45 protein-coding genes (2 of these 45 only partly in view) are annotated in these 57,671 nt (G+C 62.0%); 15 read left to right on the top strand and 30 right to left on the bottom strand.

The features are described from left to right. Positions 1 to 2,001, top strand: the 3' portion of a protein-coding gene (locus tag FBX99_RS05065; RefSeq protein ID WP_145130822.1) for an AsmA family protein. It extends 75 nt beyond the left edge of the window; the window shows 2,001 of its 2,076 coding nt (coding positions 76–2,076); its start codon lies off the left edge, out of view; the stop codon is at positions 1,999 to 2,001. A 129-nt stretch (positions 2,002 to 2,130) separates the two neighbouring features. Here the strand turns inward: FBX99_RS05065 and FBX99_RS05060 are convergent, their stop codons facing one another. Further along, a complete protein-coding gene (locus tag FBX99_RS05060) occupies positions 2,131 to 2,661 on the bottom strand; it encodes a bacterioferritin (RefSeq protein ID WP_144928473.1) in 531 nt (176 codons plus the stop codon). Between the two features lie 187 nt (positions 2,662 to 2,848). Here FBX99_RS05060 and FBX99_RS05055 point away from each other — a divergent pair, with 187 nt between their 5' ends. The 4 genes from FBX99_RS05055 (at position 2,849) to FBX99_RS05040 (ending at position 5,866) form a co-directional block, all read left to right on the top strand. Continuing rightward, positions 2,849 to 3,739, top strand: a complete 891-nt coding sequence (locus FBX99_RS05055; RefSeq protein ID WP_144928475.1) for a triacylglycerol lipase — start codon at positions 2,849 to 2,851, stop codon at positions 3,737 to 3,739. Positions 3,740 to 3,978: 239 nt separating this feature from the next. After that, positions 3,979 to 4,275 carry a PsiF family protein gene (locus tag FBX99_RS05050; RefSeq protein WP_145130820.1) on the top strand — a complete coding sequence of 99 codons (297 nt, stop codon included), beginning with the start codon at positions 3,979 to 3,981 and terminating at the stop codon, positions 4,273 to 4,275. Between the two features lie 133 nt (positions 4,276 to 4,408). Then, a complete protein-coding gene (locus tag FBX99_RS05045; RefSeq protein WP_145130818.1) occupies positions 4,409 to 5,422 on the top strand; it encodes an AI-2E family transporter in 1,014 nt (337 codons plus the stop codon). A 114-nt stretch (positions 5,423 to 5,536) separates the two neighbouring features. Further along, a complete protein-coding gene (locus tag FBX99_RS05040; protein WP_144928481.1) occupies positions 5,537 to 5,866 on the top strand; it encodes a co-chaperone YbbN in 330 nt (109 codons plus the stop codon). A gap of 51 nt (positions 5,867 to 5,917) precedes the next feature. On the opposite strand, the gene FBX99_RS05035 is transcribed toward FBX99_RS05040, so the two are convergent. Further along, positions 5,918 to 7,183 carry an Hsp70 family protein gene (locus FBX99_RS05035; protein WP_145130817.1) on the bottom strand — a complete coding sequence of 422 codons (1,266 nt, stop codon included), beginning with the start codon at positions 7,181 to 7,183 and terminating at the stop codon, positions 5,918 to 5,920. 295 nt (positions 7,184 to 7,478) lie between these two features. On the opposite strand from FBX99_RS05035, the gene FBX99_RS05030 reads away from it, so the two are divergent. From FBX99_RS05030 to FBX99_RS05020, 3 genes are all read left to right on the top strand, one after another. After that, positions 7,479 to 8,417: a DnaJ C-terminal domain-containing protein gene (locus FBX99_RS05030; protein ID WP_144928485.1), complete on the top strand. Its 939-nt coding sequence runs from the start codon at positions 7,479 to 7,481 to the stop codon at positions 8,415 to 8,417. Positions 8,418 to 8,469: 52 nt separating this feature from the next. After that, on the top strand, positions 8,470 to 8,769 hold the full coding sequence (locus FBX99_RS05025) for a chaperone modulator CbpM (protein WP_144928487.1): 300 nt from the start codon (positions 8,470 to 8,472) through the stop codon (positions 8,767 to 8,769). 112 nt (positions 8,770 to 8,881) lie between these two features. Then, positions 8,882 to 13,906 carry an NEL-type E3 ubiquitin ligase domain-containing protein gene (locus tag FBX99_RS05020; RefSeq protein WP_145130815.1) on the top strand — a complete coding sequence of 1,675 codons (5,025 nt, stop codon included), beginning with the start codon at positions 8,882 to 8,884 and terminating at the stop codon, positions 13,904 to 13,906. Between the two features lie 91 nt (positions 13,907 to 13,997). Here FBX99_RS05020 and ureC read toward each other — a convergent pair whose 3' ends face one another. The 14 genes from ureC to FBX99_RS04945 form a co-directional block, all read right to left on the bottom strand. Further along, the gene (gene ureC / locus FBX99_RS05015; protein WP_144928489.1) at positions 13,998 to 15,698 is read right to left on the bottom strand and encodes an urease subunit alpha; all 1,701 of its coding nucleotides are present in this window, start codon (positions 15,696 to 15,698) and stop codon (positions 13,998 to 14,000) included. Between the two features lie 141 nt (positions 15,699 to 15,839). Then, positions 15,840 to 16,145, bottom strand: coding sequence for an urease subunit beta (locus FBX99_RS05010; protein ID WP_144928490.1), 306 nt, complete (start codon positions 16,143 to 16,145; stop codon positions 15,840 to 15,842). Then, positions 16,142 to 16,675, bottom strand: coding sequence for an N-acetyltransferase (locus FBX99_RS05005; protein ID WP_144928492.1), 534 nt, complete (start codon positions 16,673 to 16,675; stop codon positions 16,142 to 16,144). Before FBX99_RS05005 ends, FBX99_RS05010 begins: the two co-directional genes overlap by 4 nt. A gap of 7 nt (positions 16,676 to 16,682) precedes the next feature. Further along, complete coding sequence (locus FBX99_RS05000) at positions 16,683 to 17,216, bottom strand: GNAT family N-acetyltransferase (protein ID WP_144928494.1); 534 nt, start codon at positions 17,214 to 17,216, stop codon at positions 16,683 to 16,685. 9 nt (positions 17,217 to 17,225) lie between these two features. Then, positions 17,226 to 17,528: an urease subunit gamma gene (gene ureA / locus FBX99_RS04995; RefSeq protein ID WP_003197350.1), complete on the bottom strand. Its 303-nt coding sequence runs from the start codon at positions 17,526 to 17,528 to the stop codon at positions 17,226 to 17,228. A 151-nt stretch (positions 17,529 to 17,679) separates the two neighbouring features. Next, positions 17,680 to 18,522 carry an urease accessory protein UreD gene (locus tag FBX99_RS04990; RefSeq protein ID WP_144928496.1) on the bottom strand — a complete coding sequence of 281 codons (843 nt, stop codon included), beginning with the start codon at positions 18,520 to 18,522 and terminating at the stop codon, positions 17,680 to 17,682. Positions 18,523 to 18,552: 30 nt separating this feature from the next. Continuing rightward, positions 18,553 to 19,251, bottom strand: a complete 699-nt coding sequence (urtE, locus tag FBX99_RS04985) for an urea ABC transporter ATP-binding subunit UrtE (RefSeq protein ID WP_144928498.1) — start codon at positions 19,249 to 19,251, stop codon at positions 18,553 to 18,555. Positions 19,252 to 19,365: 114 nt separating this feature from the next. Further along, a complete protein-coding gene (urtD, locus tag FBX99_RS04980; protein ID WP_144928500.1) occupies positions 19,366 to 20,235 on the bottom strand; it encodes an urea ABC transporter ATP-binding protein UrtD in 870 nt (289 codons plus the stop codon). Then, entirely contained in the window at positions 20,232 to 21,311 is a 1,080-nt protein-coding gene (gene urtC / locus FBX99_RS04975) for an urea ABC transporter permease subunit UrtC (RefSeq protein ID WP_144928502.1), read from the bottom strand. Before urtC ends, urtD begins: the two co-directional genes overlap by 4 nt. Further along, positions 21,311 to 22,813, bottom strand: a complete 1,503-nt coding sequence (urtB, locus tag FBX99_RS04970) for an urea ABC transporter permease subunit UrtB (protein ID WP_144928504.1) — start codon at positions 22,811 to 22,813, stop codon at positions 21,311 to 21,313. Before urtB ends, urtC begins: the two co-directional genes overlap by 1 nt. A 164-nt stretch (positions 22,814 to 22,977) precedes the next feature. After that, complete coding sequence (urtA, locus tag FBX99_RS04965; protein WP_144928506.1) at positions 22,978 to 24,243, bottom strand: urea ABC transporter substrate-binding protein; 1,266 nt, start codon at positions 24,241 to 24,243, stop codon at positions 22,978 to 22,980. A 330-nt stretch (positions 24,244 to 24,573) separates the two neighbouring features. After that, positions 24,574 to 25,584, bottom strand: coding sequence for an iron ABC transporter permease (locus tag FBX99_RS04955; RefSeq protein WP_145130813.1), 1,011 nt, complete (start codon positions 25,582 to 25,584; stop codon positions 24,574 to 24,576). Further along, positions 25,581 to 26,528 carry an ABC transporter substrate-binding protein gene (locus FBX99_RS04950; RefSeq protein WP_145130811.1) on the bottom strand — a complete coding sequence of 316 codons (948 nt, stop codon included), beginning with the start codon at positions 26,526 to 26,528 and terminating at the stop codon, positions 25,581 to 25,583. The genes FBX99_RS04955 and FBX99_RS04950 overlap by 4 nt, the downstream gene beginning before the upstream one ends. Then, a complete protein-coding gene (locus FBX99_RS04945; RefSeq protein ID WP_144928514.1) occupies positions 26,525 to 27,313 on the bottom strand; it encodes an ABC transporter ATP-binding protein in 789 nt (262 codons plus the stop codon). Before FBX99_RS04945 ends, FBX99_RS04950 begins: the two co-directional genes overlap by 4 nt. A gap of 253 nt (positions 27,314 to 27,566) precedes the next feature. Between FBX99_RS04945 and FBX99_RS04940 the strand changes: the two genes are divergently transcribed. Next, positions 27,567 to 27,914 (top strand): hypothetical protein, encoded by a 348-nt coding sequence (locus tag FBX99_RS04940; RefSeq protein WP_144928516.1) that lies wholly within the window; start codon positions 27,567 to 27,569, stop codon positions 27,912 to 27,914. Between the two features lie 7 nt (positions 27,915 to 27,921). On the opposite strand, the gene FBX99_RS04935 is transcribed toward FBX99_RS04940, so the two are convergent. The 9 genes from FBX99_RS04935 to FBX99_RS04895 form a co-directional block, all read right to left on the bottom strand. Then, positions 27,922 to 29,301, bottom strand: coding sequence for a PepSY domain-containing protein (locus FBX99_RS04935; protein ID WP_145130809.1), 1,380 nt, complete (start codon positions 29,299 to 29,301; stop codon positions 27,922 to 27,924). Between the two features lie 182 nt (positions 29,302 to 29,483). Continuing rightward, the gene (locus tag FBX99_RS04930; protein WP_144928520.1) at positions 29,484 to 31,610 is read right to left on the bottom strand and encodes a TonB-dependent copper receptor; all 2,127 of its coding nucleotides are present in this window, start codon (positions 31,608 to 31,610) and stop codon (positions 29,484 to 29,486) included. An 82-nt stretch (positions 31,611 to 31,692) separates the two neighbouring features. Continuing rightward, a complete protein-coding gene (locus FBX99_RS04925) occupies positions 31,693 to 32,094 on the bottom strand; it encodes a DUF2946 domain-containing protein (protein ID WP_144928569.1) in 402 nt (133 codons plus the stop codon). Between the two features lie 54 nt (positions 32,095 to 32,148). Then, on the bottom strand, positions 32,149 to 32,628 hold the full coding sequence (locus FBX99_RS04920) for a copper chaperone PCu(A)C (protein ID WP_145130807.1): 480 nt from the start codon (positions 32,626 to 32,628) through the stop codon (positions 32,149 to 32,151). 49 nt (positions 32,629 to 32,677) lie between these two features. Beyond that, positions 32,678 to 33,076: a DUF2946 domain-containing protein gene (locus FBX99_RS04915; RefSeq protein WP_144928524.1), complete on the bottom strand. Its 399-nt coding sequence runs from the start codon at positions 33,074 to 33,076 to the stop codon at positions 32,678 to 32,680. Between the two features lie 311 nt (positions 33,077 to 33,387). Further along, a complete protein-coding gene (locus FBX99_RS04910) occupies positions 33,388 to 34,113 on the bottom strand; it encodes a cobalt-precorrin-6A reductase (protein WP_144928526.1) in 726 nt (241 codons plus the stop codon). Beyond that, a complete protein-coding gene (locus tag FBX99_RS04905) occupies positions 34,110 to 35,207 on the bottom strand; it encodes a cobalt-precorrin-5B (C(1))-methyltransferase (protein ID WP_144928528.1) in 1,098 nt (365 codons plus the stop codon). Before FBX99_RS04905 ends, FBX99_RS04910 begins: the two co-directional genes overlap by 4 nt. Further along, the gene (gene cbiE / locus FBX99_RS04900; RefSeq protein WP_144928530.1) at positions 35,200 to 36,411 is read right to left on the bottom strand and encodes a precorrin-6y C5,15-methyltransferase (decarboxylating) subunit CbiE; all 1,212 of its coding nucleotides are present in this window, start codon (positions 36,409 to 36,411) and stop codon (positions 35,200 to 35,202) included. Before cbiE ends, FBX99_RS04905 begins: the two co-directional genes overlap by 8 nt. Positions 36,412 to 36,911: 500 nt before the next feature. Next, the gene (locus FBX99_RS04895; RefSeq protein WP_145130805.1) at positions 36,912 to 37,817 is read right to left on the bottom strand and encodes a zeta toxin family protein; all 906 of its coding nucleotides are present in this window, start codon (positions 37,815 to 37,817) and stop codon (positions 36,912 to 36,914) included. Between the two features lie 301 nt (positions 37,818 to 38,118). Between FBX99_RS04895 and cobG the strand changes: the two genes are divergently transcribed. From cobG to FBX99_RS04870, 5 genes are all read left to right on the top strand, one after another. Beyond that, the gene (cobG, locus tag FBX99_RS04890; RefSeq protein ID WP_306103458.1) at positions 38,119 to 39,432 is read left to right on the top strand and encodes a precorrin-3B synthase; all 1,314 of its coding nucleotides are present in this window, start codon (positions 38,119 to 38,121) and stop codon (positions 39,430 to 39,432) included. Further along, the gene (locus FBX99_RS04885; RefSeq protein ID WP_024781417.1) at positions 39,432 to 40,058 is read left to right on the top strand and encodes a precorrin-8X methylmutase; all 627 of its coding nucleotides are present in this window, start codon (positions 39,432 to 39,434) and stop codon (positions 40,056 to 40,058) included. Before cobG ends, FBX99_RS04885 begins: the two co-directional genes overlap by 1 nt. Continuing rightward, positions 40,058 to 40,789, top strand: coding sequence for a precorrin-2 C(20)-methyltransferase (locus FBX99_RS04880; protein ID WP_144928571.1), 732 nt, complete (start codon positions 40,058 to 40,060; stop codon positions 40,787 to 40,789). The genes FBX99_RS04885 and FBX99_RS04880 overlap by 1 nt, the downstream gene beginning before the upstream one ends. Continuing rightward, on the top strand, positions 40,786 to 42,483 hold the full coding sequence (gene cobJ, locus FBX99_RS04875) for a precorrin-3B C(17)-methyltransferase (protein ID WP_144928538.1): 1,698 nt from the start codon (positions 40,786 to 40,788) through the stop codon (positions 42,481 to 42,483). The genes FBX99_RS04880 and cobJ overlap by 4 nt, the downstream gene beginning before the upstream one ends. Before the next feature lie 317 nt (positions 42,484 to 42,800). Continuing rightward, positions 42,801 to 49,847 carry a TcdA/TcdB pore-forming domain-containing protein gene (locus tag FBX99_RS04870; RefSeq protein WP_145130801.1) on the top strand — a complete coding sequence of 2,349 codons (7,047 nt, stop codon included), beginning with the start codon at positions 42,801 to 42,803 and terminating at the stop codon, positions 49,845 to 49,847. 37 nt (positions 49,848 to 49,884) lie between these two features. Here the strand turns inward: FBX99_RS04870 and FBX99_RS04865 are convergent, their stop codons facing one another. Next, the gene (locus FBX99_RS04865; RefSeq protein WP_145130799.1) at positions 49,885 to 50,535 is read right to left on the bottom strand and encodes a hypothetical protein; all 651 of its coding nucleotides are present in this window, start codon (positions 50,533 to 50,535) and stop codon (positions 49,885 to 49,887) included. Between the two features lie 214 nt (positions 50,536 to 50,749). Between FBX99_RS04865 and FBX99_RS04860 the strand changes: the two genes are divergently transcribed. Then, the gene (locus FBX99_RS04860) at positions 50,750 to 51,568 is read left to right on the top strand and encodes a hypothetical protein (protein ID WP_144928545.1); all 819 of its coding nucleotides are present in this window, start codon (positions 50,750 to 50,752) and stop codon (positions 51,566 to 51,568) included. A gap of 11 nt (positions 51,569 to 51,579) precedes the next feature. On the opposite strand, the gene FBX99_RS04855 is transcribed toward FBX99_RS04860, so the two are convergent. The 4 genes from FBX99_RS04855 to purH form a co-directional block, all read right to left on the bottom strand. After that, positions 51,580 to 52,176, bottom strand: coding sequence for a MarC family protein (locus FBX99_RS04855; protein ID WP_041023824.1), 597 nt, complete (start codon positions 52,174 to 52,176; stop codon positions 51,580 to 51,582). Between the two features lie 62 nt (positions 52,177 to 52,238). Then, positions 52,239 to 55,010 carry a hybrid sensor histidine kinase/response regulator gene (locus FBX99_RS04850; protein WP_144928547.1) on the bottom strand — a complete coding sequence of 924 codons (2,772 nt, stop codon included), beginning with the start codon at positions 55,008 to 55,010 and terminating at the stop codon, positions 52,239 to 52,241. Between the two features lie 99 nt (positions 55,011 to 55,109). Then, positions 55,110 to 56,405 carry a phosphoribosylamine--glycine ligase gene (purD, locus tag FBX99_RS04845; RefSeq protein WP_145130797.1) on the bottom strand — a complete coding sequence of 432 codons (1,296 nt, stop codon included), beginning with the start codon at positions 56,403 to 56,405 and terminating at the stop codon, positions 55,110 to 55,112. Positions 56,406 to 56,578: 173 nt separating this feature from the next. Beyond that, positions 56,579 to 57,671 carry the 3' portion of a bifunctional phosphoribosylaminoimidazolecarboxamide formyltransferase/IMP cyclohydrolase gene (gene purH / locus FBX99_RS04840; protein ID WP_144928551.1) on the bottom strand. The gene runs 515 nt beyond the window's last position, so 1,093 of the gene's 1,608 nt are visible here — the last part of the coding sequence; the start codon falls outside the window, past its right edge; the stop codon is at positions 56,579 to 56,581.

The following is a 57,671-nucleotide window of genomic DNA, read 5'->3' as shown; positions in this document are numbered from 1 at the left end:
ATCGCGTTCTTCGATTGGAACCGGATCAAGCCGACGCTCAATGCCAAGGTGTCCGAGGAACTGCATCGCCCATTCGCCATTAACGGCAACCTGGCCGTGGTCTGGCAACGTGAACCCGAAGAGGGTGGCTGGCGGGCCTGGTTGCCGTGGCCCCACGTAGTGGCCGAGGATTTGAGCCTGGGTAACCCCGAATGGTCGAAAAAAACGCAGATGGCAACGCTCAGGCGTGTGGAGTTGCGCATCTCCCCCCTGGCCTTGCTGGCCCGGCGCGTGACGATCCCTAGAATCGACCTGACCGAACCCGACGCCAACCTGCAACGCCTGGCTGACGGACGCGCCAACTGGACCTTCAAGTTCGACCCGAAGGACCCGGACGCCGAACCGTCGAGCTGGGTAGTCGACATCGGGGCCATCGGCTTCGATAAGGGCCACGTCACGCTTGACGACCAGACCTTGAGAACCCGACTCGACCTGCTGATCGACCCACTGGGCAAGTCCATTCCGTTCAAGGATATCGTCGGCGAAAAAGCTGCGAAAAAGGTCCAGGATCAGGGGGCGACGCCTCAGGACTATGGGTTCGCCTTCAAGGTCGACGGGCAATATCACGGACAGAACCTCAGTGGTTCCGGCAAGGTCGGCGGCCTGCTGGCCTTGCAGAATGCATCTCAACCCTTTCCCTTGCAGGCTCAGGTAAAGACCGCCGATACCCGTGTCGAACTGGCCGGCACCCTCACCGACCCGATGAATCTCGGCGCCTTGGACCTGCGCCTGAAACTGGCCGGCACCAGCCTCGCTCACCTGTATCCGCTGACCGGCGTGACCTTGCCGGACTCATCGCCCTATGAAACCGACGGCCATCTGATCGCCAAGCTCCATGAGCCGGGTGGGGCGCTGTTTCGCTACGAGGCATTCAATGGAAAGATCGGCGACAGCGACATCCATGGTGACCTGGCCTACGTCGCCAGCCAGCCACGGCCAAAACTCAGTGGCACGCTGGTGTCCAATCAACTGTTGTTCAGCGACCTGGCGCCGCTGATCGGTGCCGATTCCAACACCGAGCAGAAGGCCCGTGGCAGTGCCAGCAAACAGCCGTCGGACAAAGTGCTGCCCGTGGAAGAGTTCCGCACCGAGCGCTGGAATGCGATGGATGCCGACGTGGAGTTCACCGGTAAGCGCATCGTCCACAGTGCGCAGTTGCCGTTCACCGACCTCTACACGCACCTGGTGCTCAACGACGGTCAACTGAGCCTTGAGCCCGTGCGTTTCGGCGTCGCCGGTGGCCGGCTCGATGCGCAGATCCGCCTCAACGGTCAAGCCCATCCGCTGGAGGGCCAGGCGAAGCTGACGGCGCGAGGATTCAAGCTCAAACAGCTATTCCCCGGTTTCGAACCGATGAAAACCAGTTTCGGCGAGCTCAACGGCGACGCCGACATCAGCGGTCGCGGCAACTCGGTCGCGGCGTTGCTCGGTACGTCCAACGGTACGCTGAAAATGCTCATCAACGACGGTGCCATCAGCCGCGAGCTGATGGAGCTGGCAGGGTTGAACGTGGGCAACTACGTGATGGGGAAAATCTTTGGCGACAAGGAAGTGAAGATCAACTGTGCCGCGGCGGATTTCGACATCAAGACCGGCCTGGCAACCACCCGCCTGTTCGTTTTCGATACCGAAAACGCGATCATCTACATCGACGGCACGGCGAACATGGCCACGGAACAGCTGGACCTGACCATTTCTCCGGAATCCAAGGGCTGGCGGCTGATTTCCCTGCGCTCGCCCTTGTATGTACGGGGCAAGTTCGCCAAGCCTTCGGCCGGGGTCAAGGCCGTGCCGCTGATGCTGCGCGGCGCCGGCATGGTGGCACTGGGTGTGATCGCTGCGCCGGCGGCAGGCTTGCTGGCCCTGGTGGCTCCCAGCGGTGGCGAGCCGAACCAGTGCGCGCCGTTGCTGGAGCAGATGAAGTCGGGCAAGGCACCGGTGACGGTCAAGCCAACGCGCTGATTCGGGGATTTGGTGGTGGGGCCTAAGGCCTATTCGCGAGCAAGCCCGCTCCCACAGGTGACCGCGTTCATTCAGAAGGAACGCGGTCACCTGTGGGAGCGGGCTTGCTCGCGAAGGGGTCGTTAAGGACTACAAATCAGCGAGGATATCGGCCATGTCATCGGCATGCTCTTCTTCCTGGGCCAGGATGTCCTCGAAGATACGCCGGGTGGTCGGGTCTTTATCACCTATGTACTGGATGATTTCCCGGTAGCTGTCGATGGCGATCCGCTCGGCCACCAGGTCTTCGTAAACCATTTCCTTGAGGGTGTTGCCTGCCACGTACTGGGCGTGGGAGTTACGAGTCAACAGGTCGGGGTTGAATTCCGGCTCGCCGCCCAATTGCACGATGCGCTCGGCCAGTTTGTCGGCATGTTCGGCCTCCTGGTTGGCATGTTCGAGGAATTCGCTGGCTGCCACGCTGGCTTTGAGGCCGGTGGCCATGAAGTAGTGGCGCTTGTAGCGCAGCACGCACACCAGCTCCGTGGCCAGTGCTTCGTTGAGCAGGCGCACGACTTCCTGTCGATCGGCGTTGTAGCCCTCGGTCACCGCGCCGTTCTGTACGTTCTGCCGCGCCCGTTCGCGCAGGGTCGTCACATCGGATAAGTGCATGTCGCTCATCTCGTTCTCCTGGAGGCTGATCCGGTTGGGGGCGTCACGCTCTCTAGGCGCGATCGCTTACAATGTTGGGAGTGATGAGCGAGGCAAAAGTTTTATGGAATGTGCCCGCTCCTACACGGGTGATCAGGCGTCATGAAGGTCGCCTAGACTGGTTCTCAACCCCATCATCGATCACAAGGACGTCCGTATGTCGCAACGCTGCGCCACTCGTTACCCGCTGGTGCTGGTCCCGGGCATGCTCGGGTTCATCCGCCTGGTGCTGTATCCATACTGGTATGGGATTGTTTCGGCGCTGCGCCGGGGGGGCGCGGTGGTGGTGGCGGTGAAGGTTTCGCCGCTGCATTCGTCCGAGGTGCGCGGCGAGCAACTGCTGGCGCGGATCGAGGAGGTCCTGCGCGAGACCGGCGCGCCGAAGGTCAACCTGATCGGTCATAGCCAGGGTGCCCTCAGCGCCCGCTATGCGGCTGCCATGCGCCCGGATCTGGTGGCTTCCGTCACGTCGGTGGCCGGCCCCAACCACGGTTCCGAACTGGCCGACTACCTGCTGGCCCACTACCCGCCGAACAGTGCCAAGGGGCGCATGCTCAGCGCCGTGCTGCGGTTGATCAACGTGGTGATGAGCCTGCTCGAAACCGGCTATCGCGGGCCGAAGCTGCCGGTGGACCTCCATGCTTCCCATGAATCCCTCACTACTGCCGGGGTGGCGCGCTTCAATGAGCGTTATCCACAGGGGCTGCCTGAAACCTGGGGCGGGCAGGGGGCTGAAGAGGTCGACGGCGTGCGTTATTACTCCTGGTCCGGGATCCTGCAACCCGGCAAGACCGACAAGGGGCGCAACCTCTTCGACGGCACGAATCGCAGCTGCCGCCTGTTCGCCCGGACGTTCCTGCGCGAGGCGGGACAGTGCGATGGCATGGTCGGACGCTTCAGTTCCCACTTGGGTACGGTCATCGGCGATGACTATCCGCTTGACCACTTCGACATCGTCAATCAGTCCCTGGGGCTGGTGGGCAAGGGGGCCGAGCCGATCCGGTTGTTTGTCGAGCATGCGCAGCGCTTGAAGGTGGCTGGGGTTTAGGTCATCCAGGAACACCGCGTAATCGTTCTTCGCGAACAAGCCGGTCCCACAGTCGACCGAGTTCTTCCTGGCACAATCAGGTCGACTGTGGGAGCGGGCTTGCTCGCGAAAGCAATCTGCACGGCGCTAAAAAAACCTGCCTTGGGAACAGTCTTTTTTTCAGCTGAGGAAGGTGTAACAGGGTTTGTCTACACTGCAACACATCGCCATACCTTCGGGCGGTAATCAGGAGAAACCCCATGAAAATGCTGCGTGTCCCGTTGTTGCTGATCGGTTTGCTGGCGTGCTCCCAAGGCTTCGCTGCGACGGCGCAACAGACCAAGATGACCACCTGCAACGCCGACGCCACCGCCAAGTCACTCAAGGGCGATGAGCGCAAGGCCTTCATGAGCACGTGCCTGCGGACCAAGCCGCCAGAAGTGCGGGGGGGGACGCCGCAGGAGCGTATGAAGACCTGCAATGCCGACGCAACCACCAAGGCGCTCAAGGGCGATGAGCGTAAAGCGTTCATAAGTGATTGCCTGAAGAACAAATAAGGGACGTGCCTGTCGCGAGCTTGTGCAAAACCCCCTGAACCCCGACGAAAGTCGGCCGATACTATCCCTAGTGCTGTCAGCGGAAGGCTGGCAGACTGCCGATCCTTTCACGCCGTTTTTGCTCTGAGGCTGTATGCCAACGTTTTCTCAGCGTCATGTGTTGTTGGTGATCAGTTGGGTGATCATTTTTGGTGGGTTGTTGCTGGTATTGCCGCTGCGCCTGTTGCCAAGCCTGCTGGCCGGGCTGCTGGTGTTCGAGCTGGTCAACATGCTCACTCCGCAATTGCAGCGATTGATCGAGGGCCGACGTGCCCGTTGGCTCGCGGTGGCGTTGCTCGGCACCCTGGTGGTGAGTGTCCTGTCGCTGATCTTCGCTGGAGCAATCAGTTTCCTGCTGCATGAGGCGGAGAACCCCGGCGCATCCCTGGACAAGTTCATGGCCGTGGTCGACCGCGCCCGTGGGCAGTTGCCCCCTTTCATCGACGCTTACCTGCCGGCCAGCGCCGCGGAATTCCGGGTGGCCATCGGCGACTGGGTGAGCAAGCACCTGAGCGACCTGCAACTGGTGGGCAAGGACGCGGCCCACATGTTCGTGACATTGCTGATCGGCATGGTGCTGGGGGCAATCATTGCCTTGCAGCGCGTTCCCGACCTGACCAAGCGCAAGCCCCTGGCCGCTGCACTGTTCGATCGCCTGAACCTGTTGGTCAAGGCGTTTCGCAACATCGTCTTTGCGCAGATCAAGATTTCCCTGCTCAACACCTTCTTCACCGGGATTTTCCTGGCGGTGGTGCTGCCGCTGTTCGGCATCAAGCTGCCGCTGACCAAGACCCTGATCGTGATGACCTTCCTGCTGGGGTTGCTGCCGGTCATCGGCAACCTGATGTCCAACACCCTGATTACCATCGTCGGCCTGTCGCTGTCGATCTGGGTGGCCGTGGCGGCGCTGGGGTACCTGATCGTGATCCATAAGCTCGAATACTTCCTCAACGCCCGCATCGTCGGTGGACAGATCAGCGCCAAGTCCTGGGAGCTGCTCATGGCGATGCTGGTATTCGAAGCCGCATTCGGGTTGCCGGGAGTGGTGGCGGGGCCGATTTACTATGCGTATCTCAAGAGTGAGCTGAAACAGATCGGGATGGTTTGAACGTCATGTCCGTTTATCCGCACTGTTATTTCTGACAGTAGATGGCGGACACCGGGATTGCTTAGCTCTTTGAGCGAAGAATCCGCTTCGCAGCGAGCCTCTGGGAGCTGCATCATGACTTTGAAAACTGTCGTCACGACCAATTTCGAAGAACTGGTCCTCAAATCAACGCTACCGGTGATCGTGCTGTTTGGCACGAAAGGCAAGAAAAGCTCCGACAGCATGACCGAAAGCCTGGAGGAGGCCGCCAGGTCAAACGCCGGCCGGATTACCTTTCTCGAGAAAGCTTTCGAAAAGGAGGGCAGCGTCGAAAAAAACCCGGACTACGATGTCCAGTCCGCACCCACGACGTTGTTCTTCAAGGACGGTGAATTGGAACGCACGGTTGTCGGCTTTTATAAATACGAAGGCGTCTTCAAGACCTGGGTCGAAGAACTTGCCTGAACATGAGGGCGGGGAGTCGCCTCGTGGCAGGTCACGAAGCGACTCCGGGCATCAGCCATAGCGCTTCATCGCCTCGATCGCCAACCCGCTGCCGATGCTCCCGAAGATGTTGCCTTCCACATGCCGCGCCTGGGGCAGCATGGCCGAGACGCTGTTGCGCAGGGCCGGGATGCCACTGGAACCGCCGGTGAAGAACACGGTGTCGACCTGATCGACGCCGACGTTGGCGTCACCGAGCAGTTGCGTGACGCTGGCGCGGACCCGCTCCAGCAGGCCGTCGATAGCTGATTCGAACAATGCCCGGCTCAGGTCCACGCTCAAGCCCGGCTCGATCCGGTCCAGGGCCACATGGCGCTGGTCGGCGTGGGTCAGCTGGATCTTGGTTTCTTCCACTTCCATCGCCAGCCAATGACCGGCACGTTGTTCGATCAACTTGAACAGCCGGTCGATGCCGCCGGTGTCTTCGATGTCGTAGCGCATGCTGCTCAGCGCCAGGGTGGATTTCTGCGCGTACACCGCGTTGATGGTGTGCCAGGTCGCCAGGTTCATGTGGTGGCTGGTGGGCATGTAGGCGCCGCTTTTCATACGGCTGCCATAGCCGAACAGCGGCATCAGCCCCTGCAGGCTCAGTTGCTTGTCGAAGTCCGTCCCGCCGATGTGCACGCCGCCCGTGGCGAGGATGTCGGAGTGGCGGTTGTCATGGGTGCGGCGCTCGGGGGAGAGGCGCACCAGGGAGAAGTCCGAAGTACCGCCGCCAATGTCGACGATCAGCACCAGCTCTTCTTTCTCGATGGTCGATTCATAATCGAAGGCCGCCGCGATGGGCTCGTACTGGAACGAAACTTCCTTGAAGCCGATGGCGCGGGCGACGTCCACCAGGGTGTTTTCCGCTTCCTGGTCGGCCATTTCATCGTCGTCGACGAAAAACACCGGGCGCCCCAATACCACTTCTTCGAATTCCCGACCGGCGGTGGCTTCGGCGCGTTTCTTCAACTGGCCGATGAACAACCCCAGCAGATCCTTGAAGGGCATGGCCGTGCCCAATACGCTGGTGTCGTGCTTGATCAGCTTGGAGCCCAGCAGGCTCTTGAGCGAGCGCATCAGCCGGCCTTCGTAGCCTTCCAGGTACTCGTGCAGGGCCAGTCGGCCGTAGACCGGACGGCGTTCCTCCAGATTGAAAAAAACCACCGAGGGCAGGGTGATCTTGTCGTCCTCCAGCGCGATCAGCGTTTCCATGCCGGGGCGCAGCCAGCCGACGGTGGAGTTGGACGTGCCGAAGTCGATGCCGCAGGCACGGGCCGGGGATGCGTTTTTCATGTCGTTCAGGTTCCGGTCGAAAAAACGGCCGCGCAGTGTATGCCAGTGCGGCGCGGATTCGAAGGCCGGTTATCCGCTAATTCGTACTCGTCGGCCTTGAAAGACACCATTGGACCCCCAAACTTGTCGGCATGAGACTGGCAGCCACAGGGCGGACACAAGAACCGCCATCGGTTGCCGATAAACTTCTGAAGCGCCGCCCGGTCCCAATCATGAGATGGATCAACCCGGTGCCCGGTCAACCGGGCATGCTGTGAACGGCGGTGCGACATCGATAACGGATGGTGATGCTTAGATGGACTTCAAAGACTATTACAAGATCCTGGGTGTGGAGCCGACGGCTGACGACAGCACGATCAAGGCCGCCTATCGCAAACTGGCGCGCAAATACCACCCGGATGTCAGCAAGGAAAAGGACGCCGAGACCAAATTCAAGGATGTCTCCGAAGCCTATGAAGCGCTGAAAAGCGCCGACAAACGCGCCGAATACGACGATCTGCGTCGATATGGCCAGCACGGCCAGCCGTTCCAGGGGCCACCGGGCTGGCAGAGCCGCGGCGGTTTCGGCGGTCAGGACACCGGGGACTTTTCGGACTTCTTCAGTTCGATCTTCGGCAATCGCGGGCCGGGTTTCGGCGGCGGACATTCAGGTCGCAGCGCCGGCCGGCGGGGGCAGGACGTGGAACTGGAATTACCGATCTTCCTGGAAGAAACCCTCTCGACCGAGTCGAAAAAAGTCAGCTACCAAGTGCCGCAATACAACGGCGCGGGCCAGCACGTCAGCAACACCAGCAAAAGCCTGAACGTGAAGATCCCCCTTGGCGTGACCGACGGCGAGCGGATCCGCCTCAAGGGCCAGGGCGCGCCGGGTATCGGTGGCGGGGCCAATGGTGACTTGTACCTGACCATTCGCTTTGCCCCCCACCCCAAGTTCGATGTCGAAGGCCAGGACCTGATCATCACCCTGCCGCTGGCACCCTGGGAGTTGGCACTGGGCACCGAGGTGGCCGTCCCGACCCTCACCGGCAAGATCAACCTCAAGGTCCCGGCCGGCAGCCAGAACGGCCAGCGCATGCGCGCCAAGGGCCATGGCCTGCGCAACAAGGCCGGTGAGCGCGGCTATCTGTTCGTTCAACTCAAGGCCGTGATGCCCAAGTCCAGCGACGAGGCGGTCAAGGCATTGTGGGCGGAGCTGGCGAAGAAAGCTGCCTTCGATCCACGGGAGAATTTCTGACGGCGGGGCCTTTGCCAGCCCTGCACTGTCAAGGCATTGGGAGAAGCAGATCATGAACAACCCGATCATTGAACTGAACCTGACGGAGTTCTGCGAGGCCGCCGCGCTGCAGGATGTCCATGTGATCGAAATCGTCGCCCATGGCATCCTCGAGCCCCACGGCGCCGCCCCGACGGACTGGCGTTTCACCGACTACGAACTGCTCCTGGCCCGTCGCGCCGACAAGCTGCGCCGCGAGCTGGAGCTGGAATGGGAAGGCGTCGCCCTGGCGCTGGACCTGCTGGAAGAAGTCCAGCAACTGCGGGCCGAGAATCGTCGGCTGCGCCAGCAATTGGGCCGTTGGGTGGACTGATCGTGGCGCTTCGTATCCGTAATGTCTTGTCGAAAAGGCAATAAATAGTTACCGCACGTCTCGACGGCACACTGGTTAGGCTCGGGTTTTTCATCGTCAAGGATGACCCGATATGCCAGGCTTCACCCCTCGTCTCGCCATTCCCCAAGGCGAGCATCTGGACCTGCTCAAAACCCGTATTCCCGGCTGGTACAGCGGGGCCATCGTGCAACGTCAGCAGGAGCTGAGCGACCACCCGCTGGAACTGCCGGACTGGTATGCCAAAGCCTCCCCCGAGCTTTGGCGCAGCCTCAAGGACAGCCATTCGCGCTACCGCGAGCGTCTGAACCAGGTCGACAACCGGCTGGGCAATATCCAGGACATCCGCGCCTTTGCCGAACCCTTGCTCAAGCAGGCGATTCTGGATGAGTTCAAGCTCGCGTTGAACGTCAACGAGGTGTATTTCGTCCGCAAATACGGGCGCAAGACCCGCGATGACTTTTTTGGGGCGCTGGTCCTGGACAGCGAGGGCGGCTACTTTGATCGCTACGAGTACCGCGGCACGTCATTGCTGGAGGCGGCGCTGGCCAATTTCGCGCCAGAGGAAGCGCGCAAGTCCGCCTGTGCCGATTGCAGCCTCATTACTACGGTGCTGTCGTCCCAGGGCGGCGCAGTGATGCCTTCCATCGATGCCGTTCGCGCAGGGGCGTTGCCGATTGCCCCGCATGCCTTCGTCAAGTTGTGCCGTACCCTGGATCTGGGGCGCCAGTATCAGGAGCACATCAACACAGTCTTGCGTTCCGACGACAGCAAGGCGCCCAACCCGCTGGATCATTCACTGGAGGAGCATCACAGACAGGGCCTGGCGCTGAACATCCAGATCGCCCGAGCCAAGGCCGACATCAGCCCGGCGGTTTACTCGATGTTGCAGCAGGTGATCGAGGGGGCCAGAAACGTCACCCTCGATGGTCAGGCCGTGACCTTCAGCTCTTTGAAAGTGTTCGACATCGACCTGGTCGGCCCGCTGTTGATCGGCCCCGACCTTGAGAACAGTCGTCGGGTGGTACCGGTCGTGGCCTACCTTCCGGGTGATCCCGAGCATCCCCTGAAGGCCTATGCCTCCAGCGCCGACTTCATGGCTGAACTGCGGCGACGCCTGCACGGTAGCGTCTACCGCCGTTTCTTCAGCCGTTTCGTGCCGCTGCGTCAGCAAGGGGTGTTTTTCCGGCAGTTCAAACACCTCTATCAAATCTCCCCGACGGCCGATGACCAGGCCGATTACCCACTCAAATCGTCGCTGCGCAACCTGCCCATGGGTACGGTGCCGATTCCCGGCGATCTGTGGCGCTCGCTAAGCCTGCGGCAGATCGAGAAGATCCAGGCTGACGCGCGTGCGGTGGCGGTGCCTACCGGCGATGAAGACCGTAAAGCCCGCCTGGCACGCCTGGACAGTTACCTGGACGCGGTGGTCGATGTATTCAACCTGGCGGCGTTTGTCGTGCCGGGGCTGGGTCCGCTGATGTTGACGGTCGGCGCCGTGCAGATGTTCAACGAGGCCTTCGAGGGCATTGAAGCGTTCGAGCGCGGCGAGACCCGGGAAATGTGGGCGCATTTTTCCAGCGTGGCCCTCAACACGGCCTTCGTCGCCACCGGCGCGGCGGTGTTGCCGCACATTCGCTGGTCGGGCGCGGTGGATCAGTTGGAGCCGGTTCAATTGGCCAACGGCGAACCGCGTCTATGGCGTCCCGACCTGAGTGTCTACCAGAGCGAACTGACGCCTCCCGAGGCTTCGACCCCGGATACCCAAGGCCTGTATCGGGTCGGTACCCGGCAGGTCCTGCCGCTGGGTGATCAGCATTACGAAGTGCAGCAGGACCCGCAGACCCTTCGCTATCGCATTCGTCATCCTTCCCGTGCGCAGGCCTACCAGCCCGAGTTGACGCATAACGGCAATGGCGCCTGGCACCATGAACTGGAGCAGCCGCGTACCTGGGAAGGCCCGAGGCTGATGAGACGCCTGGGCCATAGCGTCAAGGACTTCAGCGATACCGAACTGGAGCAGATCCGCCTGGCCAGCGCGACCCCACAGGACGTGCTACGACGGGTGCATGTCGAGGGCGAGCCGGTGCCGGCGTTGCTGGCCGACACCCTGGAGCGCTTCGGCCTCTGCCGACAAATCGACACGTTCATCGGGCAACTGCAAAGCGAGGAGCCGCTGCGCCAGGAGCTGGCCGAGCCGACATTGCACCTGCTGACCCAATACGGCCCGTGGCCAAGAGGGCTGAAGCTGAAGGTCGTCGACGGCGCCGGCGGGACACGCTGGGAGTACATCCGGCCCTCGGAAGGCGAGACCCCCTTTCAGGAAGCCAGCCTTACCGAGGAGAAGATCCGCACGTCTTCGCTGTTGAAAAACCTGATCGAAGCGGTGGATGCCGCAGGTGCCGATCTGTTGGCCACGGCGAGCCCGCCGATTGCGAAAACCAATATGGATGCTCGCGTCCGGCACCTGCGTCGGGCACTCGCCGAAGCGGCGGTCAATGAAAAGGTGCAGTTGCTCAACGATTATTACGCCTCGGGCGAGACGAGAGGTGACCCCCATGTCACGCTGATCAAGTCCCGTTTCCCCTCGGTTCCGGTAAAAGCGATCGAGCAGATCATCACCCTGGCCAGTACCGAGGAGTTGCAGCAAATGGCCGCCTGGGATTTCGACGAGGCCAGCCAGACCAAGCCCATCCCGCTGCGCATCGCCGAAGAGCTGCGCCACTATCAGCGCAGGGTGCGTTTGAACCGAGCCTACGAGGGCCTGTATCAGGATGCGTTGGCCACGGCGGACACGCCGCGATTGGTGTTAGCGACCCTGAAAACCTTGCCTGGGTGGAGCGACACGGTGCGCATCGAGTTGCGCGAGGCCGGTGTGTCCGGCGCCTTGATCGATAGTATCGGGCCACAAAATGCGACGCAGACCAAGGTCGTGGTCAAGGACGATGACGTCTACCAGGCCTTTGACGACAGCGGCAACGAGTTGAGCCATTGGGGCAGTGTCTTCGATGCCTTGCAGCACGCCCTGCCGGATGCCGAACGCCGGGCCATGGCTCGCCCCTCGGTCCATCACGGCGACCTGTTGAAAAAAGCCATCGGTGCTTCGCCAGTGGACCGGGATACGCTGGCGAGCCGCTTGAAGATGCCGGCGCTCAAGCCGGCCTTCCAATCACCGATGCGCCTGGCTTCGGGCAAAGTCGGTTACCCCTTGGGTGGATTGCGGGATTGGTTGCGCCTGGGCCGGTCGCCGGAGAGTCGGGTGCTGGAGCTGTACCCGAGCTACACGGCGCAGCAGACCGAGGCGCTGCTGAGATCATTGGGCAATGGCGCGGTGAGGGAACTCAAGCGACGTAAAGTCGAGTTGAGAATGCTACGTCAGGATCTGGACCGCTGGGTTGCTAGCTTTGGATGGCGTTACCAGGGGAATCAACGTGGGCAAGTACCGACGGGGGTCAGAGAGGTAGCGGCCGAACAAATCGAGCGATGCTGGCGGCGTCAGACCCGGGTCGTTGTAGGGGCCGATGGCCGCAGGCTCGGGTATGAGCTGGATTTGAGCGGTTTGAACATCGGCGCATTGCCGCAACTGATGGCGGACTTCAGTCATGTGGGTGTGCTCAAGATGTCTGACATGGGCTTGACGCTGGACTACTGCGACATCTTCCTTAGCGCATTCTCCTCCCTCAAACGCTTGGAAATGTCCAGGAACAGGCTGATGAATATTCCCGGATCCCTGGAGGGGATGGAAAATCTGGAGACGCTTAGGCTGGCGAATAACCAGATCGGCCTGACACGGCGTGGCGTTGAAATCCTGCAAAGCCTTGGCCGGCTGAAGAACCTCGACCTGGATAACAACTTGCTGCTGCGCCTGCCGGACTTCAGCAGGCTGCCTGAGCTGGAACGATTGCACCTGAAGAACACCGGGATCACTGCCTGGCCCTCTGGCCTGCGCGATCAACCGCTGGGGCTGATCGACTTGCGCGACAACGGCTTGACCCAGGTACCGGACCACCTGCTCGACCCGCCTGCCGAGCGTGCCCATGCCACGGCTCGCCTCAATCGCGTGACGTTATTGCAAGGCAACCCGTTGAGCGAGGGAGTCCAGCAGCGCATGCGTGATTATTGGGCGATGGTCTTGCGAACGCGTCCTGAATGGGTTGTCCTGCGTTTGCCCGAGGCGTTTGGGTTTTCAGCGCCGATTGAGTCGTCGAATATGCAGCAATGGCTGCGCAACGTGCCTGAGAGCCAACTGGCGGACAAAAGAGCCTTGTGGCAAAGCCTGGCGGATGAGCCGCTATCGGGAGAGTTTTTTGAGTTGTTGCATCGGTTGGCTAACTCTTACCAGGGGCTGGAAGATTATCCGGACCTCCAGGCCCGCGTCTGGCAGATGCTCGAGGCGATGGGCAACGCCACCGACTTGCGTCATGAACTGTTCGACCTGGCCGGCCAACCGGCCTGTGAAGATCGCGCAGCCTTGTCGTTCAGCTATCTGGAAATCCGCTTGATGATCCACAATGCGAAGGCCTTGGCGGTTGGAAAGGATGAGGCAGCAGCACTGGTCCACCTGGCCAAGGGGCTGTTTCGCCTCGATGAGGTAGAGCGTATTGCCCTGCAGGATATCCAGCGGCGCCGTGACGCGATCAATGCCCGCACCGACCTGACCGAGGATGAAAAGCGCGAAAACCTGGTACTGATAGAAGAGGTCGAGGTCCGTCTGGCTTACCGGGTGGGGCTCAAGGATCGACTGGAACTACCGGGGCAACCCGAGGGTGGGGCTTTTCTCGCGCTGGCGGATGTCACACCTGAAATGCTCGAGGCCGCCGCCAATCAGATCCTGGATCTGGACGATTCATCCCGGCAGTTCCAGTCGCTGGTGGGCCGGGATTTCTGGATCGATTATTTGAAGCAACAGCACGGGCCATCCTTCCAGGCGCTGAACGACACCCTTATCGCCCACCAGATCGAGCTGGATGAAGCGAAGGCGGCCGGGACCCTGAAGGAAGCCGACTACGTCAGCCAGTCAGAGGCGTTGGGCCTGCAACACCGGATCAAGGAAGCGGAGCTGGTCCAGTCGTTGACGCGAACCGAGCTGGAGCAGTTGCCGGGAAGTACCGACCTGTGAGCTGACCCGGCCGGGTCAGCTCAGGCAATGAAAACCCGTGGCGAGGGCGCAAGCTCCTTCGCCACGGGAACAGCACAAGAACTGCACCGGTTCAAAACAGGAAATAACGTTGTGCCATCGGCAGCACGTCGGCCGGTTCGCACCACAGCAACACGCCATCGGCCTTGACCTGGTAAGTCTGCGGATCGACGTCGATGCTCGGCAGGTAGTCGTTGTGGATCAGGTCGGTCTTGCGCACGTCGCGGCAGCCTTTGACCACGGCGACTCGTTTCTTAAGCCCCAGTTGTTCCGGCAACCCCGCCTCGGCGGCCGCCTGGCTGATGAAGGTCAGGCTGGTGGCATGCCGCGAGCCGCCGAAACTTGCGAACATCGGTCGGTAGTGCACCGGTTGCGGTGTCGGAATCGAGGCGTTGGCGTCGCCCATCAGGCTCGCGGCAATCGCTCCGCCCTTGAGGATCAGCGTCGGCTTGACGCCGAAGAACGCCGGGCGCCACAGCACCAGGTCGGCCCACTTGCCTACTTCGATGGAGCCCACTTCATGGCTGATGCCATGGGTGATCGCCGGGTTGATGGTGTATTTGGCGATGTAGCGCTTGATGCGGAAGTTGTCGTTGCCTTCGCCGTCGCCGGGCAGGGCGCCGCGTTGTTTCTTCATCTTGTCTGCGGTTTGCCAAGTGCGGAGGATGACCTCACCGACGCGGCCCATGGCCTGGCTGTCGGAACTGATCATCGAAAACGCGCCGAGGTCATGGAGGATGTCTTCGGCCGCGATGGTTTCGCGGCGGATACGGCTTTCGGCGAACGCCACGTCTTCGGCGATGCTCGGGTCCAGGTGGTGACAGACCATCAGCATGTCCAGGTGTTCGTCGATGGTGTTGCGGGTGAACGGTCGGGTCGGGTTGGTGGAGCTGGGTAACACGTTAGGGAAACCACAGGCCTTGATGATGTCCGGCGCATGACCGCCACCGGCGCCTTCGGTGTGATAGGTATGGATGGTGCGCCCCTTGAAGGCGCCCAGGGTGGTTTCCACGAAGCCGGATTCGTTGAGGGTGTCGGTGTGGATCGCCACCTGCACGTCGTACTGGTCGGCCACGTTCAGGCAGTTGTCGATGGCTGCCGGGGTGGTGCCCCAGTCTTCGTGCAGCTTCAGACCGATGGCGCCGGCCTTGACCTGTTCGATCAAGGGCTCCGGCAGGCTGGCGTTGCCCTTGCCGGTGAGGCCGATGTTCATCGGGAAGGCGTCGGCGGCCTGGAGCATGCGCGCCAGGTGCCACGGGCCGGAGGTGCAGGTGGTGGCGTTGGTCCCGGTAGCCGGCCCCGTGCCGCCACCGATCATGGTGGTGACGCCGCTCATCAAGGCCTCTTCGATCTGCTGTGGGCAGATGAAGTGGATGTGGGTGTCGACACCGCCAGCCGTTAGGATCATGCCTTCGCCGGCAATCACTTCGGTGCTGGCGCCGATGGCGATGGTCACATCGGGTTGGATGTCCGGGTTGCCGGCCTTGCCGATGGCGGCGATGCGCCCGTCCTTGAGGCCGACATCGGCCTTGACGATGCCCCAGTGGTCGATGATCAGCGCGTTGGTGATCAAGGTGTCGACGACCTCGGCGGCCAACAGTTGGCCCTGGCCCATGCCGTCGCGAATCACCTTGCCGCCGCCGAATTTCACTTCTTCACCGTAGGTGGTGAAGTCCTTTTCCACTTCGAGCCACAGCTCGGTATCGGCCAGGCGGACCTTGTCGCCGACGGTGGGGCCGAACATGTCGGCGTAGGCTTGTCTTGAAATCTTCATGTGCTCGCCTTGGAATTCAATTGAGTTTGAGGCTGTTCGCTGTCGCTCACAGTTCGCGAGCAAGCCCGCTCCCACACTGGAATGTGGGCACCTGTGGGAGCGGGCTTGCTCGCGAAAGGGCCAGTGCAGACACCCTATGACTTAAAGATCGCCCATCACCCGCCCGGCAAACCCGAACACCCGCCGCAACCCAGCCAGTTCGACAAGCTCGACTTCCCGGCTCTGCCCCGGTTCGAAGCGCACGGCGGTGCCGGCCGGGATGTTCAGGCGCATGCCGCGGCTGGCGACGCGGTCGAAGGTCAGGGCGTCGTTGGTTTCGAAGAAGTGATAGTGCGAGCCGACCTGGATCGGCCGGTCGCCGCTGTTGGCGACGTTCAGCGTGAGCGTACGGCGACCGACGTTGAGTTCGATATCGCCGGGCTGGACCTGGTATTGCCCTGGAGTCATTGTGGTTGTCCCAAAAGCTTGTAGTAGATGGCGGTCGGGGTGTAGGTCCCGTCCGGGCTCTGGCAGTAGTCGGGCAGTTCACCGACGCGGGTGTAGCCCATGGCGCGGTAGAAGGCCTCGGCCTCGGAACCGGCCTCGGTGTCGAGGTACAACAGGCCACGCTTGTGGTGGCGGGCGCCGAGCTCCAGGGCGCTCATCAATTGCTGGCCCAGGCCCCGTCGGCGGGCGTCGCCCCGCACCAACAGCTTCTGCACTTCGGCGCGGTTGAGGCCGTTGGGTTTCTGGCACAGGGCAAGCTGGACGCTGGCCAGTACCTGTTCATCCTTGACCACCACCCACAGCAGCAGGTGGCCCTGGTTGAGGCTGGCCTGGACTTCGTCGAAATAGGCGCGGGCCTGGACCGCATCCAGATCGGCCATGAAACCGACGCTGGCGCCGTACCCCACGGCGTCGAGCAACAGATCGATCAGGCCCTGGCGGTAATGCGCAAAGCTTTCGGCGTGGACTCGACGCAACTGGGCAGCGTTCATTGGCTTTTCACTCCTGGTTGATGGCAGGCGGCAAGGCCCCGGGGTTGAGGTTCAACTGCATGAAGGTCAGGTCCAGCCAGCGGCCGAACTTGGTCCCCACCTCGGGCATCTGCCCGGTGATCACGAAACCGGCCCGCTCGTGCAGGCGAATCGAGGCCGCGTTGCCACTTTCGATGGCCGCGACCATGACGTGTTTATCGCAGGCCCTGGCACGTTCGATCAGCGCGGCCATCAGCAGCGGACCAAGGCCATTGCCGCGTTGATCGCTGCGCACGTACACCGAATGCTCCACGGTGTGGCGGAAGCCGTCGAACGGCCGCCAGTCGCCGAACGAAGCGTAGCCCAGCACGTTGTCTTCGGCGTCGACGGCCACCAGCACCGGGTAGCCCTGGGTCTGCCGGGCGCTGAACCAGGTTTGGCGATTGCCCAGGTCCACGGCTTGTTCGTTCCAGATCGCCGTGGTGTTGAGGACGGCGTCGTTGTAGATCTCGCGGATCGCCGGCAAGTCTGTGGCGTGGGCATCACGAACGTGGGCAGTCATGGCGTGGCCTCAGGCGATGGGTTGATGGACGGTGACCAGTTTGGTGCCGTCGGGAAATGTCGCTTCGACCTGAATCTCCGGGATCATTTCCGGGATGCCTTCCATCACCTGTTCGCGACTCAGTAGGGTGGTGCCGTAATGCATCAACTCGGCCACGGTCTGACCGTCCCGGGCGCCTTCGAGCAGGGCCGCGGAAATGTAGGCCATGGCCTCCGGGTAATTGAGTTTCAAGCCACGGGCCAACCGTCGTTCGGCGACGAGGCCGGCGGTGAAGATCAGCAGTTTGTCTTTTTCGCGTGGGGTCAGGTCCATGTGTCATCCATAAAGGGCAGATAAATAAATTGGGCTAAAAACATGTACCTCTGTGGGAGCGGGCTTGCTCGCGAAGACGGTGTGTCAGCCAACTCAACTGTTTGATGTGAGCCCGTATTCGCGAGCAAGCCCGCTCCCACAGAAAAGCAATTCAGGTACTCCAGATCCGAGGTGGCACCGCTTCTCGCCCCAGCACCGCCGGGCGCAGCAGTCGCCACAATTCAATCAACCATCCCCGCGCCAGCAACGCCTCGCTCGCCAGACACCGCGCCACCACCAGACCAGGCAACTGCGTCAGGTCCCCACGCACGGCATGGCCCAGGGAACGACACCGTTCCAGCAGCGCGCTGTCGATCTCGCCGGTCACCAGCAGCGTTGCGAATACCGGGTCGCCGCCCAGGCCGATTGGCGAGTCGAGCAGTCCGTCGTCGCCGACAATGCGCTGGCGCTCATGCCACAGCAGTTGGCCGTCGCGGCGAATATCCAGCCGCGATTGAAAGTGTCCCAGGTCAAAGCGCTCGCCGCTGGCGGGCCGGCCCAGGGCAACCACGTCCCAGTAGAAGAGCCGGCCATCGCCGTGCAGGTCGATGCTGGTGCTGAGTTCGGCCTGGGCCGCGCTGAAGACGATGGTTTCCTGTGGCAGCCATTCCAGGGTCGCGCCGGGTGCCACGCTCAGGGTCAGCTGTTGGTACGCCGGGCCGGCAGCGCGGTACCACTTGGCCGCGCCGGGGCTGGTCAGTTGTGCCCAGGCGCCGGAACCGACGTGAGCCGAGATCGCCAACCGGTCACCGCCAGCAATGCCACCGGGCGGGTGGACGATGATGTGTTGGCACACCTCGGGCCCTTCGGCGTACAAATGCTTTTGCACCCGCAGCGGGCCTTTATGGCGGCGCTGTACCGGGCGCGTGCTGTCGCTGAAGCGGGCATAAGCCAATTCCAGCTCGGCGTGCCAGCAGGGCGTGAACAGGGCAGGTACAGAGAGAGGTAGATTCATGATTTCTGATTATTGTCCGGACGCTACAGACTAGATCGTAACCAGCCCGCGCACACCCTCGGCTTCCATGTTTTCTCCGCGCCCCTGCTGCACGATCTCGCCCCGGGACATCACCAGGTACTGATCGGCCAACTCGGCGGCGAAGTCGTAGAACTGCTCCACCAGCAAAATTGCCATGTCGCCCCGGGCCGCCAGCTTCTTGATCACCACGCAGATTTCCTTGATCACCGAGGGCTGGATGCCTTCGGTGGGCTCGTCGAGAATCAGCAGTCGTGGACGACTGGCCAGGGCCCGGCCAATGGCGAGCTGCTGTTGCTGGCCGCCGGACAGGTCCCCGCCACGACGTTGTTTCATCTGCAGCAATACCGGGAACAATTCGTAGATGAATGCCGGCACTTCCTTGGCTTCGGCGCCGGGAAAGCGCGACAGGCCCATCAGCAGGTTTTCTTCCACCGTCAGCCGTCCGAAAATTTCCCGGCCCTGGGGCACGTAGGCGATGCCGGCCTGCACCCGTTGGTGCGGTTTGAACGCGGTGATGGCCTTGCCTTCCCAACTCACCGCGCCTTCCTTGGCCGGCAACAGGCCCATCAGGCATTTGAGCAGGGTGGTCTTGCCCACGCCGTTGCGGCCCAGCAGGCACGTCACTTCGCCGACCTTGGCGTCGAAAGACAGGCCCCGCAGGATGTGGCTGCCGCCGTAGTATTGATGAAGGTGTTGGACCTGTAACATTTGAACTCCGTTCGTAGGGCTTCAAGCGGCAAGCTTCAAGCGACAAGTAAGAGCGGGACTGTGTAGGGCTTGCTTCACTTGCCGCTTGAAGCTTGTAGCTCGAAGCTGGCCGATTCATCTTCCCAAATAAACTTCAACGACCCGTTCATCGGCCTGGACCTGTTCCAGCGATCCTTCGGCCAGCACGCTGCCCTGATGCAGCACGGTAACGTGGTCGGCGATGGTGCCGACGAAGCCCATGTCATGTTCCACCACCATCAGCGAATGTTTGCCCGCCAGGGATTTGAACAGCTCGGCGGTGAAGTCGGTTTCGGCGTCGGTCATGCCCGCCACGGGTTCGTCGAGCAATAGCAATTGTGGGTCCTGGACCAGCAGCATGCCGATCTCCAGGAACTGCTTCTGTCCGTGGGACAGCAGCCCGGCGGCGCGGCTGACCGATGGCGTGAGGCGAATGGTCTCCAGCACTTCATTGATACGGTCGTGCTGCTCGCCGGTCAGCTTCGCCCGCAGGCTGGCCCATACTGACTTATCGGTTTTCAACGCCAACTCCAGGTTCTCGAACACGCTCAGGGCTTCGAACACCGTGGGTTTCTGGAACTTGCGGCCGATACCGGCCTGGGCGATCTGCACTTCGCTCATGCCGGTCAGGTCGAGGGTTTCGCCAAACCAGGCCTTGCCATGACTCGGACGGGTCTTGCCGGTGATGACGTCCATCAGCGTGGTCTTGCCCGCGCCATTGGGACCGATGATGCAACGCAGTTCGCCGACACCGATGTACAGGTTCAGATCGTTCAGGGCCTTGAAACCGTCGAAGCTGACGCTGATGTCTTCCAGGGTCAGGATCGTGCCGTGACGGGTATTCAGGCCTTCGCCCGCGGCCTGGCCGAGGCCGATGGCGTCGCGGCTACTGCCGGCGTCCTTGTTGGGGTCGGTTGGAAAGAAAACCGGTTCGAGCATGAATTCGGCACTCGCTGTGATTCTCATTGTTCGCCTCGTTTCTTCAGCAGGCCCACCACGCCCTTGGGCAGGTATAGAGTCACCACGATGAACAGCGCACCCAGGAAAAACAGCCAGTACTCCGGGAAGGCCACGGTGAACCAGCTCTTCATGCCGTTGACCACGCCGGCGCCCAGCAGCGGCCCGATCAGTGTGCCGCGCCCGCCGAGCGCCACCCACACGGCAGCCTCGATGGAGTTGGTCGGTGACATTTCGCTGGGGTTGATAATGCCCACCTGTGGCACATACAACGCCCCGGCCAGACCGCACAGGACCGCGCTCAAGACCCAGACGAACAGCTTGAAACCCCGGGGATCGTAACCGCAGAACATCAGGCGGTTTTCCGCGTCCCGCAGGGCGGTCAGCACCCGGCCGAACTTGCTGCGGGCCAGCCGCCAGCCGATGAACAGGCTCGTCACCAGCAACAGCACGGTGGCCAGGAACAGCGCCGCCCGGGTGCCTGGCTCGGTGATGCCGAAGCCCAGGATCGAGCGGAAACTGGTGAAGCCGTTGTTGCCACCGAACCCGGTTTCGTTGCGGAAGAACAGCAACATTCCGGCGAAGGTCAGGGCCTGGGTCATGATCGAGAAATACACGCCCTTGATCCGCGAACGAAAGGCGAAGAAACCGAACAGCAACGCCAGTAGCCCCGGCGCCAGGACCACCAGGCACAAGGCCCAGAGAAAGTTGTCGGTACCGGCCCAGTACCAGGGCAACTCGGTCCACGACAAGAAGGTCATGAACGCCGGCAAGCCATCTCCGGCGGCCTGGCGCATCAAGTACATGCCCATGGCGTAGCCGCCCAGGGCGAAGAACAGGCCGTGGCCCAGGGAGAGCAAACCGGCGTAGCCCCAGACCAGGTCCAGTGCCAGGGCGACGATGGCGTAGCAGAGAATCTTACCCACCAGGGTCAGGGTGTAGGCCGAGACGTGCAGCGGATTATCCGCCGCCAGCAGCGACAGCAACGGCAGGCTCAGCAGCACGGCCAGGATCAGCGCGCCGACGACGAGAGTGACTTTGGGACCGGCCTTTTGCGTGGCCGTGAGCATCAGGGGCTGGTTCATCAGTCGATTACCCGTCCTTTGAGCGCGAAGAGGCCTTGCGGACGCTTCTGGATGAACAGAATGATCAGCGCGAGGATCAGGATCTTTCCGAGCACGGCGCCGATCTGCGGTTCGAGAATTTTGTTGGCGATGCCCAGGCCGAACGCGGCGGATACGCTGCCGGCCAACTGTCCGACGCCGCCGAGCACCACCACCAGGAACGAATCGATGATGTAGCTCTGGCCCAGGTCCGGGCCGACGTTGCCGATCTGGCTCAGGGCCACGCCGCCGAGCCCGGCGATGCCCGAGCCGAGACCGAAGGCGAGCATGTCCACGCGGCCGGTGGGCACGCCGCAGCAGGCGGCCATGTTGCGGTTCTGGGTCACTGCGCGCACGTTCAGGCCCAGGCGGGTCTTGTTCAGCAACAACCAGGTCAGCACCACCACGAACAAGGCGAAGGCGATGATCACGATGCGGTTGTACGGCAGCACCAGGTTCGGCAACACCTGGATTCCGCCCGAGAGCCAGGCCGGGTTGGCGACTTCGACGTTCTGCGCACCGAACACCAGGCGCACCAGTTGGATCAGCATCAGGCTGATGCCCCAGGTGGCGAGCAGGGTTTCCAGTGGCCGTCCGTAAAGATGCCGGATCACCGTGCGCTCCAGGGCCATGCCGATGGCGGCGGTGATGAAAAATGCCACCGGCAGGGCAATCAGCGGATAGAACTCGATGGCGCTCGGGGCGAAGCGCTGGAACAGCATCTGCACGACGTATGTGGAGTACGCGCCGAGCATCAGCATCTCGCCGTGGGCCATATTGATCACCCCCAGCAGGCCGAAGGTAATCGCCAGGCCGAGGGCGGCTAGCAGCAGGATCGAGCCCAGGGACATGCCGCTGAACGCCTGGCCCAGCAACTCGCCCACCAGGAGCTTGCGCTTGACCTGGCCCAGGCTGGTTTCGGCGGCGGTGCGCACAGCGGCATCGGTTTCGACGCCGGGTTCGAGCAGCCCTTCCAGGCGGGTGCGGGCCAGTGGATCGCCGGTTTCCCCCAGCAGGCGGACGGCGGCCATGCGCACGTTCGGGTTGGCGTCCACCAGTTGCAGGTTCGCCAGGGCCAGGCTCAGGGCGGCGTGAACATCTTCGTCTTGCTCACCGGCCAACTGCCGGTCGAGAAAGGCCAGTTGCGTGGGGCGGGCACTTTTTTGCAGTTGCTGCGCGGCGCCCAGGCGCATGCCGGGATCACTGGCGAGCAATTGGTGACTGGCGAGGGCGGTTTCGACCAGCCCGCGCAAGCGGTTGTTCAGGCGCAGGGTCTTGGGTTGGCCGTCGACGGTCAACTGCCCTTGTTGCAAGGCGTTGAGCAGTTCGACACGTCCGGGCTCGGGCTGCGCAGCCCAGGTTTCCAGCAGTTTGGCCTGCTGGGTCGGGTTGGCGGCGACGAAATCTTCGGCGTCGCCGGCGTGGGCTCCCAGCGGCAGTAACATCACCAGGGCGATAATCAGATGGTAAAGGGCAGTGGGCATATGCTCGGCCTTGCGCAGTCTTGCTTTGTGGGAGCGGGCTTGCTCGCGAATGCGGTGGGTCAGTCACATTTGCTCTGGATGATCTACCGCATTCGCGAGCAAGCCCGCTCCCACAAGGGATTTGTGTCGGTCAGAGTTCGATGCTCGGGCCAACACCCATGGGCTCAGTTACCCTTCACCGCATAGTCGGGCTTCTTGTCGTTGCCGGCGATGAACGGGCTCCACGGTTGCGCGCGGATCGGGCCTTCGGTCTGCCAGACCACGTTGAACTGACCGTCGGCCTGGATCTCGCCGATCATCACTGGCTTGTGCAGGTGGTGGTTGGTCTTGTCCATGGTCAGGGTGTAGCCCGATGGCGCGGCGAAGGTCTGGCCGGCGAGGGCTTCGCGGACTTTGTCGACGTCGGTGGACTTGGCTTTCTCGACCGCTTGGGCCCACATGTGGATACCGACGTAGGTAGCCTCCATCGGGTCGTTGGTCACGGCCTTGTCGGCGCCCGGTAGGTTCTTGGCCTTGGCATACGCTTTCCAGGCATCGACAAATTTCTTGTTCGCCGGGTTATCCACGGATTCGAAGTAGTTCCATGCCGCCAGGTTGCCCACCAGTGGCTTGGTGTCGATGCCGCGCAACTCCTCTTCGCCCACCGAGAACGCCACCACCGGTACGTCGGTGGCTTTCAGGCCCTGGTTGGCCAGTTCCTTGTAGAACGGCACGTTGGAGTCGCCGTTGACTGTGGATATGACTGCGGTCTTGCCGCCAGCCGAGAACTTCTTGATGCTCGCCACGATGGTCTGGTAGTCGCTGTGGCCGAACGGGGTATAGACCTCTTCGATGTCCTTGTCCGCCACACCCTTGGAGTGCAGGAACGCCCGTAGGATCTTGTTGGTGGTGCGCGGGTAGACGTAGTCGGTGCCCAGCAGGAAATAGCGCTTGGCGCTGCCACCTTCTTCGCTCATCAGGTATTCCACCGCCGGAATCGCCTGCTGGTTCGGCGCTGCGCCGGTGTAGAACACGTTCGGCGACATCTCTTCGCCTTCGTATTGCACCGGATAGAACAGCAGGCCATTGAGCTCTTCGAACACCGGCAGCACGGATTTGCGCGACACCGACGTCCAGCAGCCGAACACCACGGCGACCTTGTCCTGGGTCAGCAACTGGCGGCCTTTTTCCGCAAATAGTGGCCAGTTCGAGGCCGGGTCCACGACCACCGCTTCGAGCTGCTTGCCGTTCACACCACCCTTGGCATTGATTTCGTCGATGGTCATCAGCGCCATGTCCTTGAGGGACGTCTCGGAAATCGCCATGGTTCCGGACAGTGAATGCAGGATGCCGACCTTGATGGTTTCGGCGGCCTGGACGGTCCAGGCCATGCCCATCGCGGCAATGCTGGCCGAGAGTGTAAAAGCCTTGATCAAGCTACGACGTTTCATTGTGCGATCTCCGTGGACTTTATGAGTTTTTCTTGGTTGGCAGATGCGGACGCTGAAGGGGCTTTTGCAAGGGATGTGCCCGGTTGGGGGGAGGCTCGGAAACAAGGGGTGGCGCAGAGGCTGGACAGGGTGGCGCACCATGAGTGCTCGTCATGCGGTGGCTGGTGCGACCTGGCGCGCCACATTGGGGCGTCGCGGCCACTGAAGATCCCCCTGTGGGAGCGGGCTTGCTCGCGAAAGCGGTGTGTCATTCAACACATGCATCGGATGACACACCGCATTCGCGAGCAAGCCCGCTCCCACAATGGGGTTATGTGCAGGCCTTGAAGCTCAGCGCCGCCGCATCAGGCCGATGAAAAACAGCCCGCCAATGGCCGCCGTCGCCACGCCAATCGGCAAGTCCTCCGGTGCGATCAGGGTCCGCGCGGCCACATCTACCCATACCAGGAACAGGCTGCCCAGCAGTACGCAGGCCGGCAGCAAGCGACGATGCTCGGCGCCCACCAGGCGCCGGGCGATATGCGGCACCATCAGCCCGACAAATCCGATCGAGCCGCTGATGGACACCAGTACGCCGGTCATCAGCGACGCGATCAGGAAGATCCACAACCGCACCTTCGCCGCGTTCAGGCCCAGGGTCACGGCGGTCTGTTCGCCAGTCATCAGGGCATTCAACGGCCGAGCCATGCCCAGCAACAGAGCCAGTCCCAACAGGACGCTGGCGGCGGGCACCGCCAGCAGTTCCCAGCGCGCCAGGCCCAGGCCGCCGAGCATCCAGAACATCACCGCGGAGCTGGCGCGATGGTCACCCAGGAACAGCAGCAGGTTGGCCGCCGCCATCATCACGAATGACACCGCCACGCCGCACAGCAACAGGCGATCGCTTTCCAGGCGACCCTGACGGCTGGCAATCGCCAGCACCAAGAGCATGCTCAACAGCGCGCCGATGAACGCGGCGAGGGGCAGGGTCAGCAGGCCGACGATTTCCCCGACATGCAGGACCACGATGACCGCCCCGAGGGTCGCGCCGGAGGTAACCCCGAGCAGGTGCGGGTCGGCCAGCGGGTTGCGGGTGACCGCTTGCAGCACCGCGCCGATCAATGCCAGCCCCGCGCCCAGCAGCGCACCGAGCAGCAGGCGCGGCACGCGGATCAGCCAGACGATGTGTTCCTGGCCGGCCGTCCAATAGACCTCCCCCATGCCGAAGGCCTTGTTCAGCAAGATGTCCCAGACCACGGCCACCGGCACCCGCGCCGGCCCGAAGCCCAGGGACACCACGCACGACACCAGCATCAGCGCGCCGAGGAAAATCAGCAGTCCGGCATAGCGACGAGGGTTCATCGGTCGTGGAAACCCTTCGCCAGAGTCTGCACCGCCACCACGTTGTCGATGCCTGGCGTGGCCTGGACGTAGGGAATCACGATGAAGCGCCGGTGCTTGATCGCATCCACCGACTGCAAGGCCGGGTGGTCCAGCAGGAATTGTTGTTTCTGCTCGGCGCTGACTTCGCCGTAATCGACGATCACGATGACCTCGGGGTTCTGCTCGACCACGTTTTCCCAGTTCACCCGGGTCCAGCTGGTTTCCAGGCCATCGAGGATATTGCGCCCGCCCGCCGCGTCGATCAGAGCCTGGGGCATGCCCAGTCGGCCGGAGGTCATGGCCCGGTCTTCACCGCTGTCGTAGAGGAACACTCGGGGCCGGTCGGTCGGCAGGTGTTTGCGGACGTCGGCCACCTGGGCCTGCATCGTGGCGATCAGCGCATCGGCGCGGTCCTGGACGTCGAAAATCTTCCCAAGATTGCGCAGGTCGTTGTAGGTATCTTCCAGCGAAGCCGCCGGACGTTTCATCACGAACGCGCAGGACTCGGTCAATTCGTACACGTTGATGCCCAGCGGTTGCAGGGTCTGCGGCGTCAGGTCGCCGCCCACCCGCATGCCGTAGTCCCACCCGGCGAAGAAGAAATCCACATTGGCGTTGAGCAGGGTTTCCACCGAGGGGTACTTGGCCGCCAGTTCCGGCAGGCCATCGAGGATCTTCGCCATTTCGGGCGTCACCGATTTCCAGCCACTGATGCCGCTGTAGCCGACCATGCGCGATTTGAGCCCGAGGGCGAGCATCATCTGGGTCATGTTGATGTCGTGGCTGACGGCGTGCCGCGGGGCTTCGTTGAACGTCACCTGACGGTCGCAGCTCTGGATCGTCAACGGATAGCGGGTGGATTCGGCCAGGGCATGGGCGCTGCACAGCAGCAGCGGCAGGAGCAGCAGGGAACGCAGGGTCATGGTTGGGTTATCCAGGTGATTCGTGGGTAGCCGGCAAGGGGATGTTCATCCACCAGGGCTTTGACGCCGAAGACGTCGTGCAGCAGCGCGGCGGTCAGCACATCCTTGGGAGTGCCGCTGGCGACGATGCGGCCGTGTTCGATGACGTAGAGCCGGTCACAGAAGGCGGCCGCCAGGTTCAAATCGTGGATGCTGGCGAGGGTGCCGATTCCCAGGCGCTTGATCAATTGCAGCAGTTCGAGTTGATAGCGCGGGTCGAGGTGATTGGTCGGCTCGTCGAGGATCAGCAGTTGCGGTTGCTGGACCAGGGCGCGGGCCAGGATTACCCGCTGTTTTTCACCGCCCGAGAGGGTAGCGAACGCATGTTCGCCGAAGCCTTGCAGCCCTGCCGCCTCCAGGGCCTGGATGACCAGGCGCCGGTCCTCGTGGTTATCGCCATCGAACAGGCCTTTATGAGGCGTGCGGCCCATGGCGACCACTTCCTCGACCGTCAGGCCAAAGGCGTCGGGAAACTCCTGCAGTACCACGGCGATACGTTGCGCGCACCAGCGTGACGACTGGCGCCAGACGTTGTAGTGGTCGAGTTTCACTTCACCGCTCTCCGGCGGGCTGAACCGATAGGCGCACCGCAACAGGCTGGTCTTGCCGCTGCCGTTGGGCCCGATCAACCCGACAAACTCCCCGGCCGCCACCTGCAACGTGGCGTCACGCAGTTGGAACTGGTGATGGCAGTGACCATGGCCCAGAGGAGTCCAGGCGAGGTGAGAGAGGGTCAGCGAGGTCATGCGTGTACTCAAGTTATCGGTTGAAACACCGCTCCTACAAAGAACTGTGTTTACAGCTGGACAGCGGGCGCGATTGTAGAGGTTTCGCGCCGCCTTCCGTTAACGCACTGTCTTCAGCATGAAGATGAAACCTTCTCAAAGGGCGTATCCAGCCCTCCCCTGGCAAGCCGGCACGGACCTGTCAGACCTGACAGTAGCCCCCGGGATCGAGGCAGGTTAGCTTGCTTATTCCCCAAAAAAGGGAAGAAACGCCATGACCACGACCAGATTTGTGACTTTCATTGGCGCACTGGTCTTCGAGTGTGTCGCCATTCGCTTGGCCGTAGCCTCCGGGCATCCGTGTGAGCAGGCATGGGCGAAGAACCCGATCAGCTTCAGTTGCAAGGAAACGGTGAGTGCGATGGACACCGGCCGCCCGCCTCGCCCGATGATCGAGCCACAGGCCAACGAGCGGTGCCGGATCGCTGTGACATGCAGGAATGACTACGGCGGCGGCACGCCCAACGAGATCGAAGACATCAAGGTTATCGACGTGGAAAAACTCCACGTCTGCAATGGTGTCCTTCAGCCGGGATCTTGTGGCGATCTGTTCCGGCCTTGACCGTCGCTCAAGAGATTGCATCACTGCGGATGTCCTGGATCCTGCGCGAAATCCACAGGCGGTCGATCATCCATACCACCACCAGCGACGCCCCCACCAACGGAAACACCACCGCCAGGGCCAGCATGATGAACACCCCGGTCTTCCACGTCGGCAGGTCGTGGCGCATGGGCGGTACGCCGAGCTTGCCCTGCGGTCGGCGCTTCCACCACATCACCACGCCGCTCACGGCGCTGAGCAGGATCATCAGGCAGATCAGCAGTACCACGATCTGGTTCGCCGGGCCGAACATCTTGCCTTCGTGCAACATGACGCCGGTTTCGGTGGCGCGGGCGACGACGCTGTAGTGAGCCCAGCGCACATCGGCCAGGACCTTGCCGGTGTACTGGTCCACGTGGAGAGTCGCGTCGTTGCGCGGATCGTCGGCGAACACGGCAATGGTGAAGACTCCCGTGGTCGTGGTTGGCAGGGTGATGCTGTAGCCAGGTGTGACCTTGTGAGCGGCGGCGAGGTCCTGCACCGCTTGCAGGCTGATGGCCGGCGCGGCAGGGCCCTCATGCATGCCACCGTGGGCCATGTGCTCGGCATGATCGCCGGACATCGGCATCGGCGTGTTTTCCACGGCCCAGGGCACGGTCTGGCGATGGGCGCTGTTGAGGCTGCCGGCGTCGGCATCGGACTTGGGCACGTCATTCCACATCGCGGCGGGGAAGCGATTCCAGAGATTGGCGTACTGTTTGCCCCAGAAGCCGGTCCAGGTCATGCCGCTGAGCAACATCACCAGCAGCAACGCCGCGCCCCAGAAGCCGATGACAACGTGCAGGTCGCGCCAGAACAGCCGGCCACGAACGTTCCAGCGCGGCCACAGGACCCCGGCGGATGATTGCCCACGGGGCCACCACAGGTACAACCCCGAGACTATCAGCACCACACCCCAGCCGGCGGCCATTTCCACCAGCCGATCACCGACGGTGCCGATCAACAGTTCGCCATGGATGGCTCTGGCCAAGGCTTGCAGGTTGTTCTTGGCGTCCTGTTCGCCGAGGACGTCGCCGTGGTATGGGTCGATGAAGACGTTCAGCTCCCGGCCCTTGTCGATCACCACGAACTGCGCGCTACGTTCGGCGTCGGCCGGTGGCAAGTACTGTTTTACCTGGGCTTCGGGGTACGCCTGGCGGACCTGTTGGAGCAGGTCGTCCGCAGCCATCGTGTGATGGCCGGCCGGTACGTTCAGCAGGCTGCCGTACATCAATGGATCGAGTTGCGGTTTGAACAGGTAGATGATGCCGGTCAGGGCCAGCATCACCATGAATGGCGCGACGAACAGCCCGGCATAGAAATGCCAGCGCCAGGCCAGGTTGTAGAAGTTCGGTTTCGGTTGGCTCATCGAAAAGCGCTCCGCTTGGCAAATGTGGTTGTTATGTTGTGAGGCTGGACACCGACCTGTGGCGAGGGAGCTTGCTCCCGTTGGGCTGCGCAGCAGTCCTCGTTTTTTGCGGTTGCCATGCAACCGAGCGGGAGCAAGCTCCCTCGCCACAGAGTCAGGTGTCAGGCCTTGCCTGCAACGTGTTAGAAACTCATGTCCACCTTGGTCCAGAGCGTACGCCCCGGTTCGTTGATGGCTTGCGGGTCACTGGCCGGATAGCCGAACCCGGCGTTGCCGGCCAGATTCAGGTGCTCGGCGTAGGCTTTGCCGAACAGGTTGTCGACGCCGCTGCTGACCTTCCAATGCGTGTTGATGCGGTAGGCACCATTGAGGGAGAAGACCCCGAAGCCCGAGCTCTTGCCGTAATCCTTGCCCACCACGTTGCCCCTGTTCTCGTCGACCCGGTGCTGGGCCGCCACCACCCGCCACAGGGCTCCGGCGCTCCAGCGGTCTTCGCTGTAGGTCAGGCCCAGGCGTGCATCCAGCGGCGGCATCTGTGCCAGCGCACTGCCGTCGCTGCTGTTTTTGCCCCAGGCATAGGCCAGGGTCGCGTCGGCCTTCCAGCGTTCGGTCAGCCGGTAGGCCGCACCCAGTTCGCCGCCCATGATCCGCGCATCGATGTTCTCGGCACGGGAGGTGCTGCCCATCATGCCGGGGGTGTAGTCGAACAGGATGTAGTCACGCACTTGCCCGATATACCCGGAGGCCCAGGCTTCGAGGGTTTCGGTCTTGTACTGCAGGCCGAAGTCGAGCTGGGTGGTTTTTTCCGGCTTGATCGAATCGAAGGCATTCAGCGAGCCGGTGGGGCCGTTATCCGGCGAGAACAGCTCCCAGTAGTCGGGGAAGCGTTGCGCGTGGCCCAGGCCTGCATAAACCGTCGTGGGGCTGTCTGCCAGATCGTGCTCGTAGCGGACGAAACCGCTGGGCAGAGTATCGGCGCGGGTATCGTCGGCAGTGGGATTGGGTCGGGCCATCATGCCGGAGCCGATGCTCTGCCGGTAATCCTTGGCCGAGGCCCGGTCGAGCCGAGCACCGGTGACCAGCCTGTCGCGGTCGGCGGCGTACCAGGTCAGTTCGCCGAAGATGCCATAGTTGTGAAAGTCGGCGTCCTTGGTGCGCGGCAGTTCCTTGTAGGTGTCGACGCCCATGCTGCTGCGTTGGCGATGTTCGTTGGTCTGGGCATCCAGGCCGCTGATCAACTGCACATCGGCCCAGCGCCAGGTGGCCTTGATGCGCGCGCCCAGTGTGCGTCGGTCGACATTGGACGCCATGGGGCCGGCCATCATTCCGGTGCCTGAAGGCGTGCGCAGCGTGTAGTTGTCCATCACGTGGTCGGCGTAGTTGTAGTAGACCTGTGCCTCGATCTTATCCAGCACACCGCCGAGGTTCGACCGTTCGAAACGCAGCCCGAGGCTTTCACGCTTGAACTGCGAGCCGTCCATACCTCGCCCGGCGTAGCGCGCCTCGCCGTCGCCCTTGCCGGCGGTCAGCTCCAGCAGCGTATCGGCATCCGGCGTCCAGCCAAGGGTGACGTCGCCGTTCCACTTGTCGTAGCGCGACGGTACGGTGTCGTTGTTGCCGTCGCGGTAATCGTCCGAATGGGCGGTGTTGCCGATCACCCGTACGTAGCCCAGGGACCCGCCGGCAGCGGCGTCCAGCACTTTGTCGAAGCGACCGTTGGAGCCGGCGAGCACACTGGCATTGACCCTTGTGCCCAATTCACCGAACTGTTCCGGCTTGCGGTCGAACAGGATGGTCCCGGCCGACGCGCCAGGGCCCCACAACACGCTTTGCGGGCCCTTGATCACGGTGAGCTGATCGTAGGTTTCCGGCGAGATGTAGGAGGTTGGCGCGTCCATCCGACCGGGGCAGGCGCCCAGCAGCGTGCTGCCGTTAGTGAGGATATTCAGCCGTGAGCCGAACATGCCACGGAGCACCGGGTCACCATTGGTACCGCCGTTGCGTACCAGGGCGAAGCCGGGAATGGTCTTGAGGTAGTCACCGCCGTCACTGGCCGGGACCGGTTGGCGCGGGTCCTTGGGATTGGTGACCACGGTCAGCGGTGAGCTGGGTGCAATGGCGGTAATGACCGTCGGGCTCAGTTCCTCGACCTGGCCTTCATGATGCTCGTGTTCATCGGCCTGCGTGTGAGACGTCAGTAGCAGACCGCACAGGGCGGCAATGGCAGGGTGAAAGCGCACCCGTGCCTCATTTGGAGGGCAGTTGGCTTGGGCTGTACCCAAAGCGATGCCGGCAGAAAACCTGGACATGATGATTCCATCGAACAAACGTAGACGACACGGTCGGGCAGCCTGGAGCTGTCTTGTGCGACCGGGTTGGTAAGTGTCGGATCTACGCGTCGAGGGGCGGTGCGCGGGTACGGGCTCCCGGGAAGAAGGATGGCCGGGCATGGCCCAGGCGTGGGGAAGGGCTGGTGTAGGTGTTGGCCGTTGGGGTGTCGAAAACGGCGAGAGGCTGCCCGCCGGGCAGGGCCGGGCAATTGAACAGCAAGCTGCAATAGCCGCATTTTTCCCACAGCGCGTGGTGCTCGTTCCGAGGCGTGCCGTGTTCGGCTGTCGGTGCTTCATGTCCGGCGTGAGCAACGGACATGTCCATGCTCATGTCCATATCCATGCTCATAGGCATGGATGAAGACATGTGCTGATCCATCGGCATCGACTGGGAAACCAGTGGACCGATGAAGATCATCAGCATGGCGAACAGGCTGATCCAGCTGCCGGGTGCCAGACTCATTGGCTGGCGGCGGGGCATGTCAGGCCTGGCGCGGGGAAGACCCATGGGCCGCTGTCAGTGCATGTGGCCTTCGGTCTTGGTGCCGTCGGGGGCTTTTTTCTGCACCGCAACGTCGACCGTGACATCCCCGGCTTTCTCGAAATGCAGGGTCATGGCAAAGCGCTTACCGTCTTTCAGTAGGTTGCGGTCCTCAAGCTCCAGCAGCATGACGTGGTACGCCATGGGGGCGAAAGTGACGGTGGCGCCTGGAGCAATCTCGACCGAGGGCACGGGCTGCATCTTCATCAGGTCGTCCTGCTTCACGTGCTCGTGGAGCTCGGCTTTGCCGGCAATCGGCGTGTCGACGCTGAGTAACCGGTCCGCCTCTGAGCCCGTGTTGTGGATCACGAAATACGCGGCCACGGTGGGCGCGTTGGGCGGCAGTTCCTGGGACCAGGGATGGGCAATCTCAAGGTCACCGACCTTGTATTGATGAGCATGGGCAAAGCCGACGGGAAGCAGCAGGGCAGCCAGCAGGATGAGTCTGTTCAACATGGTTGATTCTCCGGAACGATTCAGGACGCAATTGTTTTATGCGGTGGAATCAGACCAGAGGCGAGGCGCGGGGGTTGAGACTCGGCCATTGCTGGCGTGGGGTGGGGCTGTCGAACGTTGAGTGGACAAGGTCGAGATGGGCAGGCTGTGGGGCCAGATACAGCCGCGGAGCCTGTCCCGTGAGCGCCACCAACGACGCCGAGCCTGCGCAGCACCAGCAATGCTGCATGGTCGAGTGATCGTCGTTGCGGGGCGTGCCCTGTTCGAGCTTGCCCAGGGAAATCGCCACCATCTTCGTGCCACTGGAGGAACAGAAGCTGCCCCACAACAATTGCTCGGCCGGCGCACTCTTCTGCACCATCCCGCTGCCGGAAAGCGGCATGGCCAGCATGTTGAACAGCACTGCGAAGCAGGCGATCCAGGCAAATGCAAGCCGTTGTCGGGACATGGGCGAATCCGCTCGGTTGGGCGATCAGGTGGCGGTATTTAGCCTGATCGGGGGGCAGAAGTAAAAAGGCCATGTGCGGTGTAGGGTCGCAGGGCTTGGGTTAACAGTAGCAACAGATCGCCAGATGAGCGCTGTTGTGGCGAGGGAGCTTGCTCCCGCTGGGGCGCGAAGTGACCCTGAAACCCGATGTTGCGGTGTGTCAGGAGAGCCTCGTTCATATTTTTTGGGGCTGCTGCGCAGCCCAGCGGGAGCAAGCTCCCTCGCCACAGGTTCAGGCTCGACCTGACACTCGCTAAAAATTACCAGGGGGCTCAGGGTGCAAACGTCGACAGCGCCGACAGCATCTCATCCAGCGTCCAGAATTCCCGATCCACTCCCGCCAACACCGGCCGCCTCAGCACCAACACCGGCACCCCACGCTCCCGCGCCACCTCCAGCTTCGGCTCGGTTGCCGTACTGCCACTGTTCTTGCTGACCAGCACATCGATCTGCCGCCGCTCGAACAGCGCCCGTTCGCCGTCGAGGTGGAACGGTCCTCGCGCGCCGATGACTTCGCAGCGTTCGTTGCCGGGGTAAACGTCCAGGGCGCGTAGGGTCCAGAATTGCTCCGGGGGAATTTCGTGCAGGTGTTGCAGCGGTTCGCGGCCGAGGGTGAAGAGGGGGCGCTGGAAGGGTTTCAGGGCCTCGGTCAGTTCGGCCCAGTCGGCGACTTCGCGCCAGTCATCACCGGGCTGGGGTTGCCATGCCGGGCGGCGCAGGGCCCAGCAGGGAATGCCACAGGCGCGGGCTGCGTGGGCGGCGTTGTGGCTGATCCGGGCGGCGTAGGGGTGGGTGGCGTCCAAGAGCAGGCTGATGCCCTGGTCGCGGATGAACTGCGCCAGGCCTTCAGCGCCGCCGTAGCCGCGGACCCGCACCTGGCAGGTCAGGTCAGTGGGGACACGGCCCACACCCGCCAGGCTGTAGATGTGTTGGGGACCCAGGGTGCGAGCGATGGCCAGGGCTTCGGTGACGCCGCCCAGCAGCAGGATGCGTTTCATGTAAAGGCTCCGGCGCGGCCGACGATTCCGCCCTGGCGGTCGATGGCGAAGACTTCGACTTGAACCTGGGACGGCACGATGCTTCGGGCGAAGGCCAGGGCGTGCTCGCACACCGCGTCGCCGAGGGCGATACCGGCGGCGCTGGCCATCGCCAAGGCCTGTTGGCTGGTGTTGGCGCCGCGTATGCCTTGCTGCAAAGCCTCGTCGGCGCCGATTGCGGCGGCCCAGTCGGCCAGCTGTGGCAGGTCGATGCTCGAATGACGGCTGTGCAGGTCCATGTGTCCAGCGGCGAGTTTGCTGATTTTGCCAAAGCCACCGCAGAGGCTGAGTTTGTCCACCGGAACCTTGCGCACGTGCTTGAGCACGGCGCCGACGAAGTCGCCCATTTCGATCAAGGCGATTTCCGGCAGGTTGTAGACCCGGCGCATGGTGTCTTCGCTGGCATTGCCGGTGCAGGCTGCGATGTGCAGGTAGCCATTGGTTTTCGCCACGTCGATGCCCTGCTGGATAGAGGCAATGTAGGCCGCGCAGGAGAAGGGCCGGACAATGCCGCTGGTGCCGAGGATCGACAGGCCGCCGAGGATGCCCAGGCGTGGATTCATGGTTTTCAAGGCCAGGGCTTCACCACCCTCGACGTTGACCGTGACTTCGAAACCGCCGGTATAGCCGGTTGCTTCGGCCAGCCGCTCCAGGTGATCGCTGATCATCTTGCGCGGCACCGGGTTGATCGCCGGTTCACCGACCGCCAGCACCAGGCCCGGTCGCGTCACCGTGCCGACGCCGCGCCCGGCCACGAAACGCACCCCCGGTTCGGCTGTCAGCCGCAACTGGGAAAACAGTAGCGCACCGTGGGTCACGTCGGGGTCGTCGCCGGCGTCCTTGATCGTTCCGGCCTCGGCGCCCTGGCCGGTCAACCGGCAGAACTCCAGGCGCATCTGCACCTGTTTGCCCTTGGGCAAAACGATCTCCACGGCATCGGCGCAATGGCCTTGCAGCAACAGGCGCGCCGCCGCCAGGCTGGTGGCCGTGGCGCAGCTGCCAGTGGTGAGGCCGCTGCGCAGGGGCGCGGGTTGTTCGGCGGTTTCGTCACGCATCGAGGGGCTTTGCCAGGTCCAGCAGGGTAATCGGTAACGCCTGGCGCCAGGTGTCGAACTCGCCCAATGGTTGGGCCTGGGCGATATGGATACGCGTCAGTTCGCCGCCATGGAGTTCGCGCCAGTTCATGAGCGTCATCTCGCTTTGCAGGGTCACGGCATTGGCGACCAGCCGGCCGCCGGGCTTGAGTCGGTCCCAGCAGGCTTCCAGCACGCCTTCACGGGTAACGCCGCCGCCAATGAACACGGCGTCCGGGCGCTCCAGTCCCTCGAGAGCCTGCGGCGCTCGTCCGCGAATCAGCTGCAGGCCGGGCACGCCGAGCGTATCGCGGTTACGTTCGATCAACCCTTGGCGGCCTTCATCGGCCTCGATGGCCAGGGCTCGGCAGGTCGGGTGCGCGCGCATCCATTCGATGCCGATGGCGCCGCTGCCGGCTCCGACGTCCCAGAGCAATTCGCCGGGCATCGGGGCGAGGCGGGCGAGGGTGATGGCGCGCACATCGCGCTTGGTCAATTGACCGTCATGCTCGAATGCGCTGTCCGGCAAGCCGGCCAGGCGAGAAAGGCGAGGCGCCGAGGGTTCGGCCTGGCACTCGACGGCGATCAGGTTCAGGTCCGCAACGGCCGGGTCGGACCATTGCGCGGCGCACCCTTCGATCCGGCGTTCTGCGTCACCGCCCAGATGCTCCAGAACTGTCATGGCGCTGGGGCCGAACCCACGCTCGCGCAGCAGCGTCGCCACGGCGGCCGGGCTGTGGCGGTCATTGCTCAGCAACAGCAGCCTGACGCCAGTGGATAAGTGGGCGTTGAGCACGGCCAAGGGGCGCGCCACCAGCGACAGGATCATCACGTCCTGCAACGGCCAACCCATGCGTGCCGCTGCCAGCGAACAGGACGAGGGCGCCGGGATGACCTGCATCTGCTCGCCCGGAATCTGTTTAGCGAGGCTAGCGCCCACGCCATAGAACATCGGATCGCCGCTCGCCAACACGCACACTGCCTCGCCCCGGCGCGTCAGCAGCGGCTCCAGGGAAAACGGACTGGGCCACAGCTCCCGTTCGCCGCGAATACACCGCGGCAACAGCGCCAACTGCCGGGCGCTGCCGACAATCCGCGACGCCCGCAGCAAAGCATGCCGGGCGGCGCGGCCCAGGCCCTTGAAGCCGTCTTCGCCGATGCCCACTACGGTCAACCAGGGCGTCATCTGTGTTCCTCGACTGGATCTGTGTGATTGGCAGGCTGATGCCCGCGAACCGGGTGGTCATCATACCTTGAGTGTTTGGTTAAGGCTTCGTCCGATCCAGCATCGGCGGTTCAGCCAGACCGCCATCGCGAGCAGGCTCGCTCCCACAATTGGATAGGAGTACAGCCGGGAGCATCAGGCCGCCTCGTTTTTGCTTTTGCTTTTGCTTTTGGACGCCCCATTAACCACAAGGGCCGAACGCAGGCATTGCGCAGTGGGCATCCCGGCATGGATGCCGGGATAGCCGCGCTGGGCCATGGATGGCCCTTCGCGGCGGGCCCACGGAGCAATGCCGGAGTGAGGGAACACCGAGCCTTGGCGAGGTGCCCAGTGGTGGGGCGAAGCCTTTTTTGCTTACTTTTTTTGGCGTCTGAAAAAAAGTGAGCCGCCGTAAGGGCGGAACCCTAAGCAGCCGTTACCGCAGCAACGGATATGTACAACAACACCCAGGCCGGGCTCATCTACCGGTAAACATACCTGAGAATATACGCATACAAATCGCTAACGACTGAATCCGGCACATGCTCAGCATTCGCCTGGGCTTTCTGCAATGCCAAGTGACACGCCTTAACCATTTCTTCACGGTCGCCAATAAGATGCAGGCGATTATTGACGATGCTCTCAAAAGTACTGGCATACACCACCTTGGGGCCAGTGATGATCAAAGAACCATTTGTATCCAGGGTATAGGTGCTTTGAGCGCGCAGGATCCGTTCTTTCAACTGACCGAATCCCCGCTCATACAGGAAAATCTGCGAGCCGCTGACCGCTTTGGCTGCCGTCTCGAAAGCGAGGATGGTTGCCTGGGCGTTACTCAGGCTCGTATTCAGCGCTGCCAGCGAGACAAACCTTTCCATTTCCTGGTTCTCCAGGCTTTTGAGTGCCCGCTTGATACTCGACAGGTGCGCAAATTCTTTCTTGCAGGCAATGATGTGAGTCTCGAACTGATACCCGGCGGCGGTCGCCGTCGGTGGAAATGCGGCAAAATCCAAGCTGTCGAACGCACATTCCATGATGATGTTGTACTTGTCGTTGAACGCCTTCTCGAAGATTTTCGCGCCGACTTCCCGGACAAACGTCTCCGTATGTTCATAGGCGTGCAGCACGCCATGTTTGATCATCTGCGAGTATTGCGGATGTTTTTCCCGGTACTCGGGCAGATACAGGCGTACGTAGTTGTCGTAGCGCTTGGAGGGCAGCAGGCTTTTTTCCAGCAGATAGGTCTTGCCCGAGCCCTGCGATCCGGCGGTAATCAACATCTTGGGAACCGTCTCGGTCGTGACGCCGTTCAATAGCGTGGCAATGATTTCATCGTACGCGGCAGTGACCTGCGCCGGGGTGTAGGTGTAGCTCTGTGCGTGTGACATTCCGGATTTCCTTATCGAGAATGGGGTTGAGGTAAATGCTTGCCCTTTGAATAAAGCGGTGTTTCCCGGTTTGTTCAAATGCGCGTTGGTTTCAAGTTATGTACCTGTTTTTAAAGGTAAAAATACCTACAAGAAAACTCCGAAAAGCCTACGTCCTCATGCATCTCACAATGACCCCGTCACGGACATATTTGTCATCCAACTGCCCTCAATCCGACCAGCAAGCTTTTCATGCCCCCTGGCAAAGCAGGCATAATGGCGGTCCTTCGCCGTCATGGCGTGTCTATCTTTCGGTCTGCCCTTGAACGAACGTCTATCCTCCAACGTCATCCGCCCCTCGGGTTGTCCGGGGTTGTTGCGTGTTGTCCAGGCGCTGGATGGCGGGATCTGTCGGATCAAGCTCGACGGCGGTGCCATCCGTGCGGATCAGGCCGAGGCCGTGGCGTCGGCGGCCGAGGGGTTCGCCGGTGGCGTGATCGAGGCGACCAACCGCGGCAACCTGCAGATCCGTGGCATTGGCCCCGGGCATGGGGCGTTGATCGAGCAATTGCTGGCCGCCGGGCTTGGCCCGCGCAAACCGGCCGGCGATGACGTGCGCAACCTGATGCTCAGCCCGTCGGCAGGTATCGACCGGCAGATGCGGGTCGATACCCGGCCATTGGCCGAGCAGATTCTGTTCACTTTGCAAACCCATGATCGCTTCCATGAGCTGTCGGCCAAGTTCGCCGTGCAATTGGATGGCGGCGAGGCCATGGCGATGCTTGAACACCCCCATGACCTGTGGCTGTCCGCTTTTTTCCAGCGAGGCGAACCCTGGCTGGCCTTCGGCCTGGCCGGCACCCCGCTGGATCAACCGGCCGGCAGCGTGCCGCTGGCCCAGGGGCATGCCCTGGTGGTGGCGGTGCTGGAGCTGTTTCTCGACCTGGCCCGTCCGGACCAGACCCGCATGCGTCATCTGCTGGCCGAAATCCCCCAGAGTGAACTGATTGCACAACTGGCCCACCGCATGCCGGTGCAATCTTGCCTCGATTGGCAGCGCAGCGCGGCCGGCGACGGGCTGCACCTTGGCATTCACCTCCAGCACGACGATCGGTTCTACGTCGGCGCTGCGGCGCCCCTTGGCCGGCTCGACGCCGGTATGCTACGAGGCGCGGCGCGACTGGCGCGGGAGAAGGGTGACGGCAGTCTGCGCTTCACGCCCTGGCAAAGCCTGTTGCTGCCCAACGTCAGCGGCAAAGATGCAAACGAGGTGCTGGCGCGGCTCGAAGGCCTGGGCCTGCTGTGCTCGGTCGACCAGCCGTTGGCGCAGCTTGTTGCCTGCACGGGCTCCAGCTGTTGCGGTAAAGCCCTGGCAGATACCAAAGCCGATGCCCGGCGGTTGGCTGGGCTGCTGCAGCATCAGGACGGCGCGCTGAAAGTCCATTTGTCCGGCTGCCCGCGTTCCTGTGCGGCGGCCCATATCGCGCCCGTCACCTTGCTGGCGGTCGCCCCCGGTCGTTACGACCTGTATTTTCGCGAGGCCACGCAGCCGGGTTTCGGCGCGTTGCAGGCGCACAATCTGACTATTGAAGCGGTCGGCCAATGGCTCGACGCTCGCCCCCGGAGTCCCACTTGATGCTTGATTACATCCGCGACGGTCAGGAGATCTATCGCAACTCCTTCGCGATCATTCGCGCCGAGGCCAACCTGGCGCGCATTCCGGCCGATCTGGAAAAACTCGCAGTACGGGTGATCCACGCCTGCGGCATGGTCGAGGCCGTCGACGGGCTGCAGTTTTCCGAGGGCGCGGGCACGGCCGGGCGCCAGGCGCTCGCCGCCGGTGCGCCGATCCTGTGTGATGCGCGAATGGTCAGCGAAGGCGTGACCCGTGCCCGCCTGCCGGCCAACAACCCGGTGATCTGCACCTTGCGCGACGAGAGCGTGCCGCAGTTGGCCCGTGAATTGGGCAACACCCGTTCGGCAGCGGCCCTGGAGTTGTGGCGTCCGCATCTGGAAGGCAGTGTCGTGGTGATCGGCAATGCGCCCACCGCGCTGTTCTACCTGCTGGAAATGCTCGACGCCGGCGCACCGAAACCCGCATTGATCCTGGGCTTTCCCGTGGGGTTCGTCGGCGCCGCCGAATCCAAGGCAATGTTGGCGGCCAACAGCCGTGGCGTGCCGTTCGTGATCATGCAAGGCCGACTCGGTGGCAGCGCCATGGCTGCGGCCGCCGTCAATGCCCTCGCTACGGAGATTGAATGATGCAGCAGCGTGGACGTCTGATCGGCCTCGGTGTGGGCCCCGGTGACCCGGAACTGATTACCCTCAAGGCCCTGCGCCTGTTGCGTGAGTCTCCTGTGGTGGCTTACTTCGTCGCCAAGGGCAAGAAAGGCAACGCCTTCGGGATCATCGAAATGCACCTGCAAGAGGCGCAAACGCTGATGCCGCTGGTCTACCCGGTCACCACTGAAGTGTTGCCGGCGCCGCTGTCCTATGAGCAGGTGATCGCCGACTTCTATGACACCGCCGCCGAACAGGTGGCCGTGCATCTGGATGCCGGTCGCGACGTGGCGGTGATCTGCGAGGGTGATCCGTTCTTCTACGGTTCCTACATGTACCTGCACGATCGTCTGGCCGAGCGCTACGACGCCGAAGTCATTCCCGGCGTCTGCTCGATGCTGGGCGGTGCCTCGGTGCTCGGCGCGCCGCTGGTGTATCGCAACCAGAGCCTGTCGGTGCTCTCCGGCGTGCTGCCCCATGACGAACTCAAACGCCGACTGGCCGATGCCGATGCGGCGGTGATCATGAAGCTGGGGCGCAATTTTCCCAAGGTCCGCCAGGTGCTCGGGGAACTGGGCCTGGATAGCCGGGCGTTGTACGTCGAACGGGCGACCATGGCCAATCAGAAAATCGTGCCGTTGGATGAGGTCGAACCGATGTCCTCGCCGTATTTTTCGTTGATCATCGTGCCGGGTGAACGGTGGCAGGGATGATCTCTAAGGCACCGGCAATCGTCATCCTCGGCCCGGGCAGCCTCGCAACGGCCCGGCGGATCCAGCAGTGCTATCCCGGCGCCTTGATCCACGGCCTGGCCGGGCGGGTCGAGGGCGCGGACCGTCAGTACCTGGAATTCGGCGCGACGTTGCGCGAGCTCTATCAGCAGGACACGCCCATCATCGCCCTGTGCGCGGCGGGCATCGTCATCCGTACCCTGGCGCCGCTGCTGCTGGAAAAAGGCGTGGAGCCCGCCGTGCTGGCAGTGGCCGAGGACGGCAGCGCCGTGGTGCCATTGCTCGGTGGCCTGGGCGGGGTCAACGTCATGGCCCGGGAAATAGCGAGCACCCTGCAAGTCGCCCCGGCGATCACCACCAGTGGCGAATTGCGTTTCGGCACCTGCCTGCTCAATCCACCGAGCGGCTACCGTCTCGACGATCTGGAGCAGGGCAAGCGCTTTGTTTCCGATCTGCTGGCCGGTGAGCCGGTGCGCATCGAAGGGGCCGCGCCCTGGCTGGATCAAGCGCACTTGCCCCAGGACCAACAGGCGCGCCTGGCCATCCGTATCGACAGCGCTGCTGGTGTGCCCGCAGTCGATGAATTACGTATCTATCCACGTAACGTCGTGGTGGCGCTGAACGCCGGGACGACGGACATAGCCGCCATTGGCGATGCCTTGACACAGGCTGGCCTCGCGGTGCAATCGCTGGCTTGCGTGTTGGCGGCGGACAGCGACATGACGCGTCCAGCATTGCACGAAGCCGCTGCGAGCCTGGGCGTGCCGCTGCGCTTTGCTTGCGCCGGCGGTGATATCGCACAGTGGTTGAGCGAGGCCCTCGGTCAGCCGGCCTCGATTCGGCGCATGGGCAGCCTGGCCATCGCGGTGGCCGAACAGCCCCTGGATCCGCACCGCATCGGCCGACCACGGGGGCGCCTGGCGGTGATCGGCCTGGGTCCGGGCGCGGCCGAGTTGATGGTGCCGGCGGTGCGTGCCGAACTCGACCGCGCCAACGACGTGCTGGGCTACGAAACCTATGTGCGCATGGCCGGGCCATTTCGGCCCGATCAGGTGCAGCACTGCACCGACAACCGCGAAGAGCTGCAACGCGCCCGCCACGCCTTCGAACTGGCCGCCCAGGGACGCTCCGTGGTGGTGGTGTCGTCCGGTGATCCGGGGGTGTTCGCCATGGCGGCTGCAGTGCTGGAAGCGCTGCATGAGTCGACTAACGCCCATTGGCACGCTGTCGACCTGCAGATCCTGCCGGGGGTCTCGGCTTCCCTGGCCACGGCCGCCCAGGCCGGTGCGCCGCTGGGCCATGACTTCTGCGTGTTGTCGCTGTCGGACAACCTCAAGCCCTGGTCGATCATCGAGAAGCGCCTGGACCTGGCGGCACAAGCGGATCTCGCGCTGGCTTTCTACAACCCCATCTCCCGTTCCAGGCCCTGGCAACTGGGGCGGGCGCTGGAGATCGTCGCCCAGCATCGAACCGCGCAGACGCCCGTGGTCCTGGGGCGTGACATTGGCCGTCCGGGCCAGACCCTGCGCGTCACGACGCTGGGGCAGTTGACCCCGGACCAGGTGGACATGCGCACCATGGTGCTAATCGGATCTTCGACCACCTGCGTGTTTCCCCGTGCCGACGGTGGCCAGTGGGTGTACACGCCGCGCTGGTATGGCAGCAAGCCGCTCTGACGCAACCCGGCAGCCCGTTCGGGCTGCCGTCGTTTCTCGAATCTACTAGCTATTTATTGGTTTGGTTATATTTAACCGGTCTATGACATCAAGTTGCGGGCGTGCTATGCCTGTAACATGAAGTTGGTTTTTTATTTGGAAATTTATTGGTTTGCTTATTGGTTGAGTTGCACCCAGGCGCTAGGTTACTTTCGTCCGCGCTTATAGAGAGCGTTGCATTCTTTAAAGTTTAAATGCCCAGGTGCTGGATGCACATGTGGGCTGCCGTCGCCTGAGAGTGGCTCCGGTATTCATATACGATAAATGGAAGTGTTGTTATGAGTGAAAGCAGGTCTTCATCGACGGATGGTTATGTCGATTTCAAGGGTGTACTGAAACAGAAGGATCTTGAACAGGCATTAGTGCCCTACAAGGGCGATGATCAATATGATGCGGTGCTCCGATATTACTCCGGCTGTATCGCCGTGCAGGATGCCTCGTACTTGTTGGAACCGCTGGGGCTACTCAAGCAGGCGCTGGCGGCATTGCAGGGCAGCCGTCGGCGCCGTGCAGCAGATGGTGGCTCCGCTGCTGTGGACCTGGGGCGCATTCAAAACCAGGTGGAGAACTTTGAAACGCGTCTTCAAAACAGTCTTGAACAGTTGAAAGTACCGGCCACGGAAGTGCCGAAAAAATTGCACTTTGCCTGGCTCGGCGGAGGTATTGGCGCTATTCAGCGTGACTACCTCAATATCTGGAAGCGCGTGATGAGCGCCGAGGGGCATCAACTTTATCTCTGGTATGACAGTGATGCGCTGTTGGCCTATGAAACCAACCGGATTATTGTCGAAGCCGCCAAGGCGGATGCCATGCTCAACGGTGGGGAGAACAGTACCCAAGCATCTGAGTTGGGTGATCGTTATGAAGAGCGTGTCATTGTTCTCAAACAACAGATGTATGCCCATATCAGGAAAGCGGTGGAAAACGGCGGCAGTGCCGATGACGCGAGGGTGGACTTGTTGGTTCGGGCCTATGGTCAGGACAAGGCGCGGCTCGAAACCCTGAAGGCCGATAACCGACGTAGCCTCCAGGCACTGGCCGAAGGGAATCTGGCCTTGCGTGATCTGGCCCGGGGTGAAGCGCTTCAACTGAAGGATATCTACCAGCGCGAGATCAGCCTGCGTGGCAATTTTGCCTCAGCCTCCGATGTGGTGCGCGCCGAAGCGTTGTTCACCGAAGGTGGCGGTTATTCCGACATCGACGGTCTGCCACCCTTGCTGGAAAAACTGGGCCCAGTGGACATTCGCGGTTTCAAGACCGACGCGCTCCTGGGCACGCTGCAGTTGCTGCTTGATCGCAACCCCGAATGGATGCCAGGCCGGCAGGCGTTGCGTAGCAAGTACATGGACTACCTGGAGCAGATTCCATTGGAAAGCCGTGAGGCACTCAAGGTCTTCGCGGACAGCAAACCCGAGTTGAATCGGGTTTTTCGCACGCCGGTGGAACGTCTGGCTCGTCCCTACGAGCTGCGTGCCCTTGTCGTACGGACATCATTGAGCAACGCATTTCTGATGGCCCACCCGGGGGCGGCGATGCTCAGGGCTGTGCTCGATCGTTTCAGGCTCAACTATGAAATCGTCGATGCCACCGCTTGCCTGGCCGATGAGCAGAACATTGCTTTTATCGATGTCGACGCCATGGCCGATGTTGCAAAACAGGCGGCGAGCCAGGTATTTGGTGCTTTGCGTGAGTTGCCGCCGGAAGTGGAAATGACCACGTCTTTGCTGATTCAGGCCGCCGCTACCTACTACAGCGATGGAGTCCGCCCCCAGAGCGAAGTGACGATCTACCTGACCGGACCTGGCGCCATGCTCGAGGGCATGGCGGCTTACCTGAAGACGCATTTCACGCCCCGAACGGCTGAGCGGTGGCGAGCGGAAGCCGCGATCCCGGCGGTTGGCTCCGTTAACCTGGCCACCGAGGAAGAGCAGGACCACTCCTGGAAAGAGAACGAAAGCGACACCGTGCAATGGCGCGTCAACGAGCAAAAACGTTGGAAGGAAGGCCGCTTCGCGGCCCGTTATGCCGGTGATATGGCCGAACTGCTCAAGTACCGCTCGCTCCAGTTCGATGAAGGCTGGCCGGTGCTGGAAGGCCGTCATGTGCTATCCACCGATCTGCTGCAGCATCTGGCCGATGAGCTGGGTGATACCTTCATGACAATGATGAATCGCAGTCATACCGGCTTGGTGATTTTCGACAAGGCGATTGCCTTGGGTTTTACCGAGCGCCAGGCGATCCGCGATCAGAGCGCGAAGTTGCTGCCCCCCGCCTCCTTGAGCGATGCACAGACCCAGCGCTTGTCGATCGTTGAACTGTTGGGCCGTCTGGCCAAGGGCAGTTTCGAAGTGGCTCAATTGAGTCCGCTGCAACGCCTGCTGGTAGGGGCGTTGATCGGCGCGCAGGCGCTGGATAATCGCAGCTTCGAGGCGGTTCGCCCACAACTGGACAACCTGGCCAATAACCTCGACGAGCGCGGCATCGCGGGCAACTACGCGACGATCGAACGCGTGCTGTTCAAGCTTCAGGCGCCGACTTTCCAGGCCGGGCTGGCCGACCCGGGCGGTGAGCCGCCCGGGCATTCCGAAACCGCCCTGGAATTGAAGAGGAAGGCGCTGGAGCAGCCGCTGACATTGCGTCAGTGGGGGCGGCACGTCGCCCGGATCCAGCAGGTGGCGAAGCTTGAGTATCGCGTTCGGATCACCGAGCGCCTGGCGACTGTCCTGGACGGCCTGGAAGCCGACACGATCAAGCTTGTTCCTCAGGACTTGCTGCTTCAGGGTGAAGGTGAGAGGGTCGGCGGGCGTTGCTATCCCCTGGCCCTGGTCATGGCGGCGGCCATGGCGAAGGGGAAGGCGGCGGTCAACACCCTGCGCGAGCGCTTCTACCTGGGGGCCATAGAACCCGAGGCAAGTGATTGCGTGACATTCCTGCAAGGTGTGGAAGCGCTGCGCGAAGTGCAACTCAGTGACGTCGGCAACGCATTGGGGCGCTCGGACCTGAAACGTGTGGTGGAGACGCTGCAAGCCAGGACGACCACCGGCACGTTGATGCTCAATTCCGACAATCACGCCATGCTGGTGGCCAGAACCTTCGACGGCGAGCGCAGCACCTATCACTTCTACGATCCGAATTTCGGCGTCTTCGAGTTCGAGCATGCCACTCGATTCAGGCAGGCGCTGGAGCGGTTTTTTATCCAGCAGCAAATGGCTGTTCATTACGCGGCGTACGGGGATGCGGCTCGTCCGACGTTCGAGCTGATCGAACTGGACGGTGAGCGGGTGTCGAAAACCTTATTGCCCGGTTCGATCCGGGTCTCGGAGCTGCTGCAGCCGGGTGCCTTGCCCGGACATTCGCAACCCCCTGTCAGGCAGCGGTTGGCCAGTGCCCGCGGGCAATCGCTCATGGACAATCCTCGGCTCGGCAGCAGCCTGTTGGCGCTGGATGGTCACTGGTGGGGACAGCGGATTGCGGAGGTCACCACCCAACTTCGGCAGCAGAACCGACTGGCGCCGCAACTTGTGCCGCTGTTCGAAACCCTGGAAATCACCTCGGACGGGTCGTATCGGATCAACCTGATCGATCCGAAAGACCCCGGGCAGCTGGTACGGGTCACCTCCGACGATCACCGACTCCTGCGGATCAAGAACTACCTGTCAGAGCGTTTTCTGACCTTGGCCAACAAACCTTTGGTCCCGAGCGAGCCTGTCGAAGTGGGCAGCGTCCACACCCTCAATGCCGGCTTCAGCATACAGGCGCTGATGTCCGCGTTGGCCGAGCGGGAAGGGCCGGACCGTCCTTTGTCCCTGGCGGTACGGCTGCATGTCTATGTCAATTACGCACAACTGGCGCATGGCAATGTGGTCGATGTAGCGGGCTTGGTAGGCCTGGTCCGGCAGGCGTTGGCGGAAGAGAAATTGATTGCTCGCACTGTTGCGCCTGTGGTCAAGGCGGCGGTGGGATCCAGCGTGAGCGAGGCGACCGGAGGCCTGCTGCAACTGGCGAATGTCGGATTCGATATCTACCAGTTGTCTACTGCATCCAGTGAGATCGAACGCACCCGGTTCGGCACTCAACTGGCCTTCGATTCGGCCGGGCTGGTGTTGTCGGCGGGAGCGCTCACGGTCGGCGTCACCACTGCAGGAGCGTTTCTTGGCGGGGCTTCCGTGATCCTGGGCGGCTTGGCGGTCGGGGTGACGGCCGTGGCCCAGGGGTTCGCTGCCATCGCCGAAGAGGCCAAGCAGGTCGGGCTGTTTTTCGACGAACAGACCAAGGCCCATCTCCAGGCCTATCGGTTTGACGCTCGCAGCGAGGGCTGGTTGCCACGTCCGTCGCTGATCGTCGGCACGTTGGACCTGGCTCGCGGCGAACTGGCGCTGGACAGCCCGAGGCTTTATCCATTGCGGGACCATTTCGGCGTCCCGACGTTCGATGACGATTATGACCAGGCGATCGATATCCGTCGGGAGTTGCGTCTGACCGATCGAGTCAGGTTCACCCCGTCCGCCGGCCAGGCCATCGTACTGCCTTGCGTGCCGAAAACCTGTTACCGCTATGAGTACAAGGCACTGCCATTCGCGAGCTTGCGTCATGACACCGGATTCGACACGGCACGGCGGTTGGAGAAAAAGAAGGCGGATGGCGGATGGCTGTTCCTGTTTTCCTTTTATTCGTTTCCGAGCGACTACATTCTGTACCGCATGCTCCCGGACTATCGGCCAACCGTGATCGATGTATTGCTCGATGAGACCGAGCGTTCGCTGTTGGTGCCGGTGCTCCCAACGGCGTGGCACGGAAAAATCAGCTACCGGATCCAAGGCGCGGGCAAGCGCTGCGCAGTGGGACTCAACCCCGGCGTGAGCCTCACATTCGAGTCGTTGAACCGACAGCGGTCGGGTTGGGTGCTGGATGCACCTTGGGCCAATGAAGGCGACATCCGGATCGAGCGCCATGCGAAACTGTTCGTGGGTGCTGTCCAGGTGAGCTTCACGGGAACGGGCCTTCATGACGTGCTGCTGCGGATCGCTGGCAATCAAGTGTTCCAGGTCGAGCTGGGCGAGCGCAAACTCACCCTCATCGAGCAGGACGTGCCTGCGGGCATGGATCGACAGGCATTGCAGCCACACCTCAAACGCCTGGCGCAAGGTCATCGCCTGGTGATGCCCTACACGCCGGTCCATCGCTACCTGGTTCCCTTCGAGAAGCCTGACGAACCCCGTTATGTCACGGCCTGGTATGACGCGAAGGAGGACCGTTTCCTGTACATCCGTGACGAGATACCCGGTACCGATGACGTGCTGCTGGGGGCTGTGGCAGGCGACAGTGCCTATTTCTATGAACCGAAGGGCCTGATCATTTGGCAAGTCAATGCGAATACCGGACTGTTGACTCATCGTTATTGGTTACGGAGCGCAAAGAATGCGGCGACCACCATCCGCAGCGTCGAGGCGGACGCCCAAGGGGTGGTCCATGTCGAGCAGCAGATCACCCGCGCAGACCAGACCCGCGATGTACTGGTCTATGTCATCCATGATGGGCAATTGCTGCTGAGTTCGGTGACTCGGGAAGAGGGGGCTGCGTTGGAGTCGGTCTTCAGTGCCAACGAAACACTGGCCGACTGGACCCAGGTTCTGGGCAGCGATTACCCCTTCACACCGTATATCGATAACGAGGCTACGTACGTCACCGTCAATTGGCAGCCGGCGCCCTTTGTTTCGGTCTGCTGGGCAATCGACGCGCAGTGGCGAGACATGGCCTGGGTTCGCCGCAGTGACCAGCTGATCATCCGCCCCGCGCCGAAACACAACCATCTGCGTGGCTGGCCGGACTCGATCAAGAACATGACGGATCTGACCTTACTCACGCCGAAGGACGGTAGTGACGTGTTCATCGTATACGACAGGCTCAGAAAGGAACTGTGCCGCCGGCGACGCACCCTCGTGGCAGGGAAGTGGCAATGGTCGAGCAAGTGGAAACAATACGAGAAGCTGGAAAATATCATCGCCATCGACGCAGGCTACCTGGTGCTGACTTCCGACGGACTGTTCTACACCCTCACGGACCAGGGCGAACTGAGCCTGGGAGGCATGAACGCGCCATGGTTCAAGGATCGGGCACATTGGTGGTCTGCATTGGAACCACTGGCCCGACGAAGCTCCACCGAATGTCTGGCCCTTGTCGGACTGATGAACTATAGCGGTGACGCGAAGTTGTGTGCCTGGTACATCGACAACAGGCTGTTGTTGGCTGAGCCGGGGTATGGGAAGGAAATGCGCCTGCTGAGCGTCACGCCGGATGGCGAGGCGGCCTGGCTATTCGATGTGTCCCAGGGTGAGGTTTATCGTCAGGCGTTCATCGATCCGCAGCAGCTTGAGTCGATCTTTGGACAGGGCACGCAAGTGTTGCAGGCTGACGCGTTACCCAAGGCGCAGCGTGAATGGGCACCCTGGCGATTTGTCGAGGTGACGGTCGAAGGTACCGGACTGCGTGGCGTGACGCCCGAAGGCGTGGTGGTTTCGCTGCGCAATCGTGAGCCAGCGTTGCTCACGGGCGTGACTCAAGAATGGGTCGTTGCCCAGGGTGACCGGACGCAGGAGAGGCTCGAGCAATTGGCGGACCAGCCGTTTCGTAGCGCGTTGCTGAGCGTGGAGGATCCCGATGACCTGCAATGGTTCGTCACTGAGCGCAAACGCTTGATTCGAGTATCCAGGACCAAGATCCCAAGGGCCTTCGATTTACTGGGAACCCAGCGGCAGGACAACGTACTGCTTTATGAACACAGCGATGGCAAGTTGTTGAGCTACCCAGCTATGGAAGAGGCGGGGCCCCTCGGCTACGTCCAACGTGATGGCGAGGTATTGATCATCGGCGGGGAAAAGATGAAGATCGATGATCTGCTGCCGGACGATGTCACGACCTTGGTTCTGCGCATGGGGCAGGGGGGCGCGAGTTACCGGCTGACGAAGGAGGCCTGGCTGAGGCTCGAATCGGTCGTTCTCGACTGCCGACCTCCCCTGGATGGTGTGTCTGCCGAAGGCAAGTTGATCTGGGAACTGTCTGACCCGGACAGACTGTTGCTGAGCATTGTCGATGAGCACTTGGTGATCATCGATCCTGACAGCGGGCACAGTGTGATTATTCGTGAAGTGTACGCCCGCGATATCAACTTGCGGGGTGAAGTGGTGCTCAGTTTCGAGGACCATCGACGCTATGCCGTTTCCAAGTTGATACAGCGCCTGGACGCCCAGCCGAACCCGCGCAATAGCATCACGCTGAAGGCGTTGCTGAGCGTCTCGAAGGCGCTGGAAAATAATGCAGTGAATTAATCAGGCCAGCCAATAAGCGGGGCCAGGTTGTTGATGCTCACGGGGCGATTCTTCTCAGATTGAATCGCCGCGTGAGGTGTTCATCCAACTTCTTTTTAATCAGGGCTCTTTTACTGTTCAGAAGGCTCCTGTCCAGTTTGAAGAATGCCTGTTGCTGAATGATTTTTGCCGAGCGTTTTTCCCAGTCCCAGAATAGGAAGTTGTGTTTTTTTATATCCACGCTCAGCTCCAGCTTGTAGAGGGCAAGATGGACGTTGTTCCGTGAGTCGTAGCGGGCTGGGATGATTTGAAACGTTTCGCCTTGCCGGGTTTCCCTGTCGAAGGACAGCGTTGCCGGCTGGTCGGATTTCAAGGCATCGAGGGTATCGATCATGGCGTTCGCCTGCCGGGAGTCCTTCATGGCGTGGGCGCTCTGAACCAGGAAGTCTGCCACCGAACCCGAGACAAGGTGCTGGGTGCGGGTAAAGATGGTGTCGTCATACAGCGACCAGCCGAGGAAATTCATGGTGCGAACATACTCTTCGAACCAGTTTTTAGAGTCGGTGTAGCGGTTATGGCCAAGGTCGGCTGATCGAGTGGCAATGCTATTGCAGTCCGCGATGTCGTTGTGATCCTGCAGGGAAAGCATCTCGATATAGGAAAGCAGGTTAGGGCCCGTGACCAGGCCGGTCAGTGATTGATCGTTCATGGGGAATCTCCATCAAAGTTGTCTTTTATAAATACAACGATGGTCGGCGTATTCAAGTGAGTGCCTGCACTGATTTAAATCCGAATGTTTGCTGGCACGGGAAAGCAGAAAAACTACATACGCTGTAATGGGCCGAAAGTTGCGGTTTGCCTGAAGGGTAAATTAGATTGTTGTTTGTCCGCAGGAGCGGTCATTACATAACCAAGGAAGTTATATGGAACAGTTTGAAAGTGCAGTAAGTATTGAGCAGAGTATTGAACTGATCGGCGCACGCATCAACAGGCGCAAGGCACTGGTCTCTGCCGGCCGGCGTGTGCGTCGAGCAGCAGCGTTGCAGGACAGCCCGACCAAGGACCTGGACGCGCTGATGTTGGGTAACGCGCTGGTTGGCTACGGCGCCAACATGTCGCTCACCAACATGGCGATCATGGAGAACCTGATGACCATGGCCATCATGGAGGCCAATTTCGAAGTGCCGGGCGGCAAGAACACCCTGGCGTGGTATGACGCGTTTATCCGATGCCTGCATGACCTCGGCTGTTTCGTTGCCGATGATGGCTATACCCGCTACTCCGAGAGTTCCCAGCGCGTGGACATGGACTTCGTGATCAGCGATATCGTCAAGGGGATCATCGATGGGGTGAAGGCCAGTGTCCCGGCAGCGTCGGTGCTCGGTACCGTGGTGAATACCACGATCGACGGGCTGAAGCAGGATAAGCAAACCCTCAATCTGTACAACAGCCAGGTCAAGACCCCCGAGGGTGCTCGCCTCTCTGTCATTCCCTGCGAGCAGTTGGCCAACGGTATCCTGATCGCCTCGTCCGCCTCGATCAGGCAGACCGGAACGTCGAATAACGGCGGTGTGCTTTTCGTGAACTGGCAATCGTCGGCGCGGGAAATCTTTCGCGGTAAATCCTTCGTAACGTTCAACCCGGCTCGTTACGAGGAGTTCAGGTCGGACATCGAGGAGTACCTGGGGGAACATCGCAGGGAAGTGCTGCGAAAACGATTCAACCGCCGCAAGCAAGGCTGACGGGCAGGGGGCTATGGCGCCAGGTAGCCTTTTACGCCGGTGAAGATGATCTGTGCTGCCAATGCACAGACGAATAACCCCATCAGGCGGCTGACGATTTGCAAGCCCTGGTCACCCAGAATCCGTTCGATACGGCTGGACAGGTAGAGCACGACGCCGACGGTGAAGCTGGCCAGGGCGATGCTGATGATGGCCATGAGTTTGTCGTCCCAGTGCGGCTGACTCACGCCCATCACCAGCAGCGCGCCGATGGTACCGGGGCCAACGGTCAACGGAATGGTCAGCGGGACGATGGTCACGTCCTGCTGGACACTGTCGGTCTGTACCGCCGACTTGCCTTGGGCCATGCCCAGCGCCGAAATGAACAGCACGCTGCCGGCGCCGATACGGAACGCATCCACGGTGATGCCGAATACACTGAAAATCACCCGCCCGAACAAATACAGCAAGACGCTGGAGACCAGCGTCGCGATGGCGACCTTCCAGGCCAGGCGTCGCTGCTCCTTGCGCGAATAGCCGCGGGTCAGGCCGATAAAACACGACAAAACGAAGAAGGGGCTGTAGAGCACCAGCATCTTCAGGTAAACGCTGAACAGCACATGGAGCATGGTCGGGGCTCAGGGCGGAAGAAGAGGACGGAAGTCTATCAGGCAGAGTGACGTCTGTCGGCTCAGGACGTTTGCGCCGTGCGGTTCTGTTGTTCGCGTTGCGCCACCCAATGCTCGATCAGCTCGCGCAGTTGCGACAACTCCACCGGTTTGGCCATGTGGCCGTCCATCCCGGCCTGACGGGCCCGCTCCTTGTGCTCGGCCAGGATGTGGGCGGTGAGCGCTACGATGGGCGTACGGGTCCGCTGGTTGCCCATTTCCCAGGCTCGCAGCTGCTGGGTGGCGGAAAACCCATCGAGAATGGGCATTTCACAATCCATCAGGACCAGGTCGTAACGCCGTTCCTTCATGGCCTTGAGGGCTTCCTCGCCGTTACTGGCGGTGTCGGGTTGCAGGTTGAGCTTGCCGAGCATGCCGCGGATGACCTTGGTGGAAATGCTGTTGTCTTCAGCCACCAGGATGCGGAAGTCACTGGGAACTTTCACCGGTGCGGCGGGACCGGCATTCAATGGAATATTGGGGGCATGGCCTCTGTTGCGCTGGTTCAGTTCGTCCGCGAGGGTGGTCTTGAGGGTATAGCCGGCCACCGGTTTGGCGAGGATGCGCTTGACGCCGCTGTTGCGCGCCACGATCTTGCTCGGTGCATTACTGATGCCGGTGAGCATGATCAACAGGATGTCGTGGTTCAGGCTCGGGTCTTCCTTGATCTTGGCCGCCAGTTGCATGCCGGTCATGCCGGGCATGTTCTGGTCCAGCAGCACCACGTCGAAATAATCCCGCAGGTGAGCCTTGGTGCGTAGCAGCGCCAGGGCTTCCTTGCCCGATGGCACCGCGCTGACATTCAAGCCCCAGGCGCTGCATTGTTGCACCAGCACCTTGCGACAGGTCTCGTTGTCGTCGACCACCAGTACCCGGGCGCCTTGCAGCGGACTGTCGAGATCGGAGGTCGGATGCTCCAGGCGATCCGGGTCCAGCGGCAGGGTCAGCCACAAGGTGCTGCCCTGGTTGCTTCCGCTCTTGATGCCGAACTCGCCGTGCATCAGCATGATCAATTGGCGGGCGATGACCAGGCCCAGGTTGCCGCCCAGGCGTGTGGCCGACAGGAAATTCTTGCTGTGCAGTTCCGCGTGCATGAGCGTGTCGCGCTCTTCGGCGTCCATGGGCAATCCGCTGTCCTGCACGGCGATGCGCAGGCGCGGTTCGCTGCTGCGCTCGTCGAGGGCGACGACGATCAGTACCTCGCCCTCGTCGGTCTTTTTCAAGGCGTTTTCCAGCAGGCTCAGTAACGCTTGGCGCAGCCTCGTCGGATCACCGCTGATCACCCTTGGTACCTGAGGCTGGATGAAGCTGATCAGTTCGACATTCTGCTGCTCGGCCTTGGCGCGGAAGATGCTCAGGCAATCCTCGATCAACGCATTGAGATCGAACTGCACATCGTCCAGTTCGATCTGGCCGGATTCGAGCCGGGAAATGTCGAGGATCTCATTGATCAGCGTCAGCAACTCGTTGCCGGCGCTGTGGATGGTCTGCACATAGTCGCGCTGCTTGACCGACAGCGGCGTGCCCAGCAGCAGTTCGGTCATGCCCAGCACGCCGTTCATCGGAGTACGGATCTCATGGCTGATCTTGGCCAGGAATTCCGCCTTGGCGTTGATCTCGGCATTGCTCGCGGCGAGGTCGCGACTGATGCTGAAACGGCTCTCGTTGATAGAGCGCTGGCGTTCGCCCAAGGCGACACTCATCAACAGGCCGCTGATGCAGATGAATACCAGCAATGTGACAATCAGGCCTTGGGGAGCGACCTCCGTGAGGCCTTGCAGGGCCGGCAGGATGATCAGCGTGCCCAGGTTGAAAACCACCATGGCCGCGACAAACAGCCGTGCCGGGCGATACCCCTTCTGCCAGTGCCAGGCGCTGACGAACAGCATGCTCAGGCCGGCCAGGGCCACCAGCGCATAGGTCATGATATTGAGCGGCAAGGTGTTGACGAACAACAGCAACAGACTGCACAGCATGATGAAGACGATGTCCCCCAGCAGCAGTCGGTTCAGCGGATGCGGTCCCAGGGGCGCAAAGAAACGGTAGGCGAACATCAGGCCGCAAGGCGCGGTCAGCAACAGGGCCAGGTAGGCGCCCGGTGTCTGCACCGCCGGCCAGTCGGGCAGCCAGCCCCCCGCCAGGTTCAGCAACAGGGCCAGGCTCAGCATCAGCAGCCCCTCGCAAGCCGCCAGCCACAGGCAACTGCGTGAGCGGGTGTAGGCGTAGCGGGTGAGGTTGTGCAGGATCAGCATGGCGATGCAGCCGAACAGCAAGCCATAGATCAGGGTCTGGTTCTGATCCGCCGCCGCCATGATTGCCGGCTGCAGGGTGATGTACGGGCGCAGTTCGTGCCGGGATGCCAAGCGCAGGTAGACGTCCAGCGGTTTGTCGCTGCGGGGCAGGGCCAGCATGAAATCGCTGCTCGGCACCGAATGTTCGCTGCGGGGCAGGGCATTGCCGGTGACCTGCTGGTCGACCAGGGCCTCGCCGTCCAGCACATAGAGGTTCAGGCGCGACAGGTCGGGCGCGAAGATGCGCAGGATCTGTTCATGCTTGTCGGGAGCCAGTCGGAAGCGCAGCCACAGTGCTCCATCGGGCTCGGCGGCCTGGAGACGGTCGAGGTCGATGGGGCTGAATTGATTGGTGTAACGGGCGGAACGGATGTCGCTCAGCTTCAGGTCGCCCTGTTCGTCGAGCAATACCGCCCAGCCACTGCCTGGCGCGGCTTGGGCCGGGAGCATGAGCAGCGTCAGCAGGGTGACGATAAAGCCTATGGCGATCCTGAGCCAGCGCACGGCGAAATCCCTTCGTAGGTTGATGCCAGATTATAACTATGCGCGGCGCCCTGACAGACAGGCAAGGGCCACGAAGCCCTGCCTGGCTGAAAGGCCGGGTTATTGCAGATTTTCGCCACGCTCGCGGGCAATGGCACGATAGCCGATGTCCTTACGGTAGAAGCAACCTGCCCAATCGATCTCGGCCGCAAGCTTGTAGGCCTGCTGCTGGGCGGCGTCGACACTGGTGCCCATGGCGGTAGCGCACAATACGCGACCGCCGGCGGTGACGACCTGGCCATCCTTCAGCGCGGTCCCGGCGTGGAATACCTTGCCTTCCAGCTGGGCTGCGGCTTCCAGGCCATGGATCGCGCTGCCCTTGGCGTAGTCGCCCGGATAGCCGCCGGCTGCCAGGACGACACCCACGCTCGGGCGCGGGTCCCACTGGGCTTCGACCTTGTCCAGCGCCTGAGCCAGTGCGGCTTCGACCAGCAGTACCAGGCTCGATTGCAGGCGCAGCATCACCGGCTGGGTCTCAGGATCGCCGAAACGGCAGTTGAATTCGATGACTTTTGGGTTACCAGCCTTGTCGATCATCAGACCAGCATAGAGGAAACCCGTGTAGACGTTGCCTTCCTCGGCCATCCCGCGCACGGTCGGCCAGATCACCTGGTCCATGACGCGCTGGTGCACCTCGGCCGTGACGACCGGAGCCGGGGAATAGGCGCCCATGCCGCCGGTGTTCGGGCCACTGTCGCCGTCGCCGACGCGCTTGTGGTCCTGGCTGGTGGCCATTGGCAGGACGTTCTTGCCGTCGACCATGACGATGAAGCTGGCTTCCTCGCCGTCGAGGAACTCTTCGATCACCACCCGGGAACCGGCGTCACCGAAGGCATTGCCAGCGAGCATGTCGCGCACGGCGTCTTCGGCCTCGGCCAGGGTCATGGCCACGATCACGCCTTTACCGGCGGCCAGGCCATCGGCCTTGATCACGATCGGAGCGCCTTTCTCCCGCAGGTAGGCCAGGGCCGGCTCGATTTCGGTGAAGTTCTGGTAGTCAGCGGTCGGAATCTTGTGCCGGGCCAGGAAATCCTTGGTGAAGGCTTTGGAGCCTTCCAGCTGTGCGGCACCGGCGGTCGGACCAAAGCAGTCCAGGCCACGGGAGCGGAACAGGTCGACGACGCCGGCGACCAGCGGCACTTCCGGGCCGACGATGGTCAGCGAGACGTTCTTTTCGGCGAAATCGGCCAGTTTATCCAGGGCCAGCACGTCGATCGCGACGTTCTCGCACTTGGCTTCGATGGCAGTACCGGCATTGCCCGGCGCCACGAAGACCTTCTGCACACGCGGATCCTGGGCCACTTTCCAGGCCAGGGCATGTTCACGGCCGCCGCTGCCAATGATCAAAACATTCAAAGAAAGACTCCTTCGGAGAAGCTGCAAGCTACAAGCTGCAAGTAAGAGCTAATACGTGTGACTCTTGTTTGCAGCTCTTGGCTTTGAATTAGTAAGGCTGCACCGGTAAAAAGATCGACATCTGCCTGCTCTTTTCTTGCCGCTTGCAGCTTGAGGCTTGTAGCTACCGCCACTCAGTGACGGAAGTGGCGCATGCCAGTAAATACCATGGCGATGCCGGCTTCATCAGCCGCAGCGATCACTTCAGCGTCACGCATCGAGCCACCCGGCTGGATCACAGCGGTAATCCCCACCTTGGCCGCATTGTCGATGCCGTCACGGAACGGGAAGAACGCATCGGAGGCCATGACCGCCCCCTGGACCTGCAAACCGGCGTGTTCGGCCTTGATGGCGGCGATGCGGGCCGAGTTCACGCGGCTCATCTGGCCGGCGCCGACGCCGATGGTCTGGCGGTTCTTGGCATAGACGATGGCGTTGGACTTGACGTATTTGGCGACTTTCCAGGCGAAGATCAGATCATGGATTTCCTGCTCGCTCGGGGCGCGCTGGGTCACCACTTTCAGGTCGTCGCTGCCGATCATGCCGATGTCACGGCTCTGGACCAGCAGGCCGCCATTGACGCGCTTGTAGTCCCAGGCCGGTGCACGGTCGGCCGACCATTGGCCGCAGGCCAGCAGGCGCACGTTGGCCTTGGCGGCCACGATGGCGCGGGCTTCTTCACTGACGGAAGGGGCGATGATCACTTCGACGAACTGGCGCTCGACGATAGCCTTGGCGGTCTCGGCGTCCAATTCGCGGTTGAAGGCGATGATGCCGCCGAAGGCCGATTCGGTGTCGGTGGCGTAGGCCAGTTCGTAGGCCTGGCGGATACCGCCCTCGGCATCCGGGCTCACGGCCACGCCGCATGGGTTGGCGTGCTTGACGATCACGCAGGCCGGCTTGACGAAGCTTTTCACGCATTCGAGCGCGGCGTCGGTGTCGGCCACGTTGTTGAACGACAGTTCCTTGCCTTGCAACTGGGTCGCGGTGGCGATGCCGACTTCGGCAGGCTTGGCTTCCACGTAGAACGCCGCGCTCTGGTGCGGGTTCTCGCCGTAGCGCATTTCCTGGGCCTTGATGAACTGGGTGTTGAAGGTGCGCGGGAATTCGCTGCGACCTTCGGTCGACAGGGTTTCAGCGGCCTGGTTCACGGTGCCCATGTAGTTGGCGATCATGCCGTCGTAGGCAGCGGTGTGTTCGAAGGCCTTGAGCATCAGGTCGAAACGC

Source organism: Pseudomonas sp. SJZ074 (assembly GCF_007828215.1).
GTDB lineage: Bacteria > Pseudomonadota > Gammaproteobacteria > Pseudomonadales > Pseudomonadaceae > Aquipseudomonas.
The sequence above is the reverse complement of the archived record's forward strand: the minus strand, read 5'-3'. Positions and strand labels throughout refer to the sequence as shown.

Excerpts from the sequence above, each read along its gene's own strand:
- FBX99_RS05060 (WP_144928473.1), bottom strand. The coding sequence starts at position 2,661 with ATGAGCGACATGCACTTATCCGATGTGACGACCCTGCGCGAACGGGCG.
- FBX99_RS05055 (WP_144928475.1), top strand. The coding sequence starts at position 2,849 with ATGTCGCAACGCTGCGCCACTCGTTACCCGCTGGTGCTGGTCCCGGGC.
- FBX99_RS05050 (WP_145130820.1), top strand. The coding sequence starts at position 3,979 with ATGAAAATGCTGCGTGTCCCGTTGTTGCTGATCGGTTTGCTGGCGTGC.
- FBX99_RS05045 (WP_145130818.1), top strand. The coding sequence starts at position 4,409 with ATGCCAACGTTTTCTCAGCGTCATGTGTTGTTGGTGATCAGTTGGGTG.
- FBX99_RS05040 (WP_144928481.1), top strand. The coding sequence starts at position 5,537 with ATGACTTTGAAAACTGTCGTCACGACCAATTTCGAAGAACTGGTCCTC.
- FBX99_RS05035 (WP_145130817.1), bottom strand. The coding sequence starts at position 7,183 with ATGAAAAACGCATCCCCGGCCCGTGCCTGCGGCATCGACTTCGGCACG.
- FBX99_RS05030 (WP_144928485.1), top strand. The coding sequence starts at position 7,479 with ATGGACTTCAAAGACTATTACAAGATCCTGGGTGTGGAGCCGACGGCT.
- FBX99_RS05025 (WP_144928487.1), top strand. The coding sequence starts at position 8,470 with ATGAACAACCCGATCATTGAACTGAACCTGACGGAGTTCTGCGAGGCC.
- FBX99_RS05020 (WP_145130815.1), top strand. The coding sequence starts at position 8,882 with ATGCCAGGCTTCACCCCTCGTCTCGCCATTCCCCAAGGCGAGCATCTG.
- ureC (WP_144928489.1), bottom strand. The coding sequence starts at position 15,698 with ATGAAGATTTCAAGACAAGCCTACGCCGACATGTTCGGCCCCACCGTC.
- FBX99_RS05010 (WP_144928490.1), bottom strand. The coding sequence starts at position 16,145 with ATGACTCCAGGGCAATACCAGGTCCAGCCCGGCGATATCGAACTCAAC.
- FBX99_RS05005 (WP_144928492.1), bottom strand. The coding sequence starts at position 16,675 with ATGAACGCTGCCCAGTTGCGTCGAGTCCACGCCGAAAGCTTTGCGCAT.
- FBX99_RS05000 (WP_144928494.1), bottom strand. The coding sequence starts at position 17,216 with ATGACTGCCCACGTTCGTGATGCCCACGCCACAGACTTGCCGGCGATC.
- ureA (WP_003197350.1), bottom strand. The coding sequence starts at position 17,528 with ATGGACCTGACCCCACGCGAAAAAGACAAACTGCTGATCTTCACCGCC.
- FBX99_RS04990 (WP_144928496.1), bottom strand. The coding sequence starts at position 18,522 with ATGAATCTACCTCTCTCTGTACCTGCCCTGTTCACGCCCTGCTGGCAC.
- urtE (WP_144928498.1), bottom strand. The coding sequence starts at position 19,251 with ATGTTACAGGTCCAACACCTTCATCAATACTACGGCGGCAGCCACATC.
- urtD (WP_144928500.1), bottom strand. The coding sequence starts at position 20,235 with ATGAGAATCACAGCGAGTGCCGAATTCATGCTCGAACCGGTTTTCTTT.
- urtC (WP_144928502.1), bottom strand. The coding sequence starts at position 21,311 with ATGAACCAGCCCCTGATGCTCACGGCCACGCAAAAGGCCGGTCCCAAA.
- urtB (WP_144928504.1), bottom strand. The coding sequence starts at position 22,813 with ATGCCCACTGCCCTTTACCATCTGATTATCGCCCTGGTGATGTTACTG.
- urtA (WP_144928506.1), bottom strand. The coding sequence starts at position 24,243 with ATGAAACGTCGTAGCTTGATCAAGGCTTTTACACTCTCGGCCAGCATT.
- FBX99_RS04955 (WP_145130813.1), bottom strand. The coding sequence starts at position 25,584 with ATGAACCCTCGTCGCTATGCCGGACTGCTGATTTTCCTCGGCGCGCTG.
- FBX99_RS04950 (WP_145130811.1), bottom strand. The coding sequence starts at position 26,528 with ATGACCCTGCGTTCCCTGCTGCTCCTGCCGCTGCTGCTGTGCAGCGCC.
- FBX99_RS04945 (WP_144928514.1), bottom strand. The coding sequence starts at position 27,313 with ATGACCTCGCTGACCCTCTCTCACCTCGCCTGGACTCCTCTGGGCCAT.
- FBX99_RS04940 (WP_144928516.1), top strand. The coding sequence starts at position 27,567 with ATGACCACGACCAGATTTGTGACTTTCATTGGCGCACTGGTCTTCGAG.
- FBX99_RS04935 (WP_145130809.1), bottom strand. The coding sequence starts at position 29,301 with ATGAGCCAACCGAAACCGAACTTCTACAACCTGGCCTGGCGCTGGCAT.
- FBX99_RS04930 (WP_144928520.1), bottom strand. The coding sequence starts at position 31,610 with ATGTCCAGGTTTTCTGCCGGCATCGCTTTGGGTACAGCCCAAGCCAAC.
- FBX99_RS04925 (WP_144928569.1), bottom strand. The coding sequence starts at position 32,094 with ATGAGTCTGGCACCCGGCAGCTGGATCAGCCTGTTCGCCATGCTGATG.
- FBX99_RS04920 (WP_145130807.1), bottom strand. The coding sequence starts at position 32,628 with ATGTTGAACAGACTCATCCTGCTGGCTGCCCTGCTGCTTCCCGTCGGC.
- FBX99_RS04915 (WP_144928524.1), bottom strand. The coding sequence starts at position 33,076 with ATGTCCCGACAACGGCTTGCATTTGCCTGGATCGCCTGCTTCGCAGTG.
- FBX99_RS04910 (WP_144928526.1), bottom strand. The coding sequence starts at position 34,113 with ATGAAACGCATCCTGCTGCTGGGCGGCGTCACCGAAGCCCTGGCCATC.
- FBX99_RS04905 (WP_144928528.1), bottom strand. The coding sequence starts at position 35,207 with ATGCGTGACGAAACCGCCGAACAACCCGCGCCCCTGCGCAGCGGCCTC.
- cbiE (WP_144928530.1), bottom strand. The coding sequence starts at position 36,411 with ATGACGCCCTGGTTGACCGTAGTGGGCATCGGCGAAGACGGCTTCAAG.
- FBX99_RS04895 (WP_145130805.1), bottom strand. The coding sequence starts at position 37,817 with ATGTCACACGCACAGAGCTACACCTACACCCCGGCGCAGGTCACTGCC.
- FBX99_RS04885 (WP_024781417.1), top strand. The coding sequence starts at position 39,432 with ATGCTTGATTACATCCGCGACGGTCAGGAGATCTATCGCAACTCCTTC.
- FBX99_RS04880 (WP_144928571.1), top strand. The coding sequence starts at position 40,058 with ATGCAGCAGCGTGGACGTCTGATCGGCCTCGGTGTGGGCCCCGGTGAC.
- cobJ (WP_144928538.1), top strand. The coding sequence starts at position 40,786 with ATGATCTCTAAGGCACCGGCAATCGTCATCCTCGGCCCGGGCAGCCTC.
- FBX99_RS04870 (WP_145130801.1), top strand. The coding sequence starts at position 42,801 with ATGAGTGAAAGCAGGTCTTCATCGACGGATGGTTATGTCGATTTCAAG.
- FBX99_RS04865 (WP_145130799.1), bottom strand. The coding sequence starts at position 50,535 with ATGAACGATCAATCACTGACCGGCCTGGTCACGGGCCCTAACCTGCTT.
- FBX99_RS04860 (WP_144928545.1), top strand. The coding sequence starts at position 50,750 with ATGGAACAGTTTGAAAGTGCAGTAAGTATTGAGCAGAGTATTGAACTG.
- FBX99_RS04855 (WP_041023824.1), bottom strand. The coding sequence starts at position 52,176 with ATGCTCCATGTGCTGTTCAGCGTTTACCTGAAGATGCTGGTGCTCTAC.